Annotated in this window: 59 protein-coding genes (1 of these 59 running past the window's edge); 53 read left to right on the plus strand and 6 right to left on the minus strand. The window is 59.8% G+C overall.

Going from position 1 to position 56414, the window contains the following annotated elements; all coding sequences use genetic code 11:
• Nucleotides 1-34 precede the first annotated feature (34 nt).
• From ABF859_RS02830 to ABF859_RS02855, 6 genes are all read left to right on the plus strand, one after another.
• A complete protein-coding gene (locus ABF859_RS02830; protein WP_415525956.1) occupies nucleotides 35-2158 on the plus strand; it encodes an AfsR/SARP family transcriptional regulator in 2124 nt (707 codons plus the stop codon).
• Nucleotides 2159-2307: 149 nt separating this feature from the next.
• A complete protein-coding gene (locus ABF859_RS02835) occupies nucleotides 2308-2823 on the plus strand; it encodes a DUF3576 domain-containing protein (RefSeq protein ID WP_415525958.1) in 516 nt (171 codons plus the stop codon).
• Between the two features lie 7 nt (nucleotides 2824-2830).
• Entirely contained in the window at nucleotides 2831-5428 is a 2598-nt protein-coding gene (leuS, locus tag ABF859_RS02840; protein ID WP_415525960.1) for a leucine--tRNA ligase, read from the plus strand.
• The gene (locus tag ABF859_RS02845) at nucleotides 5428-6099 is read left to right on the plus strand and encodes a hypothetical protein (protein ID WP_415525962.1); all 672 of its coding nucleotides are present in this window, start codon (nucleotides 5428-5430) and stop codon (nucleotides 6097-6099) included. The genes leuS and ABF859_RS02845 overlap by 1 nt, the downstream gene beginning before the upstream one ends.
• A 14-nt stretch (nucleotides 6100-6113) precedes the next feature.
• The gene (gene holA / locus ABF859_RS02850) at nucleotides 6114-7115 is read left to right on the plus strand and encodes a DNA polymerase III subunit delta (RefSeq protein WP_415525964.1); all 1002 of its coding nucleotides are present in this window, start codon (nucleotides 6114-6116) and stop codon (nucleotides 7113-7115) included.
• Between the two features lie 142 nt (nucleotides 7116-7257).
• A complete protein-coding gene (locus ABF859_RS02855; RefSeq protein WP_415525966.1) occupies nucleotides 7258-8271 on the plus strand; it encodes an SDR family oxidoreductase in 1014 nt (337 codons plus the stop codon).
• Nucleotides 8272-8334: 63 nt separating this feature from the next.
• Here ABF859_RS02855 and ABF859_RS02860 read toward each other — a convergent pair whose 3' ends face one another.
• Nucleotides 8335-10839 carry a TonB-dependent receptor plug domain-containing protein gene (locus ABF859_RS02860; protein WP_415525968.1) on the minus strand — a complete coding sequence of 835 codons (2505 nt, stop codon included), beginning with the start codon at nucleotides 10837-10839 and terminating at the stop codon, nucleotides 8335-8337.
• Nucleotides 10840-11016: 177 nt separating this feature from the next.
• Here ABF859_RS02860 and ABF859_RS02865 point away from each other — a divergent pair, with 177 nt between their 5' ends.
• A complete protein-coding gene (locus ABF859_RS02865) occupies nucleotides 11017-12213 on the plus strand; it encodes an SMP-30/gluconolactonase/LRE family protein (RefSeq protein ID WP_415525970.1) in 1197 nt (398 codons plus the stop codon).
• Nucleotides 12214-12284: 71 nt separating this feature from the next.
• Here ABF859_RS02865 and ABF859_RS02870 read toward each other — a convergent pair whose 3' ends face one another.
• The 4 genes from ABF859_RS02870 to minC form a co-directional block, all read right to left on the minus strand.
• Entirely contained in the window at nucleotides 12285-12644 is a 360-nt protein-coding gene (locus tag ABF859_RS02870) for a YidB family protein (RefSeq protein ID WP_415525972.1), read from the minus strand.
• A 90-nt stretch (nucleotides 12645-12734) separates the two neighbouring features.
• Complete coding sequence (gene minE, locus ABF859_RS02875) at nucleotides 12735-13013, minus strand: cell division topological specificity factor MinE (protein WP_415525974.1); 279 nt, start codon at nucleotides 13011-13013, stop codon at nucleotides 12735-12737.
• Between the two features lie 4 nt (nucleotides 13014-13017).
• Nucleotides 13018-13830, minus strand: coding sequence for a septum site-determining protein MinD (gene minD / locus ABF859_RS02880; RefSeq protein ID WP_415525976.1), 813 nt, complete (start codon nucleotides 13828-13830; stop codon nucleotides 13018-13020).
• 150 nt (nucleotides 13831-13980) lie between these two features.
• Nucleotides 13981-14709, minus strand: coding sequence for a septum site-determining protein MinC (gene minC / locus ABF859_RS02885; protein WP_415525978.1), 729 nt, complete (start codon nucleotides 14707-14709; stop codon nucleotides 13981-13983).
• A gap of 77 nt (nucleotides 14710-14786) precedes the next feature.
• On the opposite strand from minC, the gene ABF859_RS02890 reads away from it, so the two are divergent.
• From ABF859_RS02890 to ABF859_RS02905, 4 genes are all read left to right on the plus strand, one after another.
• A complete protein-coding gene (locus tag ABF859_RS02890; protein ID WP_415525980.1) occupies nucleotides 14787-15455 on the plus strand; it encodes a glutathione S-transferase family protein in 669 nt (222 codons plus the stop codon).
• Nucleotides 15456-15466: 11 nt separating this feature from the next.
• Nucleotides 15467-16642 (plus strand): NAD(P)/FAD-dependent oxidoreductase, encoded by a 1176-nt coding sequence (locus ABF859_RS02895; RefSeq protein ID WP_415526183.1) that lies wholly within the window; start codon nucleotides 15467-15469, stop codon nucleotides 16640-16642.
• 123 nt (nucleotides 16643-16765) lie between these two features.
• Nucleotides 16766-17011, plus strand: coding sequence for a hypothetical protein (locus tag ABF859_RS02900; RefSeq protein ID WP_415525982.1), 246 nt, complete (start codon nucleotides 16766-16768; stop codon nucleotides 17009-17011).
• A 46-nt stretch (nucleotides 17012-17057) separates the two neighbouring features.
• The gene (locus tag ABF859_RS02905; RefSeq protein WP_415525984.1) at nucleotides 17058-18290 is read left to right on the plus strand and encodes a DNA recombination protein RmuC; all 1233 of its coding nucleotides are present in this window, start codon (nucleotides 17058-17060) and stop codon (nucleotides 18288-18290) included.
• A 4-nt stretch (nucleotides 18291-18294) separates the two neighbouring features.
• Here the strand turns inward: ABF859_RS02905 and ABF859_RS02910 are convergent, their stop codons facing one another.
• Complete coding sequence (locus tag ABF859_RS02910) at nucleotides 18295-18849, minus strand: hypothetical protein (RefSeq protein WP_415525986.1); 555 nt, start codon at nucleotides 18847-18849, stop codon at nucleotides 18295-18297.
• A gap of 100 nt (nucleotides 18850-18949) precedes the next feature.
• Between ABF859_RS02910 and ABF859_RS02915 the strand changes: the two genes are divergently transcribed.
• The 42 genes from ABF859_RS02915 to ABF859_RS03120 all read left to right on the plus strand — a co-directional run.
• Entirely contained in the window at nucleotides 18950-19681 is a 732-nt protein-coding gene (locus ABF859_RS02915; protein ID WP_415525988.1) for a response regulator transcription factor, read from the plus strand.
• A complete protein-coding gene (locus tag ABF859_RS02920) occupies nucleotides 19668-21098 on the plus strand; it encodes a sensor histidine kinase (RefSeq protein ID WP_415525990.1) in 1431 nt (476 codons plus the stop codon). Before ABF859_RS02915 ends, ABF859_RS02920 begins: the two co-directional genes overlap by 14 nt.
• A 170-nt stretch (nucleotides 21099-21268) precedes the next feature.
• Nucleotides 21269-24439: an efflux RND transporter permease subunit gene (locus ABF859_RS02925; RefSeq protein WP_415526185.1), complete on the plus strand. Its 3171-nt coding sequence runs from the start codon at nucleotides 21269-21271 to the stop codon at nucleotides 24437-24439.
• The gene (locus tag ABF859_RS02930; RefSeq protein ID WP_415525992.1) at nucleotides 24436-25728 is read left to right on the plus strand and encodes an efflux RND transporter periplasmic adaptor subunit; all 1293 of its coding nucleotides are present in this window, start codon (nucleotides 24436-24438) and stop codon (nucleotides 25726-25728) included. Before ABF859_RS02925 ends, ABF859_RS02930 begins: the two co-directional genes overlap by 4 nt.
• Nucleotides 25728-27365, plus strand: coding sequence for an efflux transporter outer membrane subunit (locus ABF859_RS02935; protein ID WP_415525994.1), 1638 nt, complete (start codon nucleotides 25728-25730; stop codon nucleotides 27363-27365). Before ABF859_RS02930 ends, ABF859_RS02935 begins: the two co-directional genes overlap by 1 nt.
• A 99-nt stretch (nucleotides 27366-27464) precedes the next feature.
• Nucleotides 27465-27899, plus strand: a complete 435-nt coding sequence (gene rplK / locus ABF859_RS02940; protein WP_008852418.1) for a 50S ribosomal protein L11 — start codon at nucleotides 27465-27467, stop codon at nucleotides 27897-27899.
• A 4-nt stretch (nucleotides 27900-27903) separates the two neighbouring features.
• On the plus strand, nucleotides 27904-28596 hold the full coding sequence (rplA, locus tag ABF859_RS02945; RefSeq protein ID WP_415525996.1) for a 50S ribosomal protein L1: 693 nt from the start codon (nucleotides 27904-27906) through the stop codon (nucleotides 28594-28596).
• A gap of 307 nt (nucleotides 28597-28903) precedes the next feature.
• Nucleotides 28904-29428: a 50S ribosomal protein L10 gene (rplJ, locus tag ABF859_RS02950; RefSeq protein ID WP_062509665.1), complete on the plus strand. Its 525-nt coding sequence runs from the start codon at nucleotides 28904-28906 to the stop codon at nucleotides 29426-29428.
• Between the two features lie 67 nt (nucleotides 29429-29495).
• Nucleotides 29496-29870 (plus strand): 50S ribosomal protein L7/L12, encoded by a 375-nt coding sequence (gene rplL, locus ABF859_RS02955; protein WP_415525998.1) that lies wholly within the window; start codon nucleotides 29496-29498, stop codon nucleotides 29868-29870.
• A gap of 239 nt (nucleotides 29871-30109) precedes the next feature.
• Complete coding sequence (gene rpoB, locus ABF859_RS02960) at nucleotides 30110-34282, plus strand: DNA-directed RNA polymerase subunit beta (protein WP_415526187.1); 4173 nt, start codon at nucleotides 30110-30112, stop codon at nucleotides 34280-34282.
• Nucleotides 34283-34362: 80 nt separating this feature from the next.
• Complete coding sequence (gene rpoC / locus ABF859_RS02965; RefSeq protein WP_415526000.1) at nucleotides 34363-38682, plus strand: DNA-directed RNA polymerase subunit beta'; 4320 nt, start codon at nucleotides 34363-34365, stop codon at nucleotides 38680-38682.
• A gap of 377 nt (nucleotides 38683-39059) precedes the next feature.
• On the plus strand, nucleotides 39060-39431 hold the full coding sequence (gene rpsL, locus ABF859_RS02970; RefSeq protein ID WP_011251969.1) for a 30S ribosomal protein S12: 372 nt from the start codon (nucleotides 39060-39062) through the stop codon (nucleotides 39429-39431).
• A gap of 12 nt (nucleotides 39432-39443) precedes the next feature.
• Nucleotides 39444-39920: a 30S ribosomal protein S7 gene (gene rpsG / locus ABF859_RS02975; RefSeq protein ID WP_011251968.1), complete on the plus strand. Its 477-nt coding sequence runs from the start codon at nucleotides 39444-39446 to the stop codon at nucleotides 39918-39920.
• A 115-nt stretch (nucleotides 39921-40035) separates the two neighbouring features.
• Complete coding sequence (tuf, locus tag ABF859_RS02980; RefSeq protein WP_415526002.1) at nucleotides 40036-41226, plus strand: elongation factor Tu; 1191 nt, start codon at nucleotides 40036-40038, stop codon at nucleotides 41224-41226.
• Between the two features lie 119 nt (nucleotides 41227-41345).
• Nucleotides 41346-41654, plus strand: coding sequence for a 30S ribosomal protein S10 (rpsJ, locus tag ABF859_RS02985; protein ID WP_007282720.1), 309 nt, complete (start codon nucleotides 41346-41348; stop codon nucleotides 41652-41654).
• 10 nt (nucleotides 41655-41664) lie between these two features.
• Nucleotides 41665-42348: a 50S ribosomal protein L3 gene (rplC, locus tag ABF859_RS02990; RefSeq protein WP_041110841.1), complete on the plus strand. Its 684-nt coding sequence runs from the start codon at nucleotides 41665-41667 to the stop codon at nucleotides 42346-42348.
• An 11-nt stretch (nucleotides 42349-42359) separates the two neighbouring features.
• Entirely contained in the window at nucleotides 42360-42974 is a 615-nt protein-coding gene (gene rplD / locus ABF859_RS02995) for a 50S ribosomal protein L4 (RefSeq protein WP_415526004.1), read from the plus strand.
• Nucleotides 42975-43015: 41 nt separating this feature from the next.
• Nucleotides 43016-43312 (plus strand): 50S ribosomal protein L23, encoded by a 297-nt coding sequence (locus tag ABF859_RS03000; RefSeq protein WP_415526189.1) that lies wholly within the window; start codon nucleotides 43016-43018, stop codon nucleotides 43310-43312.
• Nucleotides 43313-43328: 16 nt separating this feature from the next.
• A complete protein-coding gene (rplB, locus tag ABF859_RS03005) occupies nucleotides 43329-44159 on the plus strand; it encodes a 50S ribosomal protein L2 (protein ID WP_011251963.1) in 831 nt (276 codons plus the stop codon).
• 16 nt (nucleotides 44160-44175) lie between these two features.
• Nucleotides 44176-44454 (plus strand): 30S ribosomal protein S19, encoded by a 279-nt coding sequence (gene rpsS / locus ABF859_RS03010; protein ID WP_011251962.1) that lies wholly within the window; start codon nucleotides 44176-44178, stop codon nucleotides 44452-44454.
• Between the two features lie 2 nt (nucleotides 44455-44456).
• Nucleotides 44457-44885: a 50S ribosomal protein L22 gene (gene rplV, locus ABF859_RS03015; RefSeq protein WP_011251961.1), complete on the plus strand. Its 429-nt coding sequence runs from the start codon at nucleotides 44457-44459 to the stop codon at nucleotides 44883-44885.
• A 3-nt stretch (nucleotides 44886-44888) separates the two neighbouring features.
• Nucleotides 44889-45566, plus strand: coding sequence for a 30S ribosomal protein S3 (gene rpsC, locus ABF859_RS03020; RefSeq protein WP_011251960.1), 678 nt, complete (start codon nucleotides 44889-44891; stop codon nucleotides 45564-45566).
• A gap of 57 nt (nucleotides 45567-45623) precedes the next feature.
• On the plus strand, nucleotides 45624-46040 hold the full coding sequence (rplP, locus tag ABF859_RS03025; protein WP_011251959.1) for a 50S ribosomal protein L16: 417 nt from the start codon (nucleotides 45624-45626) through the stop codon (nucleotides 46038-46040).
• Nucleotides 46040-46273, plus strand: a complete 234-nt coding sequence (rpmC, locus tag ABF859_RS03030) for a 50S ribosomal protein L29 (RefSeq protein WP_062029304.1) — start codon at nucleotides 46040-46042, stop codon at nucleotides 46271-46273. The genes rplP and rpmC overlap by 1 nt, the downstream gene beginning before the upstream one ends.
• Before the next feature lie 13 nt (nucleotides 46274-46286).
• A complete protein-coding gene (rpsQ, locus tag ABF859_RS03035) occupies nucleotides 46287-46559 on the plus strand; it encodes a 30S ribosomal protein S17 (protein ID WP_024717239.1) in 273 nt (90 codons plus the stop codon).
• A 12-nt stretch (nucleotides 46560-46571) separates the two neighbouring features.
• On the plus strand, nucleotides 46572-46940 hold the full coding sequence (gene rplN / locus ABF859_RS03040) for a 50S ribosomal protein L14 (RefSeq protein WP_011251956.1): 369 nt from the start codon (nucleotides 46572-46574) through the stop codon (nucleotides 46938-46940).
• The gene (rplX, locus tag ABF859_RS03045; protein WP_146859703.1) at nucleotides 46940-47260 is read left to right on the plus strand and encodes a 50S ribosomal protein L24; all 321 of its coding nucleotides are present in this window, start codon (nucleotides 46940-46942) and stop codon (nucleotides 47258-47260) included. The genes rplN and rplX overlap by 1 nt, the downstream gene beginning before the upstream one ends.
• Nucleotides 47261-47271: 11 nt before the next feature.
• Entirely contained in the window at nucleotides 47272-47835 is a 564-nt protein-coding gene (gene rplE, locus ABF859_RS03050) for a 50S ribosomal protein L5 (protein ID WP_011251954.1), read from the plus strand.
• A 132-nt stretch (nucleotides 47836-47967) separates the two neighbouring features.
• Nucleotides 47968-48273: a 30S ribosomal protein S14 gene (gene rpsN, locus ABF859_RS03055; RefSeq protein ID WP_011251953.1), complete on the plus strand. Its 306-nt coding sequence runs from the start codon at nucleotides 47968-47970 to the stop codon at nucleotides 48271-48273.
• A gap of 12 nt (nucleotides 48274-48285) precedes the next feature.
• Nucleotides 48286-48684 carry a 30S ribosomal protein S8 gene (gene rpsH / locus ABF859_RS03060; RefSeq protein ID WP_011251952.1) on the plus strand — a complete coding sequence of 133 codons (399 nt, stop codon included), beginning with the start codon at nucleotides 48286-48288 and terminating at the stop codon, nucleotides 48682-48684.
• 10 nt (nucleotides 48685-48694) lie between these two features.
• Nucleotides 48695-49231, plus strand: coding sequence for a 50S ribosomal protein L6 (gene rplF, locus ABF859_RS03065; RefSeq protein WP_062509657.1), 537 nt, complete (start codon nucleotides 48695-48697; stop codon nucleotides 49229-49231).
• Nucleotides 49231-49593 carry a 50S ribosomal protein L18 gene (rplR, locus tag ABF859_RS03070; RefSeq protein WP_011251950.1) on the plus strand — a complete coding sequence of 121 codons (363 nt, stop codon included), beginning with the start codon at nucleotides 49231-49233 and terminating at the stop codon, nucleotides 49591-49593. The genes rplF and rplR overlap by 1 nt, the downstream gene beginning before the upstream one ends.
• A gap of 12 nt (nucleotides 49594-49605) precedes the next feature.
• The gene (gene rpsE / locus ABF859_RS03075; protein WP_062509655.1) at nucleotides 49606-50181 is read left to right on the plus strand and encodes a 30S ribosomal protein S5; all 576 of its coding nucleotides are present in this window, start codon (nucleotides 49606-49608) and stop codon (nucleotides 50179-50181) included.
• Nucleotides 50174-50362 (plus strand): 50S ribosomal protein L30, encoded by a 189-nt coding sequence (rpmD, locus tag ABF859_RS03080; RefSeq protein WP_011251948.1) that lies wholly within the window; start codon nucleotides 50174-50176, stop codon nucleotides 50360-50362. The genes rpsE and rpmD overlap by 8 nt, the downstream gene beginning before the upstream one ends.
• 1 nt (nucleotide 50363) lies before the next feature.
• Nucleotides 50364-50852, plus strand: coding sequence for a 50S ribosomal protein L15 (gene rplO, locus ABF859_RS03085; protein ID WP_415526008.1), 489 nt, complete (start codon nucleotides 50364-50366; stop codon nucleotides 50850-50852).
• 96 nt (nucleotides 50853-50948) lie between these two features.
• Nucleotides 50949-52322 (plus strand): preprotein translocase subunit SecY, encoded by a 1374-nt coding sequence (secY, locus tag ABF859_RS03090; protein WP_415526010.1) that lies wholly within the window; start codon nucleotides 50949-50951, stop codon nucleotides 52320-52322.
• Complete coding sequence (locus tag ABF859_RS03095; protein ID WP_415526012.1) at nucleotides 52319-52900, plus strand: adenylate kinase; 582 nt, start codon at nucleotides 52319-52321, stop codon at nucleotides 52898-52900. Before secY ends, ABF859_RS03095 begins: the two co-directional genes overlap by 4 nt.
• 216 nt (nucleotides 52901-53116) lie before the next feature.
• Nucleotides 53117-53494, plus strand: a complete 378-nt coding sequence (gene rpsM / locus ABF859_RS03100) for a 30S ribosomal protein S13 (protein ID WP_011251944.1) — start codon at nucleotides 53117-53119, stop codon at nucleotides 53492-53494.
• Nucleotides 53495-53551: 57 nt separating this feature from the next.
• A complete protein-coding gene (gene rpsK, locus ABF859_RS03105) occupies nucleotides 53552-53944 on the plus strand; it encodes a 30S ribosomal protein S11 (RefSeq protein WP_011251943.1) in 393 nt (130 codons plus the stop codon).
• A gap of 132 nt (nucleotides 53945-54076) precedes the next feature.
• Nucleotides 54077-55096, plus strand: a complete 1020-nt coding sequence (locus ABF859_RS03110) for a DNA-directed RNA polymerase subunit alpha (RefSeq protein WP_011251942.1) — start codon at nucleotides 54077-54079, stop codon at nucleotides 55094-55096.
• A gap of 27 nt (nucleotides 55097-55123) precedes the next feature.
• Nucleotides 55124-55546, plus strand: a complete 423-nt coding sequence (gene rplQ / locus ABF859_RS03115) for a 50S ribosomal protein L17 (RefSeq protein WP_415526017.1) — start codon at nucleotides 55124-55126, stop codon at nucleotides 55544-55546.
• Nucleotides 55547-55886: 340 nt separating this feature from the next.
• On the plus strand, nucleotides 55887-56414 hold the 5' end (the start) of the coding sequence (locus ABF859_RS03120) for an MFS transporter (protein WP_415526018.1). 783 nt of this gene lie beyond the right edge of the window; only the first 528 of its 1311 coding nucleotides appear in the window; it begins with the start codon at nucleotides 55887-55889; the stop codon falls past the right edge of the window.

Raw genomic sequence — 56414 nt, forward strand, 5'->3', positions numbered from 1 at the left:
GAGTTTCTGTCCCTCCCGGTAAGGGGCGCTGATCGTGGAAGGGGCAAAGATAACGGATAACGCATCCCGTTACATCCGCGAGACCGACCCTACTCTTCTGCGTCTGAGACTGATCGGACAGATGGAAGCGAAAACCCTTACGGGTGAGAGCGTTCTGCCGGTTGGCGGTAAAACGCGGGCTCTTCTGGCTATTCTGGCCCTCGCTGACCGAAAGCCTGTCCTGCGGTCCCGTCTGGCGGAACTGCTGTGGAGCCAGCGCCCTGAAGATATGGCTCGTGCATCGCTCAGGCAGGAAATCCATCGCTTACTGGATGCGCTGAGTCCGCTGGGTGTGGATGTCATCGATGTCCAGCGCCACTCACTTGCCCTGAAGCCCGTGCTGACCTCTGTGGATGCCGAGAGGTTGCTGACAGCCAGCGTTCGGACGATCGACAGCGTGACTCTCCCTGACGAGCCATTACTCGGCGAACTGGCGGGGGTGGATCCGGCCCTGGATGAATGGCTGGTCCAGCAAAGGGAACGGCTCTCAGCGCATCTTCAGCAGGTTTATGAAAATGCCGTTCGGGAACTGACGGATCCAGATCAGGTCGAGGAGATGGCCGAGCGCCTGCTGAAGACTGACGGTCTGAACGAGATTGCCTGGCGCGCCAGAATACAGACGGCGTTCCATCGCGGAGATCCGGGACGGGCGGCGGCACTCGCCGATCAGATGATGCAGGTTTTCGGGGACGTCGAAGGATATGTCCTGACGCCGGCGACCCAGGCGCTGATCGCAAGCATTCCCACGGATACTGCCAGCAGGGAACTGGTAAAAGATTTCCCGCAGGCGGTTTTGTCGACCGGGAGTTCTGAAACGTCCTTTGTCGCTCCCCTGCAGCGTCCGGATCCAATGCTGGCCCTGCCGGTGCACTATGCTGCTCAACACCCGTCTTCTGCGGAGCCGCGAAAAATCTCACTGGTTTTCCTGGTCCCGTCATGTACGGACGGAACGCTTTCGGATCAGGGGCAGCGTCTGCGGGATCAACTGGAACTCATGTTTGTCAACATGGGCACCTTCGACATTCTTGCTATTCCAGAGGCATCCTTGCCCGATCCGGCCAATGCGCCCGCGGTCTACCGGGCGTGGGGCACGGATTACGTCATTTCCGGAAACCTGCGGACGGGACAGGATGGCGCTGACAACCGCTTGATCCTGCGTGTGCTGGATGCACGACGCGGGGGTGTCATCATCTGGGGAACGCATTACGACTTCCCGTCTTCCGGCCTCGATGCGGCGAAAAACAGCATTCTGGCCCCGGTGCAGGCCATGCAATGGAGCATCTTTGTCACGGAAGCCCGGCGCATTGCAGGCCGTCCGGATTCAGAGCTTTCAGCGCTCGGGATGGCGCTGAGGGCTTTTACGCTGCTCCTGCGACATGACTGTTCGCTTTTCGGCAGGATTGGATCTTTGCTGGAACGTGCTGTCGATCTGGAAAAGGAGGACGGGGCGATTGCGCTCATTGATGGGCTGTATTGCTATGTCCGTTTTCTGAATGAATGGAGCGCGGATACGGAGGCCGTGTTTGCTCGCGGCCTTCGCAGCGTTCGTGCTGCCATTTTGCTTATGCCGGACCTGCATGCGGTTGAAATCCTTCTTGCCGCATATCTGATGCATGATTCCGCCAGCCGCAGTACGGCTTTCTCGGTCGCTCAGACCGCAGTGGATGCTATCTCGCGAAAGGACCAGAATTATGAGGGCTCCCCTGACTATCTGATGGCAGGCATTGTTCTGGATCTGTTGCGGGGAGAGATGAAATCTGCGGCTGGCATTGTGAAAGTTCTTCTGCAAAATGACTGCCGTTCCCAGTTGCTGGAACTGCTGCGGCCGGCTTTCATGATGGTCCTGCTGCTGGGGGAGGCCTATCAGGAAGTAATCTCGATGGGCAGGCTGATGGCCGGACTGTATCCGTCCTGTCCGGCATCTCTGGTTTATTATCTCATCGCCCTGATTGAAGTGGATGATTTTTCGGAAGAGGCCTGTCAGGTCTGTCGCCACCTTCTTCGTCTGGTGCCGGACCTGACAATTTCAAAAATCATCAGCCGCTTTCCTCTGGTGGAGAAACCTCAGCAGAAGAGAATGGCGGAAGCACTGGGCAAGGCGGGTCTGGCCCGGGAATAAGCTGGAGAATAAGAACATCTCCCGCAGGTGCTTGGCCTTGTGACGCCGGCGCGATATGAACACTCAAACAGAAGTTGCCGGCTGCAGGCCTCGCCAGTCTGCATCCTTGCTTGTGACCGGCCCTGGCGCGGCCCGCAGGACCACACACGATGTCTCGCATCCAGTTGACCGTTCTCCTACCCTTTCACCGACCCACGACCCGTCTTGCTCTTGGATTTCTGGCTCTCGGTGCTCTTGCCGCCTGTGGTGGCGGACGCGATCCGAGCACCCTGACAGCGCCCCGGAATCATCTTCTGGGCGTGGATCGCGGGGCCGAAGGTGGTGCTGACGAGCTGCGTGGTGGCGTGAACGCCTATCTGTGGCGTGGTGCGATCGATACGCTGTCCTTCATGCCTCTGGCGTCGGCTGATGCCGTCGGCGGCGTCATTCTGACTGACTGGTATCAGCCCTCCGCCAGCCAGAACGAGCGCTTCAAGATTGCAGCCTATGTGCTGGATCGCCGGCTTCGTTCCGATGCTCTCCGGGTTTCTGTCTTCCGTCAGATTCTTCAGGACGGGCAGTGGGAAGACACCCCGGTCTCGGCAACCACCACTTCCGATATCACCACCCGCATCCTGACACGCGCGCGTCAGTTGCGTGCCGAAAATGGCGAGCGGGACAACTGAGTCAGACATGAGCGATACCACAGCCCCCGCATTCGATTTCCAGAACCGCGAACCGTTCTGGCAGGAAGAGTGGAAGCAGCGGAACATCTTTGCAGTTCCCGATGTTCCTCCCGCCGACCGTCCGAAATATTATGTGCTGGAGATGTTCCCGTATCCGTCGGGACAGCTTCATGTCGGACATGTCCGGAACTACACGCTCGGGGATGTGGTCGCACGGTACAAGCGGGCCCGTGGTTTCACCGTCATGCATCCCATGGGGTGGGACGCTTTCGGTCTCCCGGCGGAAAATGCCGCGCGTGAACGGAATGTGCATCCGGGCAAGTGGACGATGGACAACATCGCCACGATGCGCGGAACGCTCCAGCGCCTCGGGTTCTCTCTGGACTGGGATCGTGAAATTGCGACCTGCCTGCCAGAGTATTACGGCAAGCAGCAGAAGCTGTTCACGGACATGCTGGCGGCCGGACTGGTCGAGCGGCGTGATTCCCTCGTCAACTGGGATCCCGTCGATGAAACGGTTCTTGCGAACGAGCAGGTTGTGGATGGCCGTGGCTGGCGCTCCGGGGCGCTGATCGAGAAAAAGAAGCTCTCCCAGTGGTTTCTGAAAATCACGAAGTTTGCCCAACCCCTGCTCGATGATCTCAAGACGCTGGATCGCTGGCCTGAGCGCGTGCGGACGATGCAGGAGCGCTGGATCGGGCGTTCGGAAGGGGCAAGGGTCCGTTTTGCCCTGCATCAGCCGCCAGCAGGCTACGATGAAGATCTGGACAGTGTTGAAGTCTTTACCACGCGCCCGGACACGCTTTTCGGTCTGAGCTTCATCGGGATTTCCGCGGAACATCCTCTGGCGCGCAAGGTTGCTGAGACCAATCCACAGGCTGCGGCCTTTATCGAAGAATGTCGTCGCCTCGGAACATCCGAGGAAGCCATTGAAGCTGCTGAGAAGCGCGGGTTCGACACGGGCCTGCGTGTTGCCAATCCGCTGGATCCGGAAAAAACGGCGCCTGTCTGGATCGCCAATTTTGTCCTGATGGATTACGGTACCGGCGCCGTTTTCGGCTGCCCGTGTGGCGACCAGCGCGATCTTGATTTCGCACGCAAATATGACCTGCCGGTTCCGCAGGTCCTGCTGCCCGCCGGTCAGGATGCCGAAACCTTTACGCTGGGCAAGAAGGCCGTCTCTGGAGACGCTACCCTCTTCAATTCCGGCTTTCTGGACGGACTGGATCCCGCAAAGGCTCGCACGAAGGTTATCGAGCGCCTTGAAGGTCTGGGCGCCGGCAAGGGCGTCGTAAACTGGCGCCTGCGTGACTGGGGGATTTCCCGCCAGCGGTACTGGGGCTGCCCGATCCCCATCATCCACTGCGAGACCTGTGGTCCGGTTCCCGTGCCGGATGACCAGCTTCCGGTCATTCTGCCCGAGGACGTGACGTTTGATCGGCCCGGCAATCCGCTGGATCATCATCCCACATGGAAGCATGTTGCCTGTCCCTGCTGTGGCAAGGCTGCCGTTCGCGAAACGGATACGTTCGACACCTTTGTTGACAGTTCCTGGTATTTCGCGCGCTTTACCAGCCCGCATGCCGAGACGCCGACTGTCCCGGCCGCGGCCAATGGCTGGCTTCCGGTCGATCAGTATATCGGCGGGATCGAGCATGCGATCCTGCATCTGCTTTATGCGCGTTTCTTTACCCGTGCGATGCACGAAACCGGGCATCTGGATGTTGATGAGCCGTTTGCCGGTCTGTTTACGCAGGGTATGGTGACGCATGAAAGCTACCGGGACGACAGTGGCTGGCTGTATCCCGAGGAGGTCGATCGTCAAGGCGATCAGGTCGTGCGGCGCGATTCCGGAACTCCGGTTCAGGTGGGCCGGTCCGAGAAAATGTCCAAGTCCAAGCGCAACACGGTGTCTCCCGTGGACATCATTGAACGCTATGGCGCCGATACGGCCCGCTGGTTCGTGCTGTCCGACAGTCCGCCCGAGAGGGACATGGAGTGGACGGCGTCAGGTGTCGCAGCGGCTGCGCGCTTTGGTCAGCGCCTGCATCGCCTTGTGGCAGCAGTGGCCGATCGGGACTCAGCCGATAGCGCGCATGGTTCCGCAGGGGATGACCTGCGTCGTGTGACGCACCGGACCATTGTGGCCGTTGGTGAAGCGCTTGAAGCCTTCACGCCGAATGTTGCCGTGGCCCGTCTGCACGAACTGACATCGGCGCTGGCTGAGGCCGAGCGTATCGAAGGGGCAGGGATTGCCGCGGCCCGTCGTGACGCAGCGCGTGTCCTGTGTCTGCTGACGGCGCCGATGATGCCGCATCTGGCGGAAGACATGATGGCGGTTCTGGAACCGGGAAGCGCTCTGGTCGTGGAGCGTTCCTGGCCGGAAGCGGAAGAACAGTGGCTTGCGGTTCAGAGTGTGACGATCGGCGTGCAGATCCTCGGCAAGCTGCGCGGAACCATCGAAGTTCCGCCCGATGCTCCGAAGGAAGATGTATTGGCCGCAGCCAAAAGTGAGCCGAACGTGGCCCGTCTGCTGGAAGGAAAACGGCTGGTGAAGGAAATTCATGTCCCGAACCGGATCGTCAATTTCGTGGTGGCAGGCTGATGTCTGACCGGCGCGGCGCCTTTCTTCTCACGGCCTGCCTTTTCCTGGGGGGGTGTGGTTTCAGCCCCCTCTACGGAAAGCTGACGCCAAAAACCGACATGTCGGAAGAGTTGGCCCAGATCTATGTGGACAACATTCCGGGCCGGTATGGTCAGCTCCTGCGGCTGGCGCTTCAGAAGAACCTGGCGGGCGCCGGGCCGGAGGATCCTCACAAATACATGCTGAAAGTCTATTCCAGCATGAATGAGGAAGCGGTGGATATCCATCAGGACAACACCTCCGGTCGCACGCGAAGCACCGGTTCCGCCCACTGGGTCCTCATAACCGTGGAGCAGAATCCCCGCATGCTGGCGCAGGGTGATGCAACGACGCTGGATGGTTTCAACACCAGTTTCGAGCAGTATTTTGCCCAGACCCTGAATGATGAAACGCTTCAGGCGCGTGTTTCGGATACCCTGGCCCAGACGGTGACCCAGCAGATCGCGATCTGGTTCCGCAATCACAACATGCCCGAAAAGGCCGCTCCCGACGAACTGCCGCGCTATCTGAACACCGATCGCATGCCCGACGATAACGGAAACGCAGCGACTGATCGTACTGGTGTGGACGGCTTCCCGGCTTCCGCAACAGGCCGACTGTCCCGGGGCACGACCAGCGCGACCCCTCAGTAAGGAAAGCGCGCCAGGTGAAGATTGACGCACGGAGTATCGGGCGCACACTGGCCGATGCCGGCTCCTGGCGGGCCATTGTGCTTCATGGGGAAGATACCGGCCTTATCCGGGAGCGGGCGGCACAGGCCGTCAGACGGGTGGCCGGAACGCTTGATGATCCGTTTCAGGTTGCGCAACTGGATCGGGAAACACAGGACCGGCTCGAAGAAGAAGCGACGGCGCTCTCCCTGATCGGCGGGCGACGCGTTGTCTGGGTACGTGATGGGCAGGACAGTCTGGCGCCCCTGTTCAAGCGGGTGCTTGAGGCCGAAACGGATGCGCTGATCGTGATTGAAGCGCCGGGAATCACGGCGCGTTCCAAGCTGCGTGCGCTGGCCGAAGCGAACAAACAGGTTGCGTCCATTGCCTGCTATCCTGAAGAAGGGCGGGCGCTGTCCCAGACCGTGACCGAGGCTCTCGGGCAGGCCGGTGTGACAATCGACCGTGACGCGCTGATCTGGCTCCAGGGGGTTCTCGGGGCTGATCGCAGTGGCGTGCGGGGAGAAGTCGAGAAGCTGGTCCTGTATGCAGGCGAGAATGGCCGGCTCGATCTGCAGGCCGTTCAGGAGTGTGTGGGGGATGCTGGCGGCAATTCCCTGGAGGATGCCGCTTTTTCGGCATTGTGTGGAAACCGCATGATGGCTGATCAGGCTCTTGAACGTGCCCTTGCGGATGGTGCCAATCCCGTTGCGGTTGCGCGGACTGTTCTGGGCGTGCTGGTCCGGCTTCAGAAAGTCGCACAGGCCGTACAGGACGGGCAGGGGCGGGCAGAGGCCATGAAAGCCCTGAAGCCGCCGGTGTTCTTCAAGCGCACGGCCGCCTTCGGGCAGGCGCTGGATCGCTGGTCCCTCGCGGCGCTCGCAATGGCTGCGCGGGAAACGCAGGCTTTTGAACTGGCCTGCAAGCAGAGCGCATCGCCCGATATGGCGCTGTGCAGACGGCATATCGCGTCTCTTTGCACCGTCAGGAAAGTCTGAACGCGTCGCCAGTCGGTTCTGAAACCGACTTTTTATGGCAACTTCCTGTTCCGCGAGACTGTTTTCCTTTTCGTCAGAAATCAATGATCCGTCATGCTGGCCCGAACGGACCGGCTTGCGGAGAACGGAAAAGGACCGGTTCATGAGTGAACGCAATTCCGATGACTCCCGTCGCAAAGTTCTGAAAGGTGCGGCTCTGGGGCTTGCTGCGGCGGCAGCCGTCAGTCGGGCCAAAGCTGCCGATCCCTCCATGGCGACCGAGAATGGCGCGCCCCCGCTGTCTGATCCTGCAAAGCGCTATACGGACGGCCCGTTTCAGGCCCAGCCACAGCCCTGGCCTGGTCTGGCCTCCAGAATGACCCCGCGTCCCGATCACGGTGAAACGTCCTATCGCGGCTCCGGGCGAATGGCAGGACGCAAGGCACTCGTGACCGGGGGAGATTCCGGGCTGGGGCGTGCTGCAGCGATCGCCATCGCCCGGGAAGGGGCAGACGTCGCCATTTCCTATCTTCCTGCCGAAGAAGAAGATGCGAAGGAAGTTATTGATCTCATCCGCAGCGCGGGGCGCAAGGCCGTGGCGCTTCCCGGCGATATCCGTTCGGAAAAATTCTGTCAGAAGCTGGTGGCCAATGCCGCGCGGGAACTGGGCGGCCTTGACTGTCTCATCAATTGCGCCGGGCGGCAGCATTACCATGAGAGCATTCTCGATCTGACGACGGAGGATTTTGACTGGACACTCAAGACCAATCTCTATGCCCTGTTCTGGATCATCAAGGCCGCCATCCCACACATGCCGCCCGGCAGTTCGATCGTGAATACCAGTTCGACGAATGCCTATGATCCTTCCGAAATCCTGGTGGATTACAGCATCACGAAGGCCGGGATTGCGGATCTGACGAAGAGCCTGGCCAAACAGCTCGTTCCCAAGGGTATCCGCGTCAATGCGGTCGCGCCGGGACCGTTCTGGACGGCCTTGCAGGTCAGCGGTGGCCAGCCGATGTCCGCGGTTGAAAAGTTCGGCTCTACGGTCCCCCTCAAGCGTCCGGGGCAGCCCGCCGAGATCGCGCCACTCTACGTGCAGCTTGCGAGCACCGACGGAAGCTATCTGACCGGGCAGATCTTCGGTGCAACGGGTGGTACCGGTATTCCGGGCTGAACCCCTTCGTGTCGGGTTGAAGACGCGGGCGGAGGGGCCCCCTCCGCCTTCTGCATTCCGGTTTCAGAAGCGCGCGGAAATGTCGAAGTAGTAGTACCCGCCATTGATGCCGAGCTGCGACGTGCTCATGTAATATTTCGGGGCGCCCAGATAGCGGTTGTTCTTTGGAACCGCGGAGGGGAACTGGGCGAAGATATTGTTCCCGCCAATCGTCGCGCTCCAGTGATGCGTGATGTTGTAGGTGAGGGACGCGTTTGTCGTCCATTTCGGAACGTTCTGGAACTCGAGATAGTTCGTGGTCGAGAACGCATTCGAACCGGCATAATAGGTCAGATTGGATGTTGTCTGACCATAGCGGATCTCGTGAACCGCCACGGCCCACCGGTTCTTGGGCGAATGCCAGCGACCGCCGAAAATGATCTTGGAGCGGGGGTAGGCCGTCGTCAGATAGGCAATGTACTGCGCATTCAGCAACGGATTGCCGTCCGTACCGCTGGCTTGATGGCGCATGCGGGTCCGGTTGAGGTTGAGCGAGACATCCCAGTCCACATGGCCGTAATCCCCGAACTCGCTGAGATAGGTGGCCGTCAGATCGAGGCCCTGCGTCCGCGTCGTGGCGACATTGGCGAACCAGTGCGTCGAGAGCTGTCCGGCTGTCCAGCCCTTTGCTTCTTCCGGCAGGGGGAAATTGTTCTGGGCCAGCGCGTTGTACGCGGCTTCACCATAGACGTTTCCGCCGGGCTGGATGCGGTCGCGCAGGTCGATCTGATAGACATCGACCGTGACATGCAGCTTTCTGACCGGTTCGACGATGATGCCGCCTTCCGCACTGGTCGAGGATTCGGGCTTGAGGGCCGAGGCGCCGTTCGCGAGTGCTCCGGGGGAGTTGACCGCAATCAGGCCGCGCGCGGCTGTCGGAGAGACGGCGAGGGCGGAATAATGCTCCTGCGCAAGGGTGGGGGCATGGAATCCGTTGCTGAAGGTTCCACGGATCGCAAAGCGGGGCGAGAAATCGTAGCGTGTCGAGACCTTGCCCGTCTTGGCGTCGCCGGCATCGGTGTAATGTTCGACACGTCCGGCGAGATCGACCTGCCAGTGCTTCATCAGATGGGTCGAGAGGTCGACGTAGCCGGCGGCCACGTCACGCGACCAGTTTCCCGCATTGTAGGCGCTGGTTCCCGGCACCGCATCCGCACCGGTCCCGGCAGTGCTGTCCGGCGATCCGGTTCCCATCGAATAGGATTCGTAACGGTAGGACGCGCCGCCCGCCACGTTGATGCTGTGGGGCCAGAACGAGAATCTGAAGTTGCGCGAGACGTCGAAGCTGCTGGTCCACTGGGAATCGTTGTAGCTCTGGGCCTCGAAGCTGGTCGGAGTTCGTCCGGACGCGGTGTAGACGGCGCTGTTAATGGTATTGAACACGCTGAAATTGTCGTAATCGCGACCGTAGACCGTGGACAGATCCCAGTGCCAGCCCGCGAGGACGCCCTTGAACCCGGCGGTCAGTTCATAATCCTGTTCTTCCAGCGCGAGAACCGGAGAGTAGCCGTAAGGATAGAGGGCTGCGTAACCGGGATAGTTCGCAAGCGTCGAGGGCAGGCGATAGTTCTGGTAGGACTCTCCGTGCTTGTGCGCGTAGGTCGCTGAAGCATAGGCCTGCACGTTGTCGGTGATGTCATATCCCGCCGTAATGGCCAGGCTTTCGCGGGTCTGTTCCGGCTGGCTGAGGACGTTGTTGACATAGGTCCCCGTCCGGCTGTCAGCCCCGGAGCGGAAGGCGTGATCCTGATGGACGAAATCTCCGCCGATATGAACGTAGCCGCGATTGTTCAGGTTGAGGCCGCCATCAATGAAAAGGCTCTGCTGAAACCCGTCGCCCTCGCTGGTGATGCCGGTATTGGAGCGCATGGTCAGACCATGGTTCTGCTTCTTGAGGATGATGTTGATCACGCCTGCAATCGCATCCGAGCCGTACTGGGCGGAGGCACCATCACGCAGAACCTCGATATGATCGACCATGGACATCGGGAGCGTATCGATATCCACGGCCGTGGCGCCTTGGCTCGGGCCGGGATCGGCATAGATGTTCGCGGTTGTGTGTCGACGCTTGCCATCCACCAGCACCAGCGTCTCATTCGGGTTGAGGCCCCGCAGACTGAGATAATCGGTCAGTGCGCCCGTATCGAACCCCGATGTGGGAACAGTCAGGGACGGCAGCAGAAGCGCCAGGGAATCCCGCAGTGCAGGCTGTCCCGTGCTGGTGAGCTGGCGGTTCGACACCACATCAATCGGCGCGATGGAATCCCGCGCCTTTTTGCCGAACTCCCGCGTTCCGGTCACCACGATCGCCTCGGTGCCGCCGGAAACGTCGGTGGCCGGTCTGGCACTGCGCGCGGGTGTTGCTTTTCGGGGAGTCGGGGCTGCGGCAGCCGGTTTGTGTCGGGCGGAAACCGGTTGTGTGGTCGCAGCCCGTCCTTCATCCGTCAGAAGGACCAGCGCGGAACCGAGAAGGGACGTGCCCAGAAGGGTCACATGACGAAGGGAAAGCTGAGACAGCACGTTTACCACACAACATTTTAGTAATTTAAACGAAACACAAAATCGTTTCGTATTTGTGGAAGGTCAACATATTTTTCCGTTTCAGGAAACATTCCGATCACATTTTGCGGGGGCTGTGGCGCTCCTTACACGGATCGGGCGTTATGGAAACGATATGTCTTGCAAATGGAGTCCAGAAGAATGTGCATGAAGCGACGTCATTTTCTGCGCACCGCTTCGGTGGTGCCCACGTCCCTTGCCGTGTCCGCCGCCCTGCCGGGGACGCAGGCGCGTGCTGCCGGAAACGAGGATAACGGCACGGCTCCCTACGGGGCGCTCGATATCGTTGCTGAATTCGACGGTCCTGGCCCTTCGGGAATCGTCGTTTTGCCCAATGGCCGGATCTTTGTGGGTTTTCCGCGCCATGCCGTGGATCACAAGGGTGCCACGCTCGGGGAACTGGTTGATGGAAAGGTCGTGCCCTATCCGTCCGCCGGGATGAGTCTTCCCGGCACGGCGCCGGCAGACTGCCTCGTCTCCGTTCACGGCATGACGATGGACCGTCAGGGCAGGCTCTGGGTGATCGATGACGGCAAGCGGGCCGGACATCCCCTTCAGCCGGGGGCCGCGAAGATCGTCTGCATTGATCCCACAACAAACCGGGTGGCCCACAAAATCATCCTCAAGGCGCCTGTCCTGCTGCCCGACAGTCACATGAACGATCTGCGTGTCTCGCTGTCGCATGGTGCCCAGGGCACGGTTTTCGTGACGGATTCATCCTTCGGGACAAAGCCCGGGCTTGTGATCGTGGATGTCGCGACCCAGCAGGCCCGCCGGGTACTGACAACGCATCCCGCCATTCTTCCCGAGCCCGGATTTATGGCCATCGTGGAAGGCGAGCCGCGCCGTTACATTCCCGGTCATCCGCAACTGGTTTCGGGCGGGGTGGACGGTATCGCCCTGACGAAGGACGAAAAACGTCTCTATTTCGCGCCCCTGACCAGTCGCCGTCTCTACAGTCTGCCGGTGGACCTTGTGGCGGATCCGGCATCGGATGATGCGGTTCTGGCCCCGGCGATCCGCGATGAGGGAGAGAAGGGGGTAGCGGATGGTCTGGCTCTGGATGACCAGAACCGGCTTTACACAACCAATTACGAGCATGACTGCATCCTGCGGCGCGATCCGGACGGCTCTTTCAGAATGATGCTCCGCGATCCGCGCGCCCTGTCACCGGACGGGATTTTCGCCACTACGGATCATGTTTACTGCACGTTCGGGCAGTGGAACCGTCTCCCCTCATTCAATGAGGGGACCGACCGCAGGGTTACGCCCTATCTTCTGATCCGCTTCCCGATCGAACAGCCGCAGCCCTATGACGCGCTGCCGCAGGGGCAGAAAGCCTGAAACCGGATACGAAAAAGCCCCGGTGAATGATCCACCGGGGCTTTTCGCTGTTCGTTGGTCGAAGCGTGGCTTCAGGCCGTCGTGGACGGCGCCTGACCTTCCGGCGTGTGCTTGTCCACGGCGGCGGGGAGAAGCTGTGCCAGTGCCGGCAGGATCGTTCCGGCGGGAAGGCCCGTTTTGCTGACGATCATCTGGATCTGCTGATCCGTCAGGAGGCTGCGCAGCTCATCGGTGGTGATGGGCAGGTTCTCACCATTTCCGATCCAGGAGTGGATCTTGTCGGTCAGGCCAGCGCTCTGGGCCTGGCTGAGCAGCATGTTCAGGCCATCCCCCTTGAGAAACTCGCCGATGCTGCCGCCGAATTTTTCACCAAGCTGTCCGCCGATCGCGCCGACTGCCTGGTTCATGATGTTTCCGAGAAAACCGCTCATCCGTATTGTTCCGTCTCTATGCAGATGCGGCACTTAGGCCGCAGTCGGTGTCTTGATGTTAGGATTGCAGTCCGGAAGGGGTGTTCCGGATTACGATTTCCGTTTGCCGCTGAGTTCCTGGGGAACCTCGACGTCGATTTCGAGCATGGAGCAGCCGCTGCCACGGTCAACCTTGATCTGGACCTTGTCCTGATCAACGGCGACATGGCGGGCGATCACTTCCATGATCTCCTTGTGGAGCTGGCGGATCAGATCGGACTCACCGGCCTCGCCCGCGCCGCGCTCATGGGCGAGCAGGATCTGCAGACGGTCCTTGGCGACGCTGCTGGACTGCTGGCGCCGGGCGAAAATGTTTGCGAGAAAACTCATGAACTCATGCGTCCCTCTTGAAGAGCCAGTCAAAGAAACCGCGTTTCTCGACTGGAACCGAGACCTCGAGCTTCTCGCCGCTCAGGCGACGGGCGGCTTCGAAATAGGCGCGGGCAGGAAGACTTGTGGGCGCAGCCAGCGTGACGGGCGCACCGACGTTGGACGACTTCAGCACATCCTCGCTTTCCGGAACGATGCCGAGCAGCGGGATGGAGAGGATCTCGAGGACATCCTCGACGCTCAGCATTTCCTTGCGGGCCGCGCGGGCCGGATCATAGCGCGTCAGGAGCAGGTGCTTGTCGACCTTTTCGCCGTCTTCGGCCTTCTTGGTCTTGCTGTCGAGCAGGCCGATGATCCGGTCGGAATCACGGACCGAACTGACTTCGGGATTGGTGACGATCACGGCCATGTCGGCATGGTACATGGCAAGCTGCGCGCCGCGCTCGATCCCGGCGGGGCTGTCGCAGATGACCCAGTCGAACTTCTCACGAAGCTCGTCCATCACGCGGGCCACACCTTCGGACGTCAGGGCATCCTTGTCACGGGTCTGGGAAGCGGGAAGGATGGAGAGCGTCTCGCAGCGCTTGTCGCGGATCAGGGCCTGCGACAGGCGGGCATCGCCCTGCACGACATTGATCAGATCGAACACGACCCGGCGTTCGGCACCCATGACCAGGTCAAGGTTCCGCAGCCCGACATCGAAATCAACCACCACCACATTCTGCCCGCTCTGAGCGAGAGCGGCGCCGAGCGCGGCGGTTGATGTCGTCTTGCCGACGCCACCCTTGCCGGAAGTGACAACCAGAACCTTGGCCATGAATACTCCAAAATAACGTCTTTGCGGTCCGCGGTTGCCTGTAACGGAAGACCGCAACCGGATTTTCTCATTCTATGAAAGTTTTATGCCCGGCGGCAACCGGCGAATAGGGGTGGTTTCGTGGCAGCGGGCCTCAATTTGCCGTTCGGTTCATACTGGCAGGGGCAGAACGCGAACCCGGTCTTCGTCCAGGGTCGCCTGTGCGGCCTGACCGAGGATGGCAGGATCGATGTCTTCCGTGACGGCATAATAGCCATCCAGGGCCAGCAGTTCGGCCAGCATCCGGCTTGCGAAAATGCGGCTCTGGGACTGCCCGCCCACCCCGGCGATCGCCCGGCCCCGAAGGGTCCCGTAGACATGGATGGAGCCTGCGGCCACGATCTCGGCACCAGACGAGACCGATCCGAGAATGATCACATCGCCCTGCATGTGCTGGATGCTCTGACCCGACCGGACGTGCTGGTCGATGATCAGTGTCCCGCCGCCTGAAACCGGCCCGGCCGCATTGGTGGAGGGATCTTCCGGGATCTCGACTTCCCCGGCCGGACGGCCGCCATCCAGCGTTTCCGGCCAGTCCCAGTGCGCGACCGCCGGCCAGTGACGGCTGCCGCCCTCGATGCCGATGATCCGGACACCCCGGCTGCGGATATCGTCCAGCAGCGTCACCAGACCCGGAGTAGTCTCGCTGAGGAGGCCGAGGTCGAGGATGATGGGCTTTCCGGTGAAGAGACCGCCCGAGCGGGCGACCTGGTAATCGAGGCCGTCCAGCCAGAGGGGGAGGGGCGCCTCGGGGGAGAGGACGAGCGCCAGAAAGGAGCGGCCGCGTGCACGGATGCGCATGGGGGCGTTGGAAGAGGCAGTGGAAACTGGATCGGGCATCGGGAAAATCGTCGGACCTGTGTCGGGCAGTCGGTGAGGCTCTTGTGAGCGGGTATCGGCTGACTTAGAAAGTGGCAATGCGTATCCTGCATCACCTTCCACTTTCTCCGCAATGCCGTCTTGTGAGGCTCGCCCTCAGCGAGAAGCGACTCCCGTTCGAACCCGTCATTGAACGGGTCTGGGAGCAGCGCGAGGAGTTCCTGCATCTCAACCCCGTAGGCGAGGTGCCTGTGCTGGTTGAGGAAAATGGTCTGGCCGTGCCGGGCGGGCGTGTCATCTGCGAATATCTGGATGAGGCCTATCCTGACACGCCGCTGCTGGGGCGCACGCTTGCCGAGCGCGTCGAAACGCGGCGGCTCGTGGACTGGTTTGAGACCCGCTTTGCGCAGGAAGTTACCCGCAACCTTCTGGGCGAGAAAGTTGACAAGCGACAGTTCGGGCGCGGGCACCCCGATGGCAATGCGCTGCGGGCCGGCTATGCGAACATGCGCTTTCATCTCGACTATATCGGCTGGCTGGCGGAGACGCGCTCCTGGCTTGCGGGACCTGCGCTGTCGCTCGCGGATTTTGCGGCTGCCGCCCAGCTTTCGGCACTTGATTTCATCGGGGACGTGAACTGGTCCAAGGCGCCTGCCGCAAAGGACTGGTATGCCCGGGTGAAGTCGCGGCCCTGTTTCCGGGGGCTGCTGTCTGACAAGGTCAGCGGCATCACGCCACCTGCGCATTACGCCAATCTAGATTTCTGAGGCCCCTCATGATGAACCCCGATGTGATTGTGCTCGGAGCCGGTGCAGCGGGGCTGATGGCTGCGGCGACGGCCGGTCAGAACGGGGCGCGGGTTCTGGTTCTGGATCATGGACCGGAACCGGGGCGCAAGATCCTGATTTCGGGCGGTGGGCGGTGCAATTTTACGCATCTTGAGACCGGCCCCAACTGTTTTATCTCGCAGAACCGCCATTTCGCCCGTTCCGCACTGGCGCGATACACGCCGCAGGATTTCGTCAAGCTGGTGAACCGGCATGGCATTGCCTGGTATGAGAAGGCGCGGGGGCAGCTTTTCTGTGATGGGTCCGCGGGGCAGATCGTGGACATGCTGGTCTCGGAGTGCCGGACTGCGGGCTGTGAGCTTCGGATGCAGACGCGCATCCTCGATGTGCGACAGGCTGAACATGGCTTCGTTGTTGTCACGGATGGTGGCGAGATCCGGACGGGAGCGGTAATCCTGGCGACGGGGGGACTGTCCATTCCCAAGCTCGGGGCGTCGGATCTGTCGCTGCGGCTGGCGCGGAAATTCGGTCTGCGCGTGGTGCCGACGGCGCCTGCGCTCGTTCCTTTGGTGCTTGCGGATGCCGATCCGGAGCTTGCGGGCGTGTCGCTGCCGATCGTGGCGCGGGTGGGAAAGAAGGGGCCGCGGTTCGAGGACGGGATGGTCTTTACCCATCGTGGCGTTTCCGGCCCGGCCATTCTTCAGATTTCCTCCTATCTTGAGAACGGGGAGGCTGCGCAGATCGATCTTATGCCCGGGCAGAATGCGCTGAGCGTGCTGCTGAAGGTCAAGAAAGACCGACCGAAAGCCCTGCCGCCAAGTCTGCTGGAGGCGCTACCCCTGCGGCTGGCGCGAGTTCTGGCGGCGGGGCTGGGCGATACGATGCTGGCGAACCAGCCGGACCGCGCGATCAAGGCGCTGGCCGAGCGGGTGTCGAACTGGCAGCTTCGCCCGGCCGGGACGGAAGGCTACGCCAAGGCGGAAGTCATGCGCGGCGGGATCGATACGCGGGATATCTCGTCCCAGACGCTGGAAGCCCGTGATGTTCCGGGACTTTATGCGATCGGGGAGGCCGTGGATGTGACGGGCTGGCTGGGCGGGCATAATTTCCAGTGGGCCTGGGCGAGTGGCGTTGCGGCGGGGCAGGCTGCTGCCGGGCATCGCTAGACTGTTCTTTGCCACAGGATTGCCATCCTCGCGTCCGATCACGCGGCAACCGGTGAGGTAGCGATCCGTTTCTGCTTTTCTCAACCCGGTTTTCTGAACCTGGCCGATAAGGACACATTCGAAATGTCTCGTTCCGTTTTTCGTCATGCCCTGCGTTTTGCTGCCGGTCTGTCCTTTCTGGGGCTGGGTGCCTGTGTAGGAACGGCGGCGTCCGGGCCGGTAGCACCGGGAACGCCGATCGCGGGGTATGGCTATACCTGCAAGGCGGGGATTTATACGTGCAAGATGCCGACGCAGGTGCCGCTTGGTGCGCCGTGTTCGTGCCCAGGGCTCGGGGCTGCGTCCTACGGCAATATCCATCAGCCCTAAGGATCGTGGCATTGGCCACGATGGGCTGAGGGGGTAGGAAAGCGCCATGCAGGAGGATTTTTCCGGAATGGCGCAGTTTCTTCCCTGGATCGTGGCGGCGGTGGGACTGCTGGTTGCGCTTGTCGCTGTCCTGCGGGGCGGTCATGGCAGTGGTCGCTTCGAACGGCTGCTTGAGCGTGAGGCGCAGGAGCGGTCACAGGACGTCGAATATCATCGGGCGCATCTGTCGGAAGTGGAGCGTGTCCTTTCCGGACGGCTGGACCAGTTCCGGCTGGAGACCAGCGAGCGGCTGAGTACTCTGGCCCGGAATCTCGGGCAGGATCAGGCGGAAGGGCGGCTCCTGCTGTCGGATGCGCTGCGGGAGATGGCGCAGAGCCAGAACGAGCAGATCGAACGGATCCGTGCGACCGTAAACGAACAGCTTCATGGTGCGGTCGAAAAGCAGATGCAGACCAGTTTCCAGCGCGTGGTGGAGCAGTTCAGCGCCATGCAGAAGGCGCTGGGCGAGGTTACGAGTGTTACGGCCCAGATCGGTGATCTGAAGCGCCTGTTCTCGAATGTGAAGACGCGCGGCGGCTGGGGCGAGGCGCAGTGCCGGGCCATTCTGGATGATATTCTGCCAGAGGGCAGCTACGACATGAATTTCCGGCTGGGGACGGCGGGCGAGAATGTCGAGTTCGCCGTGAAGATGCCTGTGCGCGGAACGGAGATGCCCCCGCGGCTGGCGATCGACAGCAAGTTCCCGACTGAGGCTTACGAACGGCTGCTGAATGCCTCGGAAGCCGGGGATGCGGTGGCCGAGCGTCAGGCCCAGCGGGAACTGGAGAATGTCGTCCGGTTCGAGGCGAAGAAAATTGCCTCCAAATATATTCTTCCGCCCGTGACCGTCGAATTTGCGGTTCTGTATCTGCCGACCGACGGGCTTTATGCCGAAATCGCCCGGATGCCGGGTGTGATTGACGAAATTGGTCGGTTGTACCGGGTGATGGTGATGGGGCCGTCGCTTCTGCCTGCGATGCTGCGGACGGTGCATCTGGGATATGTCACGCTGACGCTTGAGGAGCGGACGGAAGCGATTGCGGGGCTTCTGGGGGCGACGCGGCAGGAAATGCTGCGGATGGATCAGGTTCTGGAAAAGCTGCATCGCAATGCGGGGACGATGGGAAATACCATCGAGGAAGCCCGGCGCCGGACCCGGGTGCTCGGGCGGCGCCTGCGGGCTCTGGACGGAACGGCCAACGAGATGGAAGAGGCGCTGGACGAGCCGGGGGTGTCGTAAGTTTTCAGGCGGCCGTCCGTCGGGACAGAACCATCAGGCCCGTGTTGAATCCCGCGTCGTTGAGCGTTTCCCATGTCCGGGGCAATGACTGTTTCCGGATCAGGATCCGGTAGAGCAGGGCGTGAATGAAGAGCACGACATCCTCGCCGTCTGGAAAGTCCACGGGAGCAAGAAAGGCTTCTGCCCCGGCATCGAGGAATCTTTTGGCAAAAGAGGCGGTCCCGGTCTCGCAGGCTGTCGTAAGAATGATGCGGTTATTCGTGGACGCTGGAGCAAGATGAAGGTTTCTGGCGGGAAGGCTGCCATGGACCAGCAATCCCGTATCGACCTCCGGGGAAAACTCGCCAAAGACGAGACCGTTTGTATCCCCATGGGCACAGATGATGACGATGCGGCATGAACCGGGCAGCGCGTTCAGGATGGTCAGGAAATCGATCGGGTTTCCGGCGGGGGAGAAATCGGTTTTGCATCCCAGGTTTTCGAGGATGAGACGCAGGGTCTGTGCTTCGCTGGAGCAGTCGCCAATCACGATAACCGTCGCATCTGGCTGGTAGGGCACGGCCGCTTCCTTCTGTAGGCCTGAGAATACGTCATTCAGGCACGTCACTCTAAGAGCGATTTTAATTGGATGACATGGGGGACTGTCCCATGTGAGGATCATGACCATGACGTCCGCACATGAACATGGGGCGCCGGAGCGCCTTCCCGGACCCTCTCCACGGCTTCTGCTGATTGAGGATGATGACAGCATTGCGGCTGAAGTCGTCGAGGAACTGACGACGCGCGGCTACGATGTGACGCGGGCGGCAACGGGAGTCGAAGGGCTGGACCATGCCTGCGCCGGGCAGTTCGATCTGATGATCGTGGACCGCATGCTGCCCGAACTTGACGGGCTGACCGTGATCGAGAGTGTCCGGGCCCAGCGGATCAACATTCCCGTGCTTGTGCTGTCGGCGCTTTCAGCGGTGGATGACCGGGTCAGTGGCCTCAAGGCTGGGGGCGATGACTATCTGACCAAGCCTTTCGCCATGGAAGAACTGGCCGCACGGCTGGAGGCGCTGCTGCGGCGTCCGACGGACAGTCGCGCGACGATGCTCCGGGTCGGGCCACTTGAGATGGATCTGATCGAGCGTACGGTGTTCCGCAACGGACAGGAGATCGACCTGCTCCCCCGGGAGTTCCGGTTGCTGGAATACATGATGCGCCGGCCCGATACCGTGCTGACCCGCACCATGCTGCTCGAAGATGTGTGGAACTACCGTTTCGTTCCGCAGACCAATCTGGTGGATGTCCATATTGGCAAGCTGCGCCGCAAGATTGATCTGCCCGGCGAGCCCCCGCTCATTCACAGTATTCGCGGTGCCGGGTTCAGTCTGCGTGTTCCGGGCTGACCTGCGCTTTTCCGAACTGTTCCACGCGGATCTTTTCAGGACGGCCACGTTCCGCCTGACGCTGGCCTTTGTCGTGGCGATCATCGCGGGAATGGCGTTGCAGTTCGGGCTCGTTTACGGGGAGATGAGTGGATACGAAGAGCAGCGTTCGACGGATCTGCTCCAGCGGGAGGCTGCGCTTCTGGTTCACGAAACCCCGGACCAGCTTGAGTATGAAGTCCGTGAGCGCAGCAAGACCGATCTGCGTGTGATCCTCAACGGGGCCGCGCTGTTCGACATGAGCCGCAACCGGATTGCGGGTGATATCAAAAAATGGCCGGTCGGGCTTGAAGTCTCTCCACGCACGCAGCGTCTGTGGGATGCTCCGCCCGGAGATACGCCTTACGAAATGCGCTATCTGGCAGTGGAGGTGGAGGGGACGCAGGGGAACCGGGACCGTATTCTCGTCCTGGCCCGTTCGCTGCATATGGCTAACGAACTGCGTTACATCACCAAGCGGGCGGCGCTGATGTCGGTGGTGCCGGTCGTGGTGTTCGCGCTGATGGCGGGGATCTTTCTGAGCCATCGTGCCCTGGGCCGCGTCAAGGACATGCATGAGGCCATCGACCGCATCATGGATGGCGACCTGCACGAACGTCTGCCCACCGGTCGCGAGCGCGACGACATCGAGCGGCTGGCGGTTTCGGTCAATCGCATGCTGGACCGGCTGGAGCATCTGCTTGATGAAATCCGGGATGTGGGCAACGACATTGCCCATGATCTGCGGACCCCTCTGGCACGGGTGAAGGCCAGACTGGAGCGTGTTTCAGCGATCACGAATGATCCGGCGGCGCTTCAGGGAGCGATCGAGCGAGCCACGCTGGATCTGGAGCAGTGCTTTTCCGTCATTACGGCCCTCCTGCGGATTGGCGAGATCGAGAATGGTCGCCGCCGTGCCGGGTTCGCGGTTCTGGATCTGCGCGAACTGCTGGCTGGGGTGGTGGATCTGTATGAACCCATCGCCGAGACGGAGGGCGTGACGCTCCAGGTTGTGGAGTCGAAGGAACCGGTGCCGCTTTTTGGAGACAGGGATCTGTTGAACGAGGTTCTGGCCAACCTTGTGGACAATGCGATCAAGTTCACGCCTGCGCCGGGAACGGTTCAACTGAGTGCGGGGCAGGGGGGCGACGGGGCAAGCTGGCTGAGCGTGGCGGATACGGGGATCGGGATTGCCGAGGAGGAGCGCAAGGCGGTCATGGGGCGGTTCTACCGCTCGGATAAGAGCCGTCACGTGCCGGGGAGCGGGCTGGGTCTCAGTCTGGTGTCAGCCATCCTGAGGCTGCATGGGGCATCGGTGGAGATCGTGTCTGCCCGACCCGGCCATACGCTTCCCGGAGCGGTTTTCATCATACATTTCGCGCCTCCTGCATCTGCCTGACGCAGGTCTCAGCATGTCGTACTATGTCAAATTTTTCCGTGTGTCTTGATTTTTAAACAGAATTTTCCTTGTCGTCCGGGTCTCGATGGATATGACTCGGATCAGTTTGCAAGAGGACACCCGTTGAGAATGACCGGACCAGGAAGAGCCCCCCGGGGTTGTCTGACCGCATGAATGCCATTGTCGTTACCGCGCTGAAGCGGCCCTATACCTTCGTTGTTCTATCGATCATGATCCTGATCTTCGGGGTCAGGGCCATCGTTTCCACGCCAACGGACGTTTTCCCTTCGATCAAGATTCCGATCGTGGCAGTCATCTGGTCCTATACGGGCCTGATGCCCGAGGACATGTCCGGCCGTATCGTCTATTATTACGAACGGTCACTGACGGCGACGGTCAGCAACATCGAACATATCGAGAGTTCGTCCTATTACGGCCGCGGTATCGTCAAGGTGTTCTTCCAGCCGGGCACCAATACGGCGGTGGCGCAGACGCAGATCACGTCGGTATCCCAGACGGTCATCAAGCAGTTGCCGAACGGTGCGACGCCGCCGCTGATTCTGGCGATGGATGCATCTTCCGTTCCGGTCCTCACGCTGCAGGTTAACAATCCGACCATGTCCGGGTCGGAAATCTACAACATGGCGTCCAACCTGATCCGACCGGAGCTGATTTCCGTGCCCGGGGCGGCCATTCCCAATCCGTATGGTGGTCTTGCGCCGGATATCATGGTGGATATCGACCCCATCAAGCTGCTCGCCCACAGGCTGTCGCCCGAGGATGTGGCCTCTGCGCTGAATCTGCAGAACATCGTTCTGCCGGCAGGTGACCAGCGGATCGGCCAGCTTGACTGGATGGTGAAGACGAACTCTACGCCGCTTGATCTGGCCGTCTTCAACAAGATGCCGGTCAAGCAGGTGGGTAATTCCGTGATCTATCTGCGCGATGTTGCGTGGGTTCATCGGGGAGGGCCCCCGCAGATCAATGCTGTCCTTGTGAAGGGGCAGCAGGCGGTCCTGATCGTCGTTCTCAAAAGCGGGGATGCCTCCACGCTGTCTGTCGTGAGTGGAATCAAGAAGCTCCTGCCGCAGGTCGAAGCCACACTGCCGGCGGGGACGACGGTGAATGTCCTGACCGATGCCTCGAGCTTCGTGAAGGAATCGGTTGTGGACGTGGTGCGTGAGATGATCACGGCCGCGATCCTGACCAGCCTGACGGTCATGCTCTTCCTGGGATCGTGGCGTTCGACCATCATCGTGGCGACGTCCATTCCACTGGCGATGCTGTGTTCGATCATCGGGCTGAGTATTGCCGGACAGTCCATCAATGTGATGACGCTGGGGGGGCTGGCGCTGGCGGTCGGTATTCTCGTCGATGATGCGACCGTCATGATCGAGAACATCGATGCGCATCTCGAGACCGGGAAGGAACTCGAGGACGCCATCATCGACGCGGCGAACCAGATCGTTATTCCGACCTTCGTGTCCACGACCTGCATCTGCATCGTGTGGCTGCCGCTGTTCGAGCTGACCGGGATTTCCGGCTGGCTGTTCATGCCAATGGCCGAGGCGATCATCTTCGCCATGATCGCCTCCTTCATCCTGTCGCGGACGCTGGTGCCGACGATGGCGAACTGGATGCTCGCGGCTCAGGTGCGGATGCATCGTGACCCCGAATGGCACAATCGCAAGCTCAGCATCTTCGGGCGTTTCCAGCAGGGTTTCGAGGCCCGCTTCACCAGCTTCCGTGAGCATTACAAGTCCATCCTTGAGACCCTGATCTCGATCCGTGGCCGTTTCGTGACGCTGTTTCTGCTGGCGGCGGTCTCGTCCATGGCGCTGCTGCTGTTCATCGGGCAGGACTTTTTCCCCGAGATCAAGTCGGGGACGCTCCAGATGCACATGCGCGCGCCCATCGGCAGCCGCCTTGAAGAGAGCGGCAAGATTGCCGGGCTGGCCGAACGCCGGATCCGCAGCCTGCTGCCGGGGCAGGTGGTCAATATCGTGAACAACTGCGGCCTGCCCTTCAGTCAGCTCAATCAGGCGATGATTCCGTCCCCGACCGTGGGGTCGCAGGACTGCGACGTCACCATCCAGCTTCGCGATCCCGAAAGTCCGATCGCCGAATACCGCCGGATGCTTCGCAAGGGGCTGACGAATGATTTTCCGGGGACGGTCTTTACGTTCCAGCCGGGTGACCTGACGGCCAAGATCCTGAACTTTGGTCTGCCGTCGCCGATTGACGTGCAGGTTGTCGGGCGTGACCTGAGTGGGAATTTCCGGTTCGCCTCCCGGCTTGCCAAAAAACTGCGTCATATCCCGGGTATTACGGATGTCTCCATCCAGCAGCCCATGACGCAGCCGACCATCATGGTGAACAACCGCCGCAGCTTCGCGCTCGGAACGGGGATTACCGAGCGGGACGTGGCTCTGAACGCACTGGTCACACTGTCGGGCAGTGGTCAGGTGGGGCAGACCTATTACCTGAATGCCCAGGGTACGTCGCAGTTGATCGATGTTCAGGCGCCTGCGAATTACCTGCAGACCATGAACGATCTGGAGATCCTTCCGATCGACAAGGGGGACGGCAATCCGACCAACCAGACGCCGCAGCTTCTGGGAGGGCTGAGTGAACTGGTGCAGACGGGCACGCCAGCCGAAGTCGCGCATTACAACATCATGCCAGTCTTCGATATCTATGCTGCGCCGGAAGACATGGATCTGGGAACGGTCTCCCGGGCCGTGAACCGGATCGTGGACAGCGAGCGCAAGCTGCTTCCCCATGGTTCGAGCATGGTGGTGCGTGGGCAGGCCGTGACGATGAACGATGCGTATGTCCAGCTGATCGGCGGGCTCGCACTGTCGATCGTGCTGGTTTACCTGATCATCGTCGTGAATTTTCAGTCCTGGCTTGATCCGTTCGTCATCATCACGGCCCTTCCGGGCGCGCTGGGCGGAATTTCGTGGAGCCTCTTCCTGACGCATACGGCCATGTCGGTGCCGGCGCTGACGGGCGCGATCATGTGCATGGGAACGGCTACGGCCAATGCCATCCTTGTTGTGTCGTTTGCCCGTGAGCGGATGGACCATCATGGCGATGCCATTCTTGCGGCACTTGAGGCGGGATATGAGCGTATCCGTCCGGTGCTGATGACGGCGCTGGCGATGATGATCGGCATGATCCCGATGTCCATCAGCAATTCCGACAATGCACCACTGGGCAAAGCAGTGATCGGGGGGCTGCTGGTTGCGACCGTCGCCACCCTGCTGTTCGTTCCCTGCGTTTTTGCCCTTATTCATTACAGGCGGCCTGCTGCTGGGCCTGAAGGAGACCGCGCGTGAGCCATTCTACGGATCAGGGGCACGTGCCTCCGACAGACCACCCGGCACGCACGGGGTCTGGAGCGCGGGGCAGGATCATTCTGCTGGTGGTGGTTCTGCTGGCCATTGCTCTGGCGGCCTGGGGGATTGTGCAGCGGGGAACGCATTATCATTCCCTGACCGGTGCGACGGAGGATGCGGCCATTCCGCCCGTGACGCTGATCACGCCGCAGCCGGGCCCGAAGACGCGTCAGGTGGATCTGCCGGCCAATCTTGCGGCCTGGTACGAGGCGCCGATCTACGCGCAGGTCTCGGGCTATGTGAAGATGTGGTACAAGGACTACGGCGCGCATGTGAAGCGCGGTGACGTTCTGGCGGAAATCAGCACGCCGAGCATCGATGCCCAGTTTGAGGCTGCCAAGGCGCATTACAACGTCATTCTGGCACGTTACAATCTGGCTGTGATCACGACCAAGCGCTGGACCGCCCTGAAAGGAACGCAGGCGGTGTCGCGTCAGGAAGTGGACGTCCAGGCTGCCAACGCTGCTGCCCAGAAAGCCGAGCTTGAGGCGGCACGCCATGACGTGGACCGCTTTCAGGCCCTTGAGGACTTCAAGAAGATCGTCGCACCTTTTGACGGCATCGTGACGTCACGCCTTGTGAATGTGGGTGACTACGTGAATGCCGGGGGTGGAAACCTTAATTCGCGGGGGACGGCTTCCGAGCTGTTCTCGGTTGCCGATGTGCACCGGATGCGTGTGTTCGTCTCCGTGCCGCAGGATTTTGCCAGTGTCATTTCCCCGAAGATCGAGGCTGAGCTGACGGTCCCGCAGTATCCGGGAAGCCGTTTCCGCGCGACATTCCTTGCGACGGCCAATGCTTTCAATGCTGCGACCCGTACGGTCACGACGGAACTGACGCTGGATAACAGCGACAATCTGCTGTGGCCGAACTCCTATGCGACAGCCCATATTTCTGCTCCGGGCAATCCGAACATCCTGATCCTGCCGGAAGGCGCAATCATCTTCCGGGCGGAGGGAACCCAGGTTGCGAAGGTCATCAACAATCACGCCCATCTGGTGAATGTGGCGGTCGGCATCAATTTCGGGACGACAGTCCAGGTCCTCAGCGGTATTACAAAAGACGACCGCGTGGTTGCCAACCCTACGGCTGATCTGCTGGAAGGGGACGAGGTCAAGATCGTCCCGACCACGCCGGGATACAACACCCCGAGCAAGGCGCAGCAGGATGCCGATCAGCAGCCTGTCCGTCAGCATGATGCAAACCCTGAGGAGGCCGGATCTCGCTGATGAAACCGGAATGTTCCCAGTCATCTTCCAGACATAACCGTTCCAGATGGCGGCTCACCACGGCGCTGGCCGGAGTCCTCTCGATCGGCCTGGCCTCATGCGATCTGGCGCCGGAATATCACCCCCAGAAGTTCCTGTATCCCGAGGGTTGGGAAGGGAAGGGGCTGATGGTCAACGCACAGCCCGCGGACGGTGCCGTCCGGAGTGACTGGTGGACCATGTTCCATGATCCCATCCTTGATGGGCTCGAACAGCGCATGCTGGCCGTCAATCCGGACCTGCAGGCGGAGGCGGAGGCCTTCACGCAGGCTCGGGATGTCGCCCGCGAGACAGAGAGCCGCCTGTATCCGCAGGTCACGGGCGGCGCGCATATGAGTTACAACAAGGGCTCGATCGGCCGACTCTATAATAACCCGGCCCGCAGCAGCAGTCTCGTCTATGAGTCCAACCAGGCTTATAGCGGTGCTGCGACGTGGGAGCCGGATTTCTGGGATTCGATCCGTAACACCACGCGGATGCAGAAAAACCTCGCACAGGCTTCGGCGGGTCAGTACGCGCTGGCAAGACTGAGCCTGGAAGCGGAACTGGCATCCGATTATATCGCCCTGCGGGGGCTCGATGCCCAGAACGCGGTCTATGATGATTCCATTCGCTACTTCCGGGCTGCTGTCGAGATCACCGAACTGCGTCAGGCAGGCTCGATCGGCGCGGGGCTCGACGTTTCGCGTGCGGAAACGCAGCTTTATTCGGCGCAGGCTGGCAAGAGCAACCTGATTGCCCGACGCAATGTCATGGAACATGCGATCGCGGTTCTGCTGAATACTGCGCCTGCGGGCTTTCATATCGCGCCCGTCAAGGACGTGAAGATGCATTTCGGGGCCGTGAAGATCGATGCCGGCTTGCCTGCGTCCCTGCTGGAGCGCCGCCCGGATATTGCGATTGCCGAGCGGCAGATGGCAGCGTCGGCCCGTGCGATCGGCGTCTCACGTGCGGCTTTCTATCCGCATATCACTTTCAGTGCGCAGGGCGGGTTTGAGGACGGCGGGTTTGATCTCGCGAGCATCTCCCGGGCCTTTTGGAAGATTGCGGTTCAGGCGGTGGAGCCCGCTTTCACGGGTGGCCTGCGGCGTGCGGCCCTGCAGCGCTCCTGGTCGCAGTACCGGGGCATGGTGGACAATTACCGTTCGGTAGTCCTGTCCGCGTTCCAGGACGTCGAGGATGGACTGACCCAGACACGGCAGTTCAAGATTGCCCAGGACCAGCAGCAGAAAGCAGTGGAAGCGGCCCTGCGAACCCAGAACATGACCATGGCACTCTATACGGGCGGCCTCTCGAACTATCTTGATGCCCTTGTGGCGCAGCAGGATGCGCTTCGGGCACGTCTTGCGGAGGTCGAGGTTCAGACGGCACAGGTGCAGTCCTCCGTGCGTCTCGTCCGCGCCCTTGGTGGTGGCTGGAGTTCCAGTGACCTGCCGGGTATCAAGCAGATCGATCCGTTCGGGCCGTTGCAGTACCGGGATCTCCGGACTCCGAAGCCTGTGAACGGCATCGACAATCATGCATCTCCGCTGAACAATGATCTGCGTGGCGATCAACTGTCGTCCAATGTCCCGCAAGGCTTGACGGGGCGGCCTTAACTGGTCTAGGGGTCCGCCTCACTTCGAACGCGGGAGGAGCTGGCGTGGCCGACTCCGTTGAACCGCGGTTCGGGAACGACAAACAGGGGAGTCCCGGATATGGCCAAAAAAGTTGTTGGCTACATCAAGCTTCAGATCCCGGCTGGTAAAGCCAATCCTTCTCCGCCGGTTGGTCCGGCTCTGGGTCAGCGCGGCCTGAACATCATGCAGTTCTGCAAGGAGTTCAACGCCAAGACCCAGCAGCTCGAGCCCGGCATGCCGATCCCGGTGGTTATCACCGCCTATGCGGATCGCACGTTCTCCTTCATCACGAAGACGCCGCCGAACACGTACTTCCTGCTGAAGGCTGCCAAGATTTCCAAGGGCAGCCAGACGGTCGGCAAGTCCGCTGCGGTTGGTTCCGTGACGACGGCTCAGCTTCGCGAGATTGCTGAGACGAAGTTCAAGGACATGAACGCCAACGACATTGATGGCGCCGTGCGCATGCTCGCCGGTTCTGCCAAGTCGATGGGCCTGAACGTGGTGGAGGGCTGATATCATGGCCAAGAACAAGCGTCTGAACGCCGCGCAGGCAACTGTCGAGCGTAACAAGCCGTACGGCCTGACCGAGGCTGTCGCTCTCGTGAAGAGTAACGCCAAGGCAAAGTTCGACGAGACGATCGAAATCTCGCTGAACCTCGGCATCGACCCGCGTCACGCTGACCAGATGGTCCGTGGTCTGATCTCCCTGCCGAACGGCACGGGCAAGACCCTGCGCGTTGGCGTGTTCGCCCGTGGTCCCAAGGCTGAAGAAGCCCTGGCAGCCGGTGCGGAAGTGGTCGGTGCGGAAGATCTGGCTGAAAAGATCCAGGCTGGCGAAATCGATTTCGACCGCTGCATCGCAACGCCGGACATGATGGCTCTCGTGGGGCGTCTGGGTAAGATCCTCGGCCCGCGTGGTCTGATGCCGAACCCGCGTCTCGGCACGGTGACCATGGACGTCAAGGGTGCCATCACGGCAGCCAAGTCCGGTCAGGTTGAGTATCGCGCCGAGAAGGCCGGTATCATTCATGCAGGCATCGGCAAGGCGTCGTTTGACGAAGCCAAGCTGGTCGAAAACATCAACGCTCTGGTCGATGCCGTTCAGAAGGCTCGTCCGACGGGCGCCAAGGGCACGTATCTGAAGAAGGCAGCTCTGTCTTCCACGATGGGCCCAGGTGTTCGCGTTGACGTTTCGAGCTTCGAAGCCTGATTGACAGGAGGTCTTCCTTCTGGGAAAGACCTCCACGAAATGACGTCATGCCTTCGGGTATGATGGCTAAGGGGTGGCCTGCTTGCGGGCCGCTTCCAAACCTGTCCAAGACCGCACGTGGACCTTCGGGGCCTTAAGGATCTTTATCGGGATCGCGGGCGTCAGACGGGGCGACAGTATTAGTGGCTCTGCTGCGATGTGCTGGGTTCGCTCACTTCTGTGGACAGGCGAGCGGGACCGCTTCGGAAAGAGGCGGTTCCATGGGTAACCTGGTCCGGTGAAAGCCGGGCTGACGAGGAGACAGGTTTTGGACCGTACGGAAAAACGGGCCTTTGTTGAGTTCCTCGCCGATGTGTTTGGCAGCACGTCCATGGTTGTCGTCACCCAGAACAAGGGTCTGACGGTTGCCGATGTGACGGAACTGCGTCGACGCATTCGTGCGGCAGGAGCGACATACAAGGTTGCGAAGAACCGGCTGGCCAGCCGTGCTCTGGATGGGACCCAATTCGACGGCATTGCGCCGCTGCTCAAGGGACCGACCGCGCTTGCGTGGTCCGAAGACCCGGCAGCAGTGGCAAAGGTGATCGTCGAGTTCGCCAAGACGAATGACAAACTGGTGGTGCTTGGTGGTGCCCTCGGTTCCCAGACGCTTGGCGTCGACGGGATCAAGGCCCTTGCCGAACTGCCGTCGCTGGACGAGCTGCGTGCGAAGCTGGTGGGTATGATCAATACCCCCGCAACGCGTATCGCAGGCGTTGTCCAGGCGCCGGCTGGCCAGCTTGCTCGCGTCTTTGGTGCCTATGCCAAGGCCGGCGAAGCAGAAGCCGCCTGAGAACGAAGGTCTGCGCCGCGGTGCAGGCCTGAACCTGACCAACAGTACATCAATTTAGGATAAGACCATGGCCGATCTGGCAAAGATTGTTGAAGAGCTGTCCGCTCTGACCGTTCTGGAAGCTGCAGAACTTTCCAAGCTGCTCGAAGAGAAGTGGGGCGTTTCCGCTGCTGCTCCGGTTGCAGTTGCTGCTGCTGCTGGTGGCGCTGCTGCCGCTCCTGCTGAAGAGCAGACCGAGTTCACGGTTGTTCTGGCTGACGCCGGCGACAAGAAGATCAACGTGATTAAGGAAGTCCGTGCGATCACGGGCCTGGGTCTGAAGGAAGCCAAGGACCTGGTCGAAGGCGCACCGAAGACCGTCAAGGAAGGCGCGTCCAAGGACGAAGCTGCCAAGATCAAGAAGTCTCTTGAAGACGCAGGCGCCAAGGTCGAAGTCAAGTAATTCACTGACTTCAGGCTGCGCCGTTCGCGGAGCAGCCTCTGCCTGGCAGACAGATGGGGCGGGGATCGCATGCGGTTCCCGCCCGATTTGCCGTTGGGACAAAACGGGCGTATAGTGCGCGGCTCGCCACGTACTGAAATTTCATAATGGCCGGTCGTTCCGGTCGTCCGCAATGCTGGGGCCAGTTCTCCGGCGCAGTTTACGGGCGACTCGAAGGTCTGGTGCAGAGGGCAGAAGAGATGAACGCGATCACCAAATCGTTCACGGGACGCAAAAGGATCCGCAAAAGTTTCGGGCGTATTCCCGAAATTGCGCCGATGCCCAATTTGATCGACGTGCAGCGCGCCTCCTATGAGGCATTCCTGCAGATGAACGTGAGCCCTGACAGCCGGCAGAATGCCGGTCTTCAGGAAGTCTTTCGTTCGGTTTTTCCGATCAATGATTTTGCGGGTCGCGGCCGTCTGGACTTCATGTCCTACGAATTCGAAGATCCGAAGTATGATGTTGAAGAATGCATTCAGCGTGGTCTGACCTATGCAGCGCCGCTGAAGGTCATTCTTCGTCTGACGACATGGGACATTGACGAGGACACGGGCTCCCGCTCGATCCACGACATGAAGGAACAGCCGGTTTACATGGGCGACATGCCGCTCATGACCGATAACGGCACCTTCATCATTAATGGTACCGAGCGTGTTATCGTCTCGCAGATGCATCGTAGCCCGGGCGTGTTCTTCGATCACGACAAGGGCAAGACGCATTCCTCGGGCAAGTACCTGTTCGCCGCCCGCGTCATTCCGTATCGTGGTTCATGGCTCGATTTCGAATTCGATGCCAAGGATCTGATCTATGTCCGCATCGACCGCAAGCGCAAGCTGCCGGTCACGACGCTTCTGTATGCGCTTGAGGGTGCGAACTACCTCGCGCAGCGGGAGCAGAAAATTGCGGACGGCGGTGATGTCGAGGGTCTCGAAATCCGCGGTATGGATCAGGACGAAATCCTGTCCTACTTCTATGAGGCCGTGCCGTTCACCCGTCTGGGTGGCGAATGGGCGCGTCCGTTCGATCCGGATGCGTTCCGTGGTCTGAAGCTGCTCAGCCCGCTCGTTGACGCCGATACTGGTGAAGTGGTTGCCGAGGCCGACGCCAAGCTGACCGCGCGTATGGTCCGCAAGATCGCGGAAAAGACCCGCGTCGTGCAGGTCGGTCGCCTCGATATTCTCGGCCGCTTCCTCGCTTATGATCTCGTGAACGAAAATACCGGCGAGATCTACGGTGAGGCAGGCGAAGAACTGACGGAAGACCGTCTGGCCGCGCTTGAGGAAATGGGAATCACGGAGCTTCCGCTGCTGTCCGTTGACGGTTCGCATGGTCCCTGGATCCGCAATACGCTGGCTGCCGATAAGAATAGCTGCCGTGACGAAGCCCTGATCGATATCTATCGCATCATGCGCCCGGGCGAGCCGCCGACCAAGGAAACGGCGGAAGCCATGTTCCATGGCCTGTTCTTCGACCAGGGCCGCTACGATCTTTCCGCGGTTGGTCGTGTGAAGATGAACATGCGTCTTGATGTTGATGCACCGGATACCCTGCGCGTCCTGCGCAAGGAAGACATCCTGCGCACGATCAAGATCATGTGTGAACTCAAGGACGGTCGCGGCCAGATCGACGATATCGACAATCTCGGTAACCGTCGTGTCCGTTCTGTCGGCGAACTGATGGAAAACCAGTATCGCGTTGGTCTGCTGCGTATGGAGCGTGCCATCCGCGAGCGTATGGGATCCGTCGATATTGATACGGTCATGCCGCATGACCTGATCAACGCGAAGCCTGCTGCCGCTGCTGTGCGTGAGTTCTTCGGCTCCTCTCAGCTCAGCCAGTTCATGGACCAGACGAACCCGCTGTCTGAAGTGACGCACAAGCGTCGTCTTTCGGCGCTTGGCCCGGGCGGTCTGACCCGTGAGCGTGCAGGCTTCGAAGTCCGTGACGTTCATCCGACGCATTACGGTCGTATCTGCCCGATCGAGACGCCGGAAGGCCCGAACATCGGTCTGATCAACTCGCTGTCGACCTACGCCAAGGTGAACAAGTACGGCTTCATCGAGACGCCGTATCGTCTGGTGGAAGAGGGCGTTCTTCAGGATGGCTGGAAATATCTTTCCGCCATGGAAGAAGAGAAGCTCGTCGTTGCCCAGGCCGATGCCAAGCAGGATGATCAGGGCCGTCTGACGGATGAACTCGTCTCCGTTCGCCGTTCGGGTGACTTCCGCGTGGTGCCGCCGGAGCAGGTTACAGCCTGTGACGTTTCGCCAAAGCAGCTTGTCTCTGTTGCTGCTGCGCTCATTCCGTTCCTTGAGAACGATGATGCCAACCGCGCACTGATGGGCGCGAACATGCAGCGTCAGGCTGTGCCGCTGGTGAAGGCTGACGCCCCGCTGGTCGGTACCGGCATGGAAGCTGCCGTTGCGCATGACTCTGGTGCGACTATCGTTGCCAAGCGCCGTGGCGTCATCGACCAGATTGATGGTGCGCGTATCGTAGTGCGTGCGACGGACGAAGCTGGTGCCACGCAGGGTGTGGATATCTATCGTCTGCGCAAGTACATGCGCTCTAACCAGTCCACCTGCATCAACCAGCGTCCGTTGGTGAAGGTTGGTGATACGGTTCATGCAGGCGACATCATCGCCGACGGTCCGTCCACCGAGCTTGGTGAACTGGCTCTGGGTCGTAACGTGCTCGTCGCGTTCATGCCTTGGAACGGTTACAACTTCGAAGATTCCATCCTGATCTCCGAGCGTATTGCCCGTGATGATGTCTTCACTTCGATCCATATCGAAGAGTTCGAAGTCATGGCCCGCGACACGAAGCTGGGTCAGGAAGAAATCACGCGCGACATTCCGAATGTCGGTGAGGAAGCCCTGCGCAACCTCGACGAAGCCGGTATCGTCTATGTTGGCGCCGAGGTGAACCCGGGCGACATTCTGGTTGGCAAGGTGACGCCGAAGGGTGAAAGCCCGATGACGCCGGAAGAGAAGCTTCTGCGCGCCATCTTCGGTGAAAAGGCCTCCGATGTCCGTGACACGTCCCTGAAGCTGCCGCCTGGGACGACGGGTACGATTGTCGACGTTCGCGTCTTCTCCCGCCGTGGCGTGGACAAGGACGAGCGTGCGATGGCCATCGAGCGCGCCGAAATCGAGCGTCTCACCAAGGACCGTGACGACGAGCGTGGCATTCAGGAGCGCAGTTTCTACAACCGTCTGCGTGAGCGTCTGGTTGGTCAGGTCGCAGGAGCGGGCTTCAAGGGCATCCGTTCCGGTACGCCGATCACGGAAGAGGTTCTGGACGAGCATCATCGCGCAACCTGGGCCAGCATCACGGTCACGTCCGACGACGTCATGGCGGAGCTCGAAAAGCTGCGTGGTGAGTTCAAGGAAGCGACCCGCCGCATCGATGCGCGTTTCGACAGCAAGGTCGAGAAGCTGCAGCGCGGTGACGAGCTGCCGCCTGGCGTCATGAAGATGGTCAAGGTCTTCGTTGCCGTGAAGCGCAAGCTTCAGCCGGGTGACAAGATGGCCGGTCGTCACGGTAACAAGGGTGTCGTCTCCCGCGTGGTTCCTGTCGAGGACATGCCGTTCCTTGAGAATGGTCAGGCCGTCGACATCGTGCTGAACCCGCTGGGTGTGCCGTCGCGCATGAACATCGGTCAGATCCTTGAAACCCATCTGGGCTGGGCCTGTGCCAATATTGGCGCAAGCATCGGCGACATGGTGGACGAGTATCAGCGGACCGGTGAGCGCAAGCAGGAACTGCTGGATCGCCTGCACGAAGTCTATGGCGATGTCATCTTCAACGAAGATGTGGCGACCCTGCCGAACGAGCAGTTGATCGAGCTTGCGAACAACCTTCGCAAGGGTCTGCCGATCGCAACGCCAGTGTTCGACGGTGCCTCCATCCCGGACATCGAAGAGATGCTCGAGAAGGCCGGCGTCAACAAGTCGGGCCAGTCGCAGCTGATCGATGGTCGTACGGGTGAGCCGTTCGAACGTCAGACGACGGTTGGCTACATCTACATGCTGAAGCTGCATCACCTTGTCGATGACAAGATCCATGCCCGTTCGATCGGTCCTTACTCGCTCGTTACGCAGCAGCCGCTGGGTGGTAAGGCGCAGTTCGGTGGTCAGCGCTTTGGTGAAATGGAAGTGTGGGCCCTTGAAGCATATGGTGCAGCTTACACGCTGCAGGAAATGCTGACGGTGAAGTCGGATGACGTGTCCGGCCGTACCAAGGTCTACGAGGCAATCGTTCGCGAGCAGGACGATTTCGAAGCCGGCATTCCGGAGAGCTTCAACGTTCTGATCAAGGAACTGAAGTCGCTTGGCCTGAACGTCGAACTCGAGCAGAGCGGGGTTTAATTGCCCGCTTCCTCCTTTTCGTCACGGTTCATTTTTAAGGTGTCCGCGGGACGCCGCGGTACACATTGGGGTTTCGGCGCATGAACGAACTCATGAAGATCCTGGGTCAGACCGGCCAGTCGGTGACCTTCGACCAGATCAAGATCCAGCTCGCTTCCAGTGAGCAGGTACGGTCGTGGTCTTACGGCGAAATCAAGAAGCCGGAGACCATCAACTACCGGACGTTCAAGCCTGAGCGTGACGGCCTGTTCTGTGCTCGTATCTTTGGCCCGATCAAGGATTATGAGTGCCTTTGCGGCAAGTACAAGCGGATGAAGTTCCGCGGTATTGTCTGCGAAAAGTGCGGTGTGGAAGTCACGCTGGCCAAGGTGCGTCGTGAGCGCATGGGCCATATCGAGCTGGCTTCCCCGGTCGCACATATCTGGTTCCTGAAGTCCCTGCCGAGCCGCATCGCCACGATGCTGGATCTGCCGCTCAAGGACGTCGAGCCGGTCCTGTATTTCGAGAAATTCCTGGTGCTCGACAAGGGCGTCTGTGAATCCGACCAGATCGATTCCTACAAGAACGGCAAGAAGCGCGACCAGTACCTGCTGGACGAAATCCGCTGCGAAGACCTGCTGGATGAATATCCGGATGCGGGCATCGATGTCGGAATCGGTGCGGAAGCCATCAAGCGCGCGCTCTCCAGCTATGACTGGGGTATTCCGAACGACCAGGAACGTGACCTGAGCCTCGCGGCGAAGGAAAAGGGCCTGCCGGATCCGTTCGACTATGACGCTGACGTCATGGAAGGCGATTCCGAAAAGACCATGATGCGCAAGAAGCTGCGCAAGGCCACTTCGGAAGCCGCGCGCAAGAAGCTCGTCAAGCGTCTGAAGCTGGTCGAAGCCTTCGTGGAAAGCGGATCACGTCCGGACTGGATGATCATGGACATCGTTCCGGTCATTCCGCCGGAACTGCGTCCGCTGGTGCCGCTGGATGGTGGCCGTTTTGCGACGTCCGACCTGAACGACCTGTATCGCCGCGTCATCAACCGTAACAACCGTCTGAAGCGGCTGATCGAGCTGCGTGCGCCGGACATCATTGTCCGCAACGAAAAGCGCATGCTGCAGGAGGCTGTTGACGCCCTGTTCGATAATGGCCGTCGTGGCCGCGCCATCACGGGTGCCAACAAGCGCCCGCTGAAGTCGCTGTCCGACATGCTGAAGGGCAAGCAGGGACGGTTCCGTCAGAACCTGCTCGGAAAGCGCGTCGACTACTCTGGCCGTTCGGTCATCGTGGTCGGTCCGGAACTGAAGCTGCATCAGTGCGGTCTTCCGAAGAAGATGGCGCTCGAGCTGTTCAAGCCGTTTATCTACTCGAAGCTCGAGAAGTACGGTCACGCCACCACCATCAAGGCTGCAAAGCGCATGGTGGAGAAGGAGCGTCCGGAAGTCTGGGACATCCTCGAAGAGGTAATCCGCGAGCATCCGGTCATGCTGAACCGTGCTCCGACGCTTCACCGTCTTGGTATCCAGGCCTTCGAGCCGACGCTGATCGAAGGCAAGGCGATCCAGCTTCATCCGCTGGTCTGCACCGCGTTCAACGCCGACTTCGATGGTGACCAGATGGCCGTTCACGTGCCGCTGTCGCTTGAAGCCCAGCTTGAAGCCCGCGTGCTGATGATGTCTACGAACAACATCCTCAGCCCCGCGAACGGCAAGCCGATCATCGTGCCGTCGCAGGATATCGTTCTGGGTCTGTATTACCTGAGCCTTGAAGTTCCGGAATACCGCGAGACGCCGGACGAAGCTGTCATCAAGGATGGCAAGGTCGTCAAGGCCGCCCCGCCGGCCTACTCGGATGTTGCTGAAATCGAGAGCGCCATGCTTTCGGGTTCCCTGAAGCTGCATGACAAGATCCGTCTGCGCCTGGCGACGATCGATGCCGATGGCAAGTCTGTACGTCAGACGATCCTGACGACGCCGGGTCGTGCCCTGATCGCGCAGATTCTGCCGAAGCATCAGGCCATTCCGTTCAGCCTGATCAACAAGCAGCTGACGAAGAAGAATGTGTCCGACGTGATCGACACAGTCTATCGTCACTGTGGTCAGAAGGAAGCCGTGATCTTCTGTGACCGCCTGATGGGGCTTGGTTTCCGTCACGCTGCCCGCGCCGGTATTTCCTTCGGCAAGGATGACATGATCATTCCGGAAGCCAAGGCAACGCTGGTTGGCAAGACATCGGAAGAGGTCAAGGAATTTGAGCAGCAGTATCAGGACGGTCTGATCACGGCTGGGGAGCGCTACAACAAGGTGGTTGATGCCTGGTCACGCTGCACGGACGAAGTCCAGGCTGCGATGCTTAAGGAAATCTCCAAACAGGTCATTGGAAAGCCGACGAACTCGGTCTGGATGATGAGCCACTCTGGCGCCCGTGGGTCGCCGGCCCAGATGAAGCAGCTCGCTGGTATGCGTGGTCTGATGGTGAAGCCTTCGGGCGAGATCATCGAGCAGCCGATCATCGCGAACTTCAAGGAAGGCCTGTCGGTTCTCGATTACTTCACGTCCAGCCATGGTGCCCGTAAGGGTCTTGCCGATACGGCGCTGAAGACCGCGAACTCGGGTTACCTGACGCGTCGTCTCGTCGACGTGGCGCAGGACTGCATCATTGTCGAGCCGGATTGCGGTACGGAGCGCGGCCTTACAGTACGTGCGGTCATGGATAGTGGCGAAGTCGTTGCCTCCCTGTCCGAGCGTATTCTGGGTCGTACCCTGTCCAAGGATGTGATCCATCCGGTAACGCAGGATGTCATTCTGCCGCGCAACACGCTGATCGAGGAAGCCGAGGCCGAACTCATCGAGAAGGCTGGAGTGGAAAGCGTTGATATCCGCTCCGTTCTGACCTGTGACAGTCGCGTCGGTATCTGTGGTCACTGCTATGGCCGTGATCTGGCACGTGGTACGCCGGTCAATATCGGTGAGGCTGTCGGTGTTATCGCTGCCCAGTCCATCGGTGAGCCTGGCACCCAGCTGACGATGCGTACCTTCCATATTGGTGGTGCGGCAACGCGTGGTGCCGAGCAGTCCATGGTCGAAGCGTCCCGCGACGGTATCGTGACGATCAAGAACCGCAACGTCGTTGAGAACTCGCAGAAGGTTCTGGTGGTGATGTCGCGTAACTGCGAGATCCTGCTGACCGACGAGAACGGTGTGGAGCGTGCCCGCTACCGTGTGCCTTACGGTGCACGTTTGATGGTCTCGGAAGGCGAAGCGGTAACGCGGACCCAGAAGATGGCCGAGTGGGACCCGTATACCCTGCCGATCATCACCGAGCAGGCTGGTACCGTCGAGTATCTCGACCTGATCGACAGCATCACGCTCGTTGAGCGCATGGATGAAGTCACGGGTCTGAGCTCGAAGGTCGTCGTTGACTACAAGCAGGCAGCCAAAGGTGTGGATCTGCGTCCGCGCCTGCAGCTCAAGGATGCTTCCGGCAACGTCGTCAAGCTCGCCAATGGCAATGATGCCCGCTACTTCCTCTCTCCTGACAGTATTCTGTCGGTGGAGAACGGAGCAGAGGTCAATGCCGGTGACGTGCTGGCCCGTATTCCTCGTGAGGGGTCCAAGACGCGTGATATTACGGGTGGTCTGCCGCGTGTGGCAGAGCTGTTCGAGGCACGTCGTCCGAAGGATCATGCGATCATCGCCGAAGGCGAGGGCCGCATCGAGTTCGGGAAGGATTACAAGTCCAAGCGCTGTGTCATCGTTAAGAATGACGACACGGGCGAAGAAACCCAGTACCTCATTCCGAAGGGCAAGCATGTTTCCGTTCAGGAAGGCGATTTCGTCCAGAAGGGCGATCCGCTGGTCGACGGTCCGCGCGTGCCCCATGACATTCTCAAGGTCATGGGTGTCGAGGCTCTGTCCGACTATCTCGTCAACGAGATCCAGGACGTCTATCGACTGCAGGGCGTGAAGATCAATGACAAGCATATCGAAGTCATTGTTCGTCAGATGTTGCAGAAGGTGGAAATCCTTGAGCCAGGTGATTCGACCTACCTGATCGGGGAAACGGTGGACCGGATCGAGTACGAGGGTGAAAACCAGCGTCTGCTCGAGAACGGGGATACGCCTGCGCGGGCAATGCCGGTCCTGCAGGGCATCACCAAGGCGTCCCTCCAGACGCAGTCCTTCATCTCGGCGGCCTCCTTCCAGGAGACCACACGTGTCCTCACGGATGCGGCGACGTCGGGCAAGGTGGATACCCTCAACGGCCTGAAGGAGAACGTGATTGTCGGGCGTCTGATCCCGGCAGGAACGGGCAGTGTGATGAACCGTCTGCGGGGCATCGCTGCCAGCCAGGACCGTCAGCGCGTCGGCGGAACGTCTCCGAAAGCAGTCGAAGACGCAGCAGAATGAGAACGGGATCCCTGCTTTTTAATAAAGCGGGGATTCTGTCCGCCCGATTCCGGAAAGTTTCTTTGCAGAATCGGGCCATTTCGGCTGAACCACTTGACTTGGCGTCGAACCCTTCGTAGGTTCCGCGCCCTCGGCTACTGCCTTCCCGGAAGGCTGAAAAAGCCGACGAAGTTTAAAGAATCGCATGCGGTGCCGCTATTCTCTCACAAGGGAAAATGCCAAGGCCGCACGCTGGAGAGAGAAGGGAACAGTTCAGGCTGTTTCCTTTTCACGATGTGGAAATGGCAGGCGGTCCGACCGCATGTCGGTTGGAACAAATGTCACGACAGAAACAGCAATGTTGCTGTCTGAAATAGGACAAGGATTGGGAAGGGCGCATGCCGACCATCAACCAGTTGATCGCGAACGGCCGTGAGCCGGCCGCAAAGCGGAACAAGGTCCCCGCACTGCAGGGCTGCCCGCAGAAGCGCGGCGTTTGCACGCGTGTGTATACCGTAACGCCGAAGAAGCCGAACTCCGCTCTGCGTAAGGTCGCCAAGGTGCGTCTGACCAACGGGTATGAGGTCGTGAGCTACATTCCGGGTGAAGGTCACAACCTTCAGGAGCACAGTGTTGTTCTTATCCGTGGTGGCCGCGTGAAGGATCTTCCTGGCGTCCGTTATCACATCCTACGCGGTGTGCTTGATACACAGGGTCTCGCCAAGCGTCGTCAGCGTCGTTCGCTGTACGGCGCGAAGCGTCCGAAGTAAGAGGTATTTGGAATGAGTCGCCGTCACCGCGCTGTAAAGCGCGAGATCCTTCCCGATCCGAAGTTCGGAGACGTCGTCATTACGCGCTTCATGAATGCGCTGATGTATGATGGTAAGAAATCCACTGCCGAAGGCATCGTTTACGGTGCCCTCGAAGTCATGCGCCGCCGCGGCGGCACGACTGCAGATCCGGTGGCCATGTTCCACTCGGCTCTGGACAACGTGAAGCCTGCGGTTGAAGTCCGCTCGCGTCGCGTCGGTGGCGCAACCTATCAGGTTCCGGTTGAAGTCCGCGCCGAGCGCCGTCAGGCTCTCGCGATCCGCTGGCTGATCGATGCCTCCCGCAAGCGTGGCGAGAACACGATGCAGGAGCGTCTGTCCAACGAACTGATGGATGCAGTCAACAACCGTGGCTCCGCTGTCAAGAAGCGCGAAGACACGCACCGCATGGCTGAAGCCAACAAGGCATTCAGCCACTATCGCTGGTAATCAGAACCGGTTAAAGGGCTTCCAGCGGTGCCACGATCTTCGGATTTGGCACTGACTGGTTTGAACTTTCAGTCTTACTCCCGTTCCAGGTGGAGCGGGGTTTTGGAGAAAGACGATGGCAAAGGCTAAATTCGAGCGGACGAAGCCGCACTGCAACATCGGCACCATCGGTCACGTCGATCACGGCAAGACCTCGCTGACTGCTGCAATCACCAAGACGCTGGCAAAGACCGGCGGCGCCACCTACAGCGCGTACGACCAGATCGACAAGGCTCCGGAAGAGCGCGCTCGTGGCATCACCATTTCCACGGCTCACGTTGAGTACGAGACGGCTGACCGTCACTATGCTCACGTCGACTGCCCGGGCCATGCTGACTACGTGAAGAACATGATCACGGGTGCAGCTCAGATGGACGGCGCGATCCTCGTCGTGTCCGCTGCTGACGGTCCGATGCCGCAGACCCGCGAGCACATCCTGCTTGCCCGTCAGGTCGGCGTGCCGGCACTGGTCGTGTTCCTGAACAAGGTTGATCAGGTTGATGATCCGGAGCTGCTCGAACTCGTGGAAATGGAAGTTCGCGAACTTCTGTCTTCCTACCAGTTCCCGGGCGACGATATCCCCATCATCAAGGGTTCCGCTCTGGTTACCCTCGAGGACGGTGATCCGGCCATCGGTGAAGACCGCGTTCTCGAACTGATGACCGCTGTCGATGCCTATATCCCGCAGCCGGAGCGTCCGGTTGATCGTCCGTTCCTGATGCCGATTGAAGACGTGTTCTCGATCTCGGGTCGTGGTACGGTTGTCACGGGTCGTGTCGAGCGCGGTGTGGTCAACGTCGGTGACGAAGTTGAAATCGTCGGCCTGAAGGACACCATCAAGACGACCGTTACGGGCGTTGAGATGTTCCGCAAGCTGCTCGATCGTGGTGAAGCCGGTGATAACATCGGTGCGCTGGTTCGTGGCACGAAGCGTGAAGACGTCGAGCGTGGCCAGGTTCTGGCAAAGCCCGGCTCCATCACGCCGCACAAGAACTTCAAGGCTGAGGCTTATATCCTCACGAAGGAAGAGGGTGGCCGTCACACGCCGTTCTTCACGAACTACCGCCCGCAGTTCTATTTCCGTACGACCGACGTCACGGGCGTCGTGACGCTGCCGGAAGGCACGGAAATGGTCATGCCGGGTGACAACGTTGCCATGGATGTGGAGCTGATCGCTCCGATCGCCATGGACGAAGGCCTGCGCTTCGCTATCCGCGAAGGTGGCCGTACCGTGGGTGCCGGTGTGGTTTCTTCCATCACCGCCTAAGTCCTGCGTTTAGCTGTTGGCTTTGACAGCCCCGGTCAGATTTTTTCTGACCGGGGTTCCCTTTCAGGGGCAATGGCAGTAGGACGACACCCGAATTGTTGAGTTGGACGAACAAGAACATGGACAACCAGAACATCCGCATTCGCCTTAAGGCGTACGATCATCGCGTGCTGGACAACAGCACCAAGGAGATCGTAAACACGGCGAAGCGTACGGGTGCGCGGGTTCGGGGTCCGATCCCGCTGCCGACGCATATCGAACGGTTCACGGTGAACCGCTCGCCACACGTGGATAAGAAAAGCCGCGAACAGTTCGAAATTCGGACTCATCGCCGGCTGCTCGACATCGTCGAGCCGACCCCGCAGACCGTGGACGCCCTCATGAAGCTCGACCTCGCCGCTGGCGTGGACGTCGAGATCAAACTCTAAGGTCCAGACGATGCGAACCGGATTGATTGCAAAGAAGCTGGGAATGACCCGGCTGTTTAAGGAAGATGGCACGCATGTGCCTGTGACGGTCCTTCACCTTGACAATGTCGAGGTTGTGGATGCCCGCACGAACGAGCGCGATGGCTACACCGCCATTCAGCTCGGACTTGGTAATGCCAAGGTGAAGAATGTCACCAAGGCGAACCGTGGTCATTTTGCCCGGACCAAGGTCGAGCCAAAGAAGCATCTAGCAGAGTTCCGCGTCTCCGAAGACGCCCTGCTGGAAGCTGGAACAAAGCTGTCCGCTGCTCACTTCGTTGTGGGGCAGAAAGTTGACGTCACGGGCCAGAGCAAGGGCAAGGGTTTTGCGGGTGTTATGAAGCGTCATAACTTCGCAGGTCTCGAAGCGTCCCACGGCGTCTCCATCAGCCACCGTTCCCATGGTTCTACGGGCCAGCGCCAGGATCCTGGCAAGGTCTTCAAGGGAAAGAAGATGGCAGGTCACATGGGTGACGAGCGTGTTACCACGCTGAACCTTGAGATCGCTGCCGTGGATGAAGAGCGCAACCTGATCATGGTCAGGGGTGCAATTCCTGGTGCGAAGAACGGCCTTGTGCTGATTCGCGATGCAATCAAGAAGGCTCGCCATGCTGATGCGCCGTATCCGGCAGCAACAGTGGCGGCCGCCGGTTGAGGACGAGGGGCATGGAATACGATATCAAGACCCTCGATAATGGTAGCGCAGGCTCTGTCGCGCTTCCGGAAGAGATTTTCGCGGTCACTCCGCGCTCTGACATCATGGCACGTGTCGTGCACTGGCAGCTCGCAAAGCGCCGTGCCGGTACGCACCGGACGAAGGGCATGGGTGAAGTTTCTGGTACGACCAAGAAGCCTTATCGCCAGAAGGGCACCGGTTCTGCCCGTCAGGGCTCCCTGCGCGCGCCGCAGTTCCGTACGGGTGGCGTTGTCCATGGTCCGGTCGTTCGCGACCACGGCTATGACCTTCCCAAGAAGGTTCGTCGTCTCGGTCTGATCTGCGCCCTGTCGCAGAAGGCTGCCGAGGGCAAGCTGATCGTTCTCGACGCAGCCAACGGTGTCACCAAGACCCGTGAAGCCGCAGCGAAGATCAAGGCTCTGGGCTGGACGTCCGCGCTGATCGTTGATGGCGCCGTTGACGAGCAGTTCGCTCGTGCGATCGCCAATCTGCCGAAGATCGACGTTCTGCCGACCATTGGTGCAAACGTCTACGACATCCTCAACCACGACGTGCTGGTCATCACCCGCGCCGGTCTTGAGGGTCTTAAGGAGCGTCTGGCATGACCACCAATACCGTCATGAACGCACACAAGACGGCACAGAACATGTCGCAGGAAGCCCTGTACGACGTGATCCGTGCACCGCTGATCACCGAAAAGGCTACGCTGCTTTCCGAGCGTAACCAGGTGGTGTTCAAGGTCGCTCCCGGTGCGACGAAGCCTCAGATCAAGGCTGCGGTTGAGAAGCTCTTCAACGTGAAGGTTACTGGCGTGAACACGCTGGTCCAGAAGGGCAAGGTCAAGCGCGTCAAGGGTCGTCCCGGCCGTCGCTCGGACATCAAGAAGGCGTATGTACAGCTTGCTGAAGGTCAGTCCATTGACCTTACAGCCAAGCTGGGCTGACGCGGGGTAGGATACCATGGCACTCAAGCACTTTAATCCCACGACGCCGAGCACACGCGGCACCGTGCTGATTGACCGCAGCGAGCTTTTCAAGGGCAAGCCGGTCAAGCAGCTGACGGAAGGCAAGAACAAGTCGGGCGGCCGTAACAATCACGGTCGTACCACGGTTCGCTTCCGTGGCGGCGGGCACAAGCAGTCCTATCGTTATGTCGACTTCAAGCGTCGCAAGTTCGATGTGGCCGCAACGGTCGAGCGTCTCGAATACGATCCGAACCGCACGGCATTCATCGCGCTAATCAAGTATGAAGATGGCGAGCTCGCCTACATCCTTGCTCCGCAGCGTGTGAAGGTTGGCGATCGCGTCATCTCTGGCGCCCACACGGACGTCAAGCCTGGCAATGCCATGCCGCTGGGTGCAATGCCGGTTGGAACGATCGTGCACAACATCGAGCTGAAGCAGGGCGCTGGTGGCAAGCTGGCCCGTTCTGCTGGTACGTATGCCCAACTGGTCGGCAAGGATGCCGGCTACGCACAGGTCAAGCTGCAGTCCGGTGAACTGCGTCTTGTTCGCGGTGAATGCATGGCAACCGTTGGTGCCGTGTCCAACCCGGACAACATGAACCAGCACATGGGCAAGGCTGGCCGTTCCCGCTGGCTCGGACGTCGTCCGCATAACCGTGGCGTTGTCATGAACCCGGTTGACCATCCGCATGGTGGTGGTGAAGGCCGGACCTCTGGTGGCCGTCATCCGGTTACGCCGTGGGGTGTTCCGACCAAGGGTTACAAGACGCGTGTTAACAAAAAGACGGATAGCCTGATCATCCGTCGCCGTAAGTCCGGCAAGTAAGAGGGGGCAAACAGAGATGGCACGTTCCGTCTGGAAGGGCCCGTTCGTTGACGGGTATCTGTTCGGTAAGGCTGAAGCATCCCGCGCTTCGGGTCGTAATGAAGTGATCAAGATCTGGTCGCGTCGTTCGACGATCCTTCCGCAGTTCGTTGGACTTACGTTCGGCGTCTATAATGGTCACAAGTTCCTGCCTGTGCAGGTCACGGAGAACATGGTCGGTCACAAGTTCGGTGAGTTCTCGCCGACGCGGACCTATACCGGTCATGGCTCTGACAAGAAGTCGAAGCGGGGCTGAAAATGAGCAAGCCGAAGCACATCCGCACGCTCGCTGACACGGAAGCGCAGGCAGTTGCCCGCAACATCCGCGTCAGCCCGCGCAAGCTGAACCTGGTCGCGGCAATGATCCGCAACCAGCCAGCTGACAAGGCTATCGCCGCTCTGACTTTCTCGCGTCGTCGTATCGCGCAGCAGGTCAAGAAGACACTTGAGAGCGCCGTGGCCAATGCTGAGAACAACCACCAGCTCGATGTCGATCAGCTGGTGGTCAAGACGGCAGAAGTGGGCAAGTCCATTGTCATGAAGCGTTTCCACGCTCGTGGCCGTGGCCGTTCCGCTCGCGTCGAGAAGTTCTTCAGCCACCTGAAGATTGTTGTTGCCGAGCGTGCAGAAGCACCGGAAGAGACGAAGCCGTCTCGCGGAACCAACAAAGAGCAGAAGGCAGCCTGATCCATGGGACACAAGGTCAATCCGATCGGGCTTCGGCTCGGCGTCAACCGTACCTGGGACAGCCGCTGGTACGCCGGTCAAGACTACGCACGTCTGCTGCATGAAGACCTGAAGCTTCGTGCATTCCTGCGTCGCAAGCTGTCCGGCGCAGGCGTGTCCCGCGTTGTTATCGAGCGTCCGGCAAAGAAGCCCCGCGTGACGATCTACGCCGCCCGTCCGGGCGTCGTGATCGGCAAGAAAGGCCAGGACATCGACGCGCTCCGCAAGGAACTGAGCCGTATGGCGAAGACCGACGTAGCGCTGAATATCGTCGAGATCCGCAAGCCGGAAATCGATGCGACCCTCGTTGCCGAGAACATCGCTCAGCAGCTGGAACGTCGTGTTGCTTTCCGTCGTGCCATGAAGCGCGCAATTCAGTCTGCAATGCGTCTTGGTGCCCAGGGCATCCGGATCACCTGCGGTGGTCGTCTGGGTGGTGCTGAAATCGCTCGTGCCGAGAAGTATCGTGAGGGACGCGTTCCCCTGCATACGCTTCGCGCCGACATCGATTACGGTACGGCAACCGCCAAGACAACGTATGGTACCTGCGGTGTGAAGGTATGGATCTTCAAGGGTGAGATCCTGGCTCATGACCCGCTGGCACAGGATCGTCGTGCTGCGGAGCAGGCTCCCCAGCGCTAAGACTGTGAGCGAAAGCTCACAGTTCCATTGCTGGTGCTGATTTGAGGATTTAACAACATGCTTTCCCCGAAGCGGACAAAGTTTCGTAAGGCCCACAAGGGCCGCATTCACGGTCTGGCGAAAAGCGGAACCCAGCTCAACTTCGGTGCCTTCGGCCTGAAGGCGCTGGAGCCGGAGCGGATTACCGCTCGCCAGATCGAAGCCTCCCGTCGTGCGATCACACGTGCCATGAAGCGTGCCGGTCGTGTATGGATTCGTATCTTTCCGGATACTCCGGTCTCGACAAAGCCTGCAGAAGTGCGTATGGGCTCCGGTAAGGGTAACCCCGAATACTGGGCCGCACGTGTCAAGCCGGGTCGTATCCTGTTCGAGATCGAAGGCGTTCCGCCTGAGGTTGCCAAGCTGGCCCTGAGTCTGGGTGCTGCAAAGCTTCCGATCAAGACCAAGTTCGTTCAGCGTATCGGAGACGCGTAATGGCCGACACGTACAAGCCTGCCGATCTGCGCGCGAAGAGTGAGGATGAGCTGAACGCTCTTCTGCTCGATCTCAAGCGCGAACAGATCAACCACCGTTTTTCGGCTGCCACCGGGCAGTCGGAGAATACAAGCCGCGTCAAGGTCGTGCGCCGTGCAGTTGCACGTATCAAGACACTGGCTCATACATCGAAGAACCGTGCGGGCGCCAAAACGTCCGCCGCTAAGTCCTGAGAGGAGACGGACGATGCCAAGGCGCGTCCTGACGGGTAGGGTCACGAGCGACAAGATGGACAAGACGGTTACCGTTCTTGTCGATCGTCGCATCATGCACCCGCTCTACAAGAAGTTTATTCGCCGCTCCAAGAAGTATGCGGCTCATGACGAGGAAAACGTCTGCCAGACTGGTGACCTGGTCCGCATTGAAGAATGCGCACCGATCTCCAAGCGCAAGACGTGGTCTGTCGTGTCGCGCAACGGAGAGGACCTGGCTTCTGCCTCCTCTTCCGTCAGCGCTTAAGGGGGTAGGCACATGATTCATCCCGAGACCAACCTGGACGTCGCCGACAACTCCGGCGCACGTCGGGTGCAGTGCATCAAGGTGCTGGGCGGTTCCAAGCGGAAGACTGCCTCGGTCGGCGACGTCATTGTCGTGTCCGTCAAGGAAGCAATTCCCCGCGGCAAGGTGAAGAAGGGTGACGTCCATCAGGCCGTTATCGTTCGCACCTCCTACCCGGTTCGTCGTGCAGATGGCTCCGCCATCCGCTTCGACAAGAATGCTGCCGTTCTGCTGAACAAGCAGCAGGAGCCGATTGGTACGCGTATCTTTGGCCCGGTGGTTCGTGAACTGCGTGCGCGCAAGTTTATGAAGATCATCTCGCTGGCTCCGGAGGTGCTGTAATGGCTGCTCGTATCAAGAAGGGTGACCAGGTTCTGGTCCTCTCCGGTAAGTCCCGTGGCGTTCGTGGCGAAGTTCTCGCCGTGATGCCGAAGGCCGAGAAGGCTGTTGTGCGTGGCGTGGCAATTGCCAAGCGTCACACGAAGCCCAACCGCGCAGGCGGTGAAGGTGGGATCATCGAGCGCGAAATGCCGATCCACCTCTCCAACCTGAAGCTGGTTGATCCGAAGAGCGGCAAGCCGACGCGTGTTGGCTTCCGTATTCTGGAAGACGGTCGCAAGGTTCGTGTTGCCAAGGCAACCGGCGAAGTGATCGAAGGCTGAGGAACGCAACAATGAGCGAATACAAAAACGCTTTGCCGCGTCTGCACCAGCGCTACGAAGACGTTCTGAAGAAGCAGCTGCGTGAGCAGTTCGGTTACGCCAACGAACTCCAGGTTCCCAAGCTCGAGAAGATCGTGCTTAATATGGGCGTTGGTGAAGCTGCCGGCGACCAGAAGAAGCTGGATGCCGCTGTTGCAGAAATGACCGTTATTTCCGGTCAGAAGCCCGTCAAGACCCTTGCTCGCAAGGCTATTGCCGGCTTCAAGATCCGTGAAGGTCTGCCCATCGGCTGCAAGGTTACGCTTCGTCGTGCCCGTATGTATGAGTTTCTTGACCGTCTGGTGACGATCGCTATGCCGCGTATCCGCGATTTCCGTGGACTGCCGGCAAACAAAGGCTTTGATGGACATGGCAACTTCGCCATGGGCATCAAGGAACAGATCGTGTTTCCTGAGATCGAGTATGACAAGATCGATGCCGTCCGCGGCATGGACATCATTTTCGTGACCAGCGCCAAGTCTGATGCTGAAGCAAAGGCTCTGCTGAAGGCCTTTGATCTGCCGTTCAACGGCTGATCAATAATTTTTCAGACCGATCACGGTTAAAATCAGGATTCGGCCTTCCATTGGAAGGCCGCTTTCCTTTATAGACACGCTGATTGGAAAACCGTCGGGATAGGCCTGACAGGTTCCGGGAGAAAATTCGAGATGGCGAAGGTCTCAGCGGTAAACCGTAATAACCATCGCGCTGCCCTGGTGAAGCGCGACAAGGAAAAGCGGACCGCTCTCAAGAACATCATCAAGGATCGTACACTGTCGGTTGAAGACCGCTTTGATGCGACCCTTAAGCTGGCCCAGATGCCGCGCAATGGATCCGCAACACGCGTCCGTCTGCGTTGCAAGCTTTCTGGTCGCCCCCGTGCCAACTATCGCAAGTTCGAACTGAGCCGTATTGCTCTGCGCGATCTTGCCTCCGCCGGCCAGATTCCTGGCATGGTCAAGTCGAGCTGGTAAAGGGTAGATCGAATGTCTTTGTCTGATCCACTGGGCGATATGCTGACCCGGATCCGCAATGCGCAGCGTGCCCGTCATGCTGTCTGCGTTGCGCCTGCATCCAAGCTGCGCGCAAGCGTTCTGGAAGCGCTGAAACGTGAAGGCTACATCCGTGGCTTTGCTGCAGAAGAGCTCCGCAAGGGTGTTGCACAGCTCCGCATCGAGCTGAAGTATGTAGAAGGCCAGCCGGTCATCAAGGAAATCCATCGCGTTTCCAAGCCCGGCCGTCGCGTCTACTCGAAGATCAAGGAACTTCCGCGCGTTTATGCCGGCCTTGGTGTGTCGATCCTGTCCACCCCGCGTGGCGTCCTGTCGGACGTCGAGGCTCGCGCTGCCAACGTTGGCGGCGAGGTCCTCTGCCGCGTCTTCTAAGGAGGATCGCATGTCTCGCGTAGGTAAATATCCCGTCGAAGTTCCGACTGGCGTGCAGGTCTCCGTTGCTGATGGCGTGTTTAAGGCCAAGGGCAAGCTGGGTGAACTGAGCGTTCCGGTGTCCCGCCATGTGGAAGTCAAGATCGAAGGCAGCAATGTTTCCGTTGCCCCTGTTGGTCGTCGCTCCCGGGAAAACTGGACCATGTGGGGAACCACCCGCGCTCTGATCGCCAATACGGTCAAGGGTGTGTCGGACGGTTTCACCAAAGGGCTTGAAATTCAGGGTACGGGTTTCCGTGCTGCTGTTCAGGGCTCCAACCTGGTGATGAACCTCGGCTTCTCGCATGATGTTGTCTATCCGATTCCGGAAGGCATCAAAATCACCACTCCGCGTCCGACCGCGATTGTCGTTGAAGGTAACGACAAGCAGCGTGTTGGTCAGGTTGCGCTCGATATTCGCAGCTTCCGCAAGCCTGAGCCTTACAAGGGCAAGGGTGTTCGGTACGACACCGAGGTTCTGCGTCGTAAGGAAGGTAAGAAGAAGTAATGGCATCGCAGCAAGGATTGCAGGAACGCCGCCGTCAGCGGCTGCGTTTCCAGCTTCGTCGCAAGAGCGGCGGCCGGCCGCGTTTGTCGGTCTTCCGTTCCAGCAAGCACATTCATGCCCAGATCATCGACGACGCACAGGGTCGCACACTTGCCAGCGCTTCTACGCTGGAAAAGACGCTGCGTGACGCTGGCAAGACCGGCGCCGATGTCTCTGCGGCTACGGTTATCGGCAAGCTGATTGCCGAGCGCGGTGTTGCAGCTGGTGTCAAGACCGTCGTGTTCGACCGCGGCTCTTATCTGTATCATGGCCGGGTCAAAGCCCTGGCAGAGGCTGCCCGTGAGGGCGGACTCTCGTTCTAAGGAGGATCACACATGGCACGTGAGCCAAGAGAAGGCGGCCGTGGTGGTCGTGAGCGCGAGCAGGGCGATGATCTGGTCGACAAGCTCGTAACCATCAACCGTGTCGCCAAGGTCGTGAAGGGTGGTCGCCGTTTTGCGTTTGCTGCCCTGGTGGTTGTTGGCGATCAGAAGGGTCGTGTTGGTTACGGTGCGGGCAAGGCCCGTGAAGTTCCCGAGGCAATCCGCAAGGCAACCGAGCGCGCCAAGCGCACGATGATCCGCGTACCGATGAAGGAAGGTCGTACCCTTCATCACGACACGTTCGGTCACTACGGTGCTGGCAAGGTTGTTGTCCGTGCGGCTGAAGCCGGTACGGGTATCATCGCCGGTGGTCCGATGCGTGCAGTGTTCGAGAGCCTCGGCGTCAACGACGTTGTGGCCAAGAGCCTCGGAACGCGTAACCCGCACAACATGATCAAGGCGACGTTCGCTGCGCTCGAAAAGGCCAGCAGCCCGCGTCATGTTGCTTCCCGTCGCGGCAAAAAGGCCGCTGAACTGTTTGGCAAGCGCGAGCAGAGCCAGACGGAAGCGGAGGTGACAAATGGCTGAGAACGGCAAGACTGTTCAGGTTACGCAGATCGCTTCGGTCATCGGTCGTAAACCGGGCCAGGCCGAGACCATCACGGGTCTTGGTCTGCGTGGAATTGGTTCCACGCGTACGCTGGAGGATACTCCGGCCGTGCGTGGAATGATCCGCAAGGTTGCCCACCTCATCAAGGTGGAGGGTTGAAATGAACCTCAACGAACTGCGTGACAACGAGGGTTCTCGTTATCGCAAGAAGCGTCTTGGACGTGGCATCGGGTCCGGTAAGGGCAAGACGTCGGGTCGTGGCGTCAAAGGTCAGAAGGCTCGTGAGGGCGTGTCCCTCAACGGCTTCGAGGGTGGTCAGCTTCCGCTGTACCGTCGTATGCCGAAGCGTGGCTTCGTGAACATCTTCCGCAAGGAATATGCTCCGGTGAACCTCGGCGCGATCTCCAAGGCGATCGAAAGCGGAAAGCTGGACAAGGCTGCAACCGTTAATGAGGAGGCCCTGCGCAAGGCTGGTCTCGTCAACGGTAGCAAGCTGGCCGGTGTCCGTCTTCTTGCCCATGGTGAACTTTCGCATGGCGTGACCATCGAAGTTGCCGGTGCCTCTGCTGCAGCTCTGGCTGCTGTTGAGAAGGCCGGTGGTACCGTGAAGGTACTCGAAGCCAAGAAGGAAGCTCAGGCTGAGGCCTGAGATTTCTTTCCTGGGTTTTGCTCAGGATAGGGTTAGATAGTGAACAGCGTCCCGTGCTTTTGTGCGGCGACGCTGTTTTCATGAAAGGACAGGTGGATGGCTTCCGCAGCAGAGCAGCTCGCCGCCAATCTCAATATGAGTTCGTTTTCCAAGGCGACCGAACTCAAGAAGCGCATCTGGTTCACGCTCGGTGCGCTGATCGTCTATCGGCTTGGCACGTATATTCCGGTTCCCGGTGTGGATGCGACCGTGATGGGGCAGCTTCTTGCCCAGCATCAGGGTGGTATCCTGGGGATGTTCGACATGTTCACGGGTGGTGCGCTCGGGCGTATGACCGTGTTCGCGCTGAACATCATGCCGTATATCAGTGCCTCGATCATCATCCAGCTTCTTTCCACGGCGCTTCCGTCCATGGAAGCCATGAAGAAGGAAGGTGAGGCGGGTCGTAAGAAGCTCAACCAGTACACACGCTATCTTACGGTCTTCATTGCTCTTTTTCAGGCCTATGGCATCGCTGTCGGGCTTGAGAACATGACGGCTCATGGTGCGAGTGCTGTGGTGGCCCCCGGGATGTTCTTCATCGCATCCTGCGTCGTGACCCTCGTCGGGGGCACGATGTTCCTGATGTGGCTTGGAGAGCAGATCACGTCCCGCGGCGTGGGTAACGGGATTTCGCTGATTATTTTCGCCGGTATCGTGGCGAACCTGCCGCATGCTCTAGCCAGTCTTTTTGAACTAGGGCGGACAGGGGCTCTTTCGCCCATTTTCGTGGTGATCTTCCTTGTCCTGGCGATTGCGGTCATTGGCTTCATCGTCTTCATGGAACAGGCGCAGCGCCGCGTTGTGATCCAGTATCCCAAGCGTCAGGTCGGAAACCGCATTTTTGGCGGTGACTCCACCCATATGCCGTTGAAGGTCAATACGGCTGGTGTCATCCCGCCGATTTTCGCCTCGTCCGTTCTTCTGATTCCGGTCACCATTTCCGGCTTCATGAACGGACATTCGATGCCGGGATGGCTTTCGGTTCTGGGGCAGCAGTTGGGTCAGGGGCAGCCGCTCTACATGCTGTTCTATGCAGCAATGATCCTTTTCTTTTCTTATTTCTATGCGGCGATCACGTTCAATCCCGAGGAAACAGCGGAAAACCTGCGTAAGCAGGGGGGCTTTATCCCGGGTATCCGTCCGGGTGCGAGTACGGCAACGTATTTTGACAAGATCCTGTCCCGTTTGACAGCAATTGGTGCGCTGTATCTTGTTGTGGTCTGCCTGCTGCCGCAGATCCTGATCAGCAAATATAACGTGCCGTTCTATTTTGGTGGTACGAGCCTGATCATTATCGTGTCCGTGACGATCGACACCGTGACGCAGATCCAGTCGCATCTGGTTGCTCACCAGTATTCGGGACTGATCCGCAAGCAGCGTAGTCGCGGCTCCCGTGGCGGCGTACAGGGAGGCATGAAACGTCGATGAACATCATTCTTCTTGGGCCTCCGGGAGCAGGCAAGGGAACCCAGGCCAAGCGGCTTGAAGCCCTTTATGGTTTCAAGCAGATTTCCACGGGCGACATGTTGCGCGCGGAAGTTGCTGCGGGTTCCGCTATTGGCAACGAAGCCAAGGCGATCATGGAGAAGGGACAGTTCGTTCCTGACCCGATCATCGTTGCCATGATCCAGAGCCGGATTGCACAGCCAGACTGTGAGCGTGGCTTCATTCTTGATGGCTTTCCGCGCACGGAAAGTCAGGCTGAGGCTCTCGACGCCATGCTGTCGCAGCGCAGCCTGACAATTGATGCGGTCATTCTTCTGGACGTTGACGAGGAGCAACTCGTCGAGCGGATCGCCAGTCGTCGGAGTGAAGACGGAACGCGTCGTCCGGATGACAATCCCGATGTTGTTCGCGCGCGTCTGGACGTCTATCGCAAGCAGACCGCTCCCATCCTTCCCTATTATGAGAAGGCGGGTCGTCTGCTTCATGTCGATGGCATGAAGGACGTTGAAAGCGTTGGCAAAGAGATCGACGCTATCGTCGCGAAAGCGAAGGAACACTGAGTTTTCTGATCGAATCACGGAAAAGTGATCTCTATCATTTGACTCAGGTAGGGTGGGCAGTATATTGCGCGCCCTCGACACAGGTGCAGTCAGGGCGTGTATGCGCCTGCCGGAATCGGCAGGTGACAGGTCCGGCTGCGAGATAATCGACCTGGCCACGGCCGGGCACGTAACAGTCTGGTACGGCCCTGAGCCGTGCCAATGGGAGTAACAGGCGTGGCACGTATTGCCGGCGTAAACATTCCGACCAACAAGCGGGTCGTCATTGCCCTGCGTTATGTCTACGGCATTGGCCCGTCGACGGCGCAGTCCATCTGCAACAAGCTCGAGATCCCCGATGCCAAGCGCGTCAACGAGCTGTCTGACGATGAAATCGTGAAGATCCGCGAGCTGATCGATTCCGAACTGCGTGTTGAAGGCGACCTTCGCCGTGAGACCGCAATGAACATCAAGCGTCTGATGGACCTCGGTTGCTACCGTGGCCTTCGTCACCGTCGTGGCCTGCCGGTCCGCGGTCAGCGCACGCACACGAATGCCCGTACCCGCAAGGGCAAGGCTGTGGCGATTGCCGGCAAGAAGAAGGTCACGCGCTAATCCGCGCCTGACATCTTCATCGACGTTTTTCGTTAAACTTTTAGGACGACCTCTCTCATGGCCAAGGCCGCTGCTCCGCGTATCCGTAAAAAGGAACGCAAGAATATCATTTCCGGTGTTGCTCACGTGCTTTCCACGTTCAACAACACCATGATCACCATTTCTGACGCACAGGGCAACGCGATTGCCTGGTCGTCGTCGGGTGCGCAGGGCTTCAAAGGCTCCCGTAAGTCCACGCCGTATGCTGCTCAGGTCGCTGCAGAAGATGCCGGCCGCAAAGCACGCGAGCATGGCATGGAAACGCTTGAGATCGAGGTCTCCGGTCCGGGTTCGGGGCGTGAAAGCGCTCTCCGTGCCCTTCAGGCCGTAGGGTTCAACATTACGTCCATCCGCGACATGACGCCAGTGCCGCACAATGGCTGCCGTCCCCGGAAGCGTCGTCGCGTCTGAGTGATGCTTTGCTGCGTATCGTGCGCGATACGCAGCATCTGTAAGTGATTGCATCTTTTGCCGCACCTTCGGTGCGGGCCCAGGTGCCGCCAATTTCCCTTGGCGTGCTTCGTTGTTTGAAAGGCCACGACCTTGGTTCTCCAGAAAAACTGGCAGTCCCTCATCAAGCCGGAGAAGCTTGAAGTCGAGCCCGGACCGGTTGCCTCGCGCATCGCCACTGTCGTGGCCGAGCCTCTGGAACGCGGCTTCGGCATGACGCTCGGTAACGCACTGCGTCGCATTCTCCTGTCGTCGCTGCAGGGCGCTGCTGTGACCGCCATCCAGATCGATGGCGTGCTGCACGAGTTCTCCGCCGTGCCGGGTGTTCGCGAAGACGTCACGGACATCGTCCTGAACGTCAAGCAGCTTGCTCTGCGCATGCATGGTGAAGGCCCCAAGCGCATGATCCTGACGGCCACGGGCCCGGGTGAAGTGACGGCTGGCCAGATCCAGGCGGGGCATGACATCGAGATCATGAATCCCGATCTCGTGATCTGCACGCTCGATGACGGCGTGAAGCTCGGCATGGAATTCACCGTCAATATGGGCAAGGGCTATGTTGCAGCAGCAGCAAACCGCCCGGAAGATGCCCCGATTGGCCTGATTCCCATCGATGCGATCTACTCGCCGGTTCGCCGCGTGTCCTACAAGATCGAGCAGACGCGTGTCGGTCAGGTCACTGACTATGACAAGCTCCTGCTGACGGTCGAGACCAATGGTGCGGTGACGCCCGAAGACAGCCTGGCTCTCGCAGCCCGGATTCTTCAGGATCAACTGCAGCTGTTCATCAACTTTGATGAACCGCGTCCGGTCCAGCATGAAGAGCCGCAGGACGACCTGCCGTTCAACCGCAATCTTCTCCGCAAGGTTGACGAGCTTGAGCTGTCGGTGCGTAGCGCCAACTGTCTCAAGAACGACAACATTGTTTATATCGGCGATCTGGTGCAGAAGTCCGAACAGGAAATGCTCCGTACGCCCAATTTCGGGCGCAAGTCGCTCAACGAGATCAAGGAAGTTCTCACCGGTATGGGGCTGTCGCTCGGCATGAGCGTCCCGGCCTGGCCGCCCGAGAACATCGAGGATCTGGCCAAGCGTCTCGACGAGACGTTCTGAGAACTTTCAAGGTAAGGAAAACTAGCAATGCGTCATGGTGTGAGCGGGCGTAAGCTCAACGTCACCTCTTCTCACCGCGCTGCCATGTTCCGCAACATGGCCGTGGCTCTCATCAAGCACGAGCAGATCACGACGACGCTGCCGAAGGCGAAGGAACTTCGCCCGGTGGTCGAAAAGCTGATCACGCTCGGCAAGCGCGGCGACCTGCACGCCCGTCGTCAGGCATTCGCTCAGCTGCGTGACGATGCCGTCGTAACGAAGCTGTTCTCGGCTGTTGCCGAGCGCTACAAGGGACGTGCCGGTGGCTACTCCCGCGTGCTGAAGGCAGGCGTCCGTTATGGCGACAATGCCGATATGGCCGTGATCGAGCTGATCGATCGCGATACCTCTGCCAAGGGCCAGGACAGCGGACCGAAGCAGAATGCTGCCGAGGAGCAGGAAGCCGCCTGAGGCTCCTGTTTTTCAGTGATACGGAAAAGGCCGGGGCAGGAATGCTCCGGCCTTTTTTGATTCGTGGTTTCTTTGCCACGATGTTGTGTGATATGCAGTCGCCACTCTTTGCAGAATCTTTCCTGCCTCCATCTGGAGACAGCATGAATGTCCGCTCTCTCCCGGAGAGCGGTTCCTACCCTTTTGAAGAACGTTCCGCCGTTCTTCGCGTTGGGTCTGCACAATTCTGAGAAACAGGTCCGAGCACTCTCGTAGGGCCTGCCACGACGCATCGAATATGTATCCCGGCAATGAGGTCGGGATGTGTTCGTGATGCGTCCAGCGTTTGGAGAGCGTTATAATGTCCGAATCTTCCCCCCCGAAACATGGGCTTGCGGAAACCCTCGGGATACCCAGAGCCCTGTTCTGGGCGTTTGTGGGACAGCTCCTGTTCATGGTCGGCGATGGTGTGGAGGCGGGGTATCTCGATACCTACATGCTTCATCACGGCCATACACAGGGTTTCGTGAATGAAATGTTCACTTTCTACGGCATCACCGTGATGATTGCCGCCTGGTTCTCCGGGCCGCTGTCGGATCTCATGGGGCCCAAGAAAGTCATGTGGCTTGGTCTCATTCTGTGGACCATTCTTGAAGTGGGCTTCCTGTCCCTTGGGCTTGGGCCCAACAGTGGACCGATGATCCTGCTGTTCTATACGCTTCGCGGTTTTGCCTATCCGCTCTTTGCGTACGGCTTCCTGGTCTGGATCGCTGCCGCGACGCCTACGGCTATGCTGGGCTCCGCTGCTGGCTGGTTCTGGTTCTCCTTTTCGGCAGGACTGCCGACGCTGGGGTCGCAGTTTGCACGCTTTGCCATCCCGGAGATCGGC

The organism is Gluconobacter sp., assembly GCF_047722525.1.
Taxonomy (GTDB): Bacteria; Pseudomonadota; Alphaproteobacteria; order Acetobacterales; family Acetobacteraceae; genus Gluconobacter.

What these genes read in the sequence shown, in the direction of transcription:
- ABF859_RS02835 (WP_415525958.1), top strand. Translation starts at nt 2,308, where the DNA reads ATGTCTCGCATCCAGTTGACCGTTCTCCTACCCTTTCACCGACCCACG.
- leuS (WP_415525960.1), top strand. Translation starts at nt 2,831, where the DNA reads ATGAGCGATACCACAGCCCCCGCATTCGATTTCCAGAACCGCGAACCG.
- ABF859_RS02845 (WP_415525962.1), top strand. Translation starts at nt 5,428, where the DNA reads ATGTCTGACCGGCGCGGCGCCTTTCTTCTCACGGCCTGCCTTTTCCTG.
- ABF859_RS02855 (WP_415525966.1), top strand. Translation starts at nt 7,258, where the DNA reads ATGAGTGAACGCAATTCCGATGACTCCCGTCGCAAAGTTCTGAAAGGT.
- ABF859_RS02865 (WP_415525970.1), top strand. Translation starts at nt 11,017, where the DNA reads ATGAAGCGACGTCATTTTCTGCGCACCGCTTCGGTGGTGCCCACGTCC.
- ABF859_RS02870 (WP_415525972.1), bottom strand. Translation starts at nt 12,644, where the DNA reads ATGAGCGGTTTTCTCGGAAACATCATGAACCAGGCAGTCGGCGCGATC.
- minE (WP_415525974.1), bottom strand. Translation starts at nt 13,013, where the DNA reads ATGAGTTTTCTCGCAAACATTTTCGCCCGGCGCCAGCAGTCCAGCAGC.
- minD (WP_415525976.1), bottom strand. Translation starts at nt 13,830, where the DNA reads ATGGCCAAGGTTCTGGTTGTCACTTCCGGCAAGGGTGGCGTCGGCAAG.
- minC (WP_415525978.1), bottom strand. Translation starts at nt 14,709, where the DNA reads ATGCCCGATCCAGTTTCCACTGCCTCTTCCAACGCCCCCATGCGCATC.
- ABF859_RS02890 (WP_415525980.1), top strand. Translation starts at nt 14,787, where the DNA reads ATGCGTATCCTGCATCACCTTCCACTTTCTCCGCAATGCCGTCTTGTG.
- ABF859_RS02895 (WP_415526183.1), top strand. Translation starts at nt 15,467, where the DNA reads ATGAACCCCGATGTGATTGTGCTCGGAGCCGGTGCAGCGGGGCTGATG.
- ABF859_RS02900 (WP_415525982.1), top strand. Translation starts at nt 16,766, where the DNA reads ATGTCTCGTTCCGTTTTTCGTCATGCCCTGCGTTTTGCTGCCGGTCTG.
- ABF859_RS02905 (WP_415525984.1), top strand. Translation starts at nt 17,058, where the DNA reads ATGCAGGAGGATTTTTCCGGAATGGCGCAGTTTCTTCCCTGGATCGTG.
- ABF859_RS02915 (WP_415525988.1), top strand. Translation starts at nt 18,950, where the DNA reads ATGACCATGACGTCCGCACATGAACATGGGGCGCCGGAGCGCCTTCCC.
- ABF859_RS02925 (WP_415526185.1), top strand. Translation starts at nt 21,269, where the DNA reads ATGAATGCCATTGTCGTTACCGCGCTGAAGCGGCCCTATACCTTCGTT.
- ABF859_RS02935 (WP_415525994.1), top strand. Translation starts at nt 25,728, where the DNA reads ATGAAACCGGAATGTTCCCAGTCATCTTCCAGACATAACCGTTCCAGA.
- rplK (WP_008852418.1), top strand. Translation starts at nt 27,465, where the DNA reads ATGGCCAAAAAAGTTGTTGGCTACATCAAGCTTCAGATCCCGGCTGGT.
- rplA (WP_415525996.1), top strand. Translation starts at nt 27,904, where the DNA reads ATGGCCAAGAACAAGCGTCTGAACGCCGCGCAGGCAACTGTCGAGCGT.
- rplL (WP_415525998.1), top strand. Translation starts at nt 29,496, where the DNA reads ATGGCCGATCTGGCAAAGATTGTTGAAGAGCTGTCCGCTCTGACCGTT.
- rpoB (WP_415526187.1), top strand. Translation starts at nt 30,110, where the DNA reads ATGAACGCGATCACCAAATCGTTCACGGGACGCAAAAGGATCCGCAAA.
- rpoC (WP_415526000.1), top strand. Translation starts at nt 34,363, where the DNA reads ATGAACGAACTCATGAAGATCCTGGGTCAGACCGGCCAGTCGGTGACC.
- rpsL (WP_011251969.1), top strand. Translation starts at nt 39,060, where the DNA reads ATGCCGACCATCAACCAGTTGATCGCGAACGGCCGTGAGCCGGCCGCA.
- rpsG (WP_011251968.1), top strand. Translation starts at nt 39,444, where the DNA reads ATGAGTCGCCGTCACCGCGCTGTAAAGCGCGAGATCCTTCCCGATCCG.
- tuf (WP_415526002.1), top strand. Translation starts at nt 40,036, where the DNA reads ATGGCAAAGGCTAAATTCGAGCGGACGAAGCCGCACTGCAACATCGGC.
- rpsJ (WP_007282720.1), top strand. Translation starts at nt 41,346, where the DNA reads ATGGACAACCAGAACATCCGCATTCGCCTTAAGGCGTACGATCATCGC.
- rplC (WP_041110841.1), top strand. Translation starts at nt 41,665, where the DNA reads ATGCGAACCGGATTGATTGCAAAGAAGCTGGGAATGACCCGGCTGTTT.
- rplD (WP_415526004.1), top strand. Translation starts at nt 42,360, where the DNA reads ATGGAATACGATATCAAGACCCTCGATAATGGTAGCGCAGGCTCTGTC.
- ABF859_RS03000 (WP_415526189.1), top strand. Translation starts at nt 43,016, where the DNA reads ATGTCGCAGGAAGCCCTGTACGACGTGATCCGTGCACCGCTGATCACC.
- rplB (WP_011251963.1), top strand. Translation starts at nt 43,329, where the DNA reads ATGGCACTCAAGCACTTTAATCCCACGACGCCGAGCACACGCGGCACC.
- rpsS (WP_011251962.1), top strand. Translation starts at nt 44,176, where the DNA reads ATGGCACGTTCCGTCTGGAAGGGCCCGTTCGTTGACGGGTATCTGTTC.
- rplV (WP_011251961.1), top strand. Translation starts at nt 44,457, where the DNA reads ATGAGCAAGCCGAAGCACATCCGCACGCTCGCTGACACGGAAGCGCAG.
- rpsC (WP_011251960.1), top strand. Translation starts at nt 44,889, where the DNA reads ATGGGACACAAGGTCAATCCGATCGGGCTTCGGCTCGGCGTCAACCGT.
- rplP (WP_011251959.1), top strand. Translation starts at nt 45,624, where the DNA reads ATGCTTTCCCCGAAGCGGACAAAGTTTCGTAAGGCCCACAAGGGCCGC.
- rpmC (WP_062029304.1), top strand. Translation starts at nt 46,040, where the DNA reads ATGGCCGACACGTACAAGCCTGCCGATCTGCGCGCGAAGAGTGAGGAT.
- rpsQ (WP_024717239.1), top strand. Translation starts at nt 46,287, where the DNA reads ATGCCAAGGCGCGTCCTGACGGGTAGGGTCACGAGCGACAAGATGGAC.
- rplN (WP_011251956.1), top strand. Translation starts at nt 46,572, where the DNA reads ATGATTCATCCCGAGACCAACCTGGACGTCGCCGACAACTCCGGCGCA.
- rplX (WP_146859703.1), top strand. Translation starts at nt 46,940, where the DNA reads ATGGCTGCTCGTATCAAGAAGGGTGACCAGGTTCTGGTCCTCTCCGGT.
- rplE (WP_011251954.1), top strand. Translation starts at nt 47,272, where the DNA reads ATGAGCGAATACAAAAACGCTTTGCCGCGTCTGCACCAGCGCTACGAA.
- rpsN (WP_011251953.1), top strand. Translation starts at nt 47,968, where the DNA reads ATGGCGAAGGTCTCAGCGGTAAACCGTAATAACCATCGCGCTGCCCTG.
- rpsH (WP_011251952.1), top strand. Translation starts at nt 48,286, where the DNA reads ATGTCTTTGTCTGATCCACTGGGCGATATGCTGACCCGGATCCGCAAT.
- rplF (WP_062509657.1), top strand. Translation starts at nt 48,695, where the DNA reads ATGTCTCGCGTAGGTAAATATCCCGTCGAAGTTCCGACTGGCGTGCAG.
- rplR (WP_011251950.1), top strand. Translation starts at nt 49,231, where the DNA reads ATGGCATCGCAGCAAGGATTGCAGGAACGCCGCCGTCAGCGGCTGCGT.
- rpsE (WP_062509655.1), top strand. Translation starts at nt 49,606, where the DNA reads ATGGCACGTGAGCCAAGAGAAGGCGGCCGTGGTGGTCGTGAGCGCGAG.
- rpmD (WP_011251948.1), top strand. Translation starts at nt 50,174, where the DNA reads ATGGCTGAGAACGGCAAGACTGTTCAGGTTACGCAGATCGCTTCGGTC.
- rplO (WP_415526008.1), top strand. Translation starts at nt 50,364, where the DNA reads ATGAACCTCAACGAACTGCGTGACAACGAGGGTTCTCGTTATCGCAAG.
- secY (WP_415526010.1), top strand. Translation starts at nt 50,949, where the DNA reads ATGGCTTCCGCAGCAGAGCAGCTCGCCGCCAATCTCAATATGAGTTCG.
- ABF859_RS03095 (WP_415526012.1), top strand. Translation starts at nt 52,319, where the DNA reads ATGAACATCATTCTTCTTGGGCCTCCGGGAGCAGGCAAGGGAACCCAG.
- rpsK (WP_011251943.1), top strand. Translation starts at nt 53,552, where the DNA reads ATGGCCAAGGCCGCTGCTCCGCGTATCCGTAAAAAGGAACGCAAGAAT.
- rplQ (WP_415526017.1), top strand. Translation starts at nt 55,124, where the DNA reads ATGCGTCATGGTGTGAGCGGGCGTAAGCTCAACGTCACCTCTTCTCAC.